At 71.5% G+C, this 54,660-nt stretch carries 57 protein-coding genes and 1 pseudogene (2 of these 58 only partly in view); 34 read left to right on the top strand and 24 right to left on the bottom strand.

What is annotated here, in order from left to right:
• A protein-coding gene (locus ACTWP9_RS09260) for an ABC transporter ATP-binding protein (protein WP_443245518.1) crosses the window boundary here: on the top strand, window positions 1–682 show its final stretch. 899 nt of this gene lie to the left of the window's left edge; only the last 682 of its 1,581 coding nucleotides appear in the window; its start codon lies beyond the left edge, outside the window; the stop codon is at window positions 680–682.
• A 49-nt stretch (window positions 683–731) separates the two neighbouring features.
• On the opposite strand, the gene ACTWP9_RS09255 is transcribed toward ACTWP9_RS09260, so the two are convergent.
• Window positions 732–1,349, bottom strand: a complete 618-nt coding sequence (locus ACTWP9_RS09255; RefSeq protein ID WP_443245517.1) for a TetR/AcrR family transcriptional regulator — start codon at window positions 1,347–1,349, stop codon at window positions 732–734.
• Window positions 1,350–1,482: 133 nt separating this feature from the next.
• On the opposite strand from ACTWP9_RS09255, the gene ACTWP9_RS09250 reads away from it, so the two are divergent.
• Together ACTWP9_RS09250 and ACTWP9_RS09245 are read left to right on the top strand one after the other, a co-directional pair.
• Entirely contained in the window at window positions 1,483–2,448 is a 966-nt protein-coding gene (locus ACTWP9_RS09250) for a beta-ketoacyl-ACP synthase III (protein ID WP_443245516.1), read from the top strand.
• 74 nt (window positions 2,449–2,522) lie between these two features.
• Window positions 2,523–2,936 carry an NUDIX hydrolase gene (locus ACTWP9_RS09245; protein ID WP_443245515.1) on the top strand — a complete coding sequence of 138 codons (414 nt, stop codon included), beginning with the start codon at window positions 2,523–2,525 and terminating at the stop codon, window positions 2,934–2,936.
• 1 nt (window position 2,937) lies between these two features.
• Here the strand turns inward: ACTWP9_RS09245 and ACTWP9_RS09240 are convergent, their stop codons facing one another.
• Window positions 2,938–3,894 carry a carbohydrate kinase family protein gene (locus tag ACTWP9_RS09240; RefSeq protein WP_443245514.1) on the bottom strand — a complete coding sequence of 319 codons (957 nt, stop codon included), beginning with the start codon at window positions 3,892–3,894 and terminating at the stop codon, window positions 2,938–2,940.
• Window positions 3,895–4,048: 154 nt separating this feature from the next.
• Window positions 4,049–5,725 (bottom strand): murein biosynthesis integral membrane protein MurJ, encoded by a 1,677-nt coding sequence (gene murJ / locus ACTWP9_RS09235; RefSeq protein ID WP_443245513.1) that lies wholly within the window; start codon window positions 5,723–5,725, stop codon window positions 4,049–4,051.
• 101 nt (window positions 5,726–5,826) lie between these two features.
• On the opposite strand from murJ, the gene ACTWP9_RS09230 reads away from it, so the two are divergent.
• A complete protein-coding gene (locus tag ACTWP9_RS09230; RefSeq protein WP_443245512.1) occupies window positions 5,827–6,795 on the top strand; it encodes an erythromycin esterase family protein in 969 nt (322 codons plus the stop codon).
• Between the two features lie 13 nt (window positions 6,796–6,808).
• Here the strand turns inward: ACTWP9_RS09230 and ACTWP9_RS09225 are convergent, their stop codons facing one another.
• From ACTWP9_RS09225 to ACTWP9_RS09205, 5 genes are all read right to left on the bottom strand, one after another.
• Entirely contained in the window at window positions 6,809–7,939 is a 1,131-nt protein-coding gene (locus ACTWP9_RS09225) for a metallophosphoesterase (protein ID WP_443245511.1), read from the bottom strand.
• Between the two features lie 69 nt (window positions 7,940–8,008).
• Window positions 8,009–9,442, bottom strand: coding sequence for an MFS transporter (locus tag ACTWP9_RS09220; RefSeq protein WP_443245602.1), 1,434 nt, complete (start codon window positions 9,440–9,442; stop codon window positions 8,009–8,011).
• Window positions 9,443–9,447: 5 nt separating this feature from the next.
• The gene (locus ACTWP9_RS09215) at window positions 9,448–10,041 is read right to left on the bottom strand and encodes a TetR/AcrR family transcriptional regulator (protein WP_443245510.1); all 594 of its coding nucleotides are present in this window, start codon (window positions 10,039–10,041) and stop codon (window positions 9,448–9,450) included.
• On the bottom strand, window positions 10,038–10,499 hold the full coding sequence (locus ACTWP9_RS09210) for an ATP-binding protein (protein ID WP_443245509.1): 462 nt from the start codon (window positions 10,497–10,499) through the stop codon (window positions 10,038–10,040). The genes ACTWP9_RS09215 and ACTWP9_RS09210 overlap by 4 nt, the downstream gene beginning before the upstream one ends.
• Window positions 10,496–10,729, bottom strand: coding sequence for a hypothetical protein (locus ACTWP9_RS09205; RefSeq protein WP_443245508.1), 234 nt, complete (start codon window positions 10,727–10,729; stop codon window positions 10,496–10,498). Before ACTWP9_RS09205 ends, ACTWP9_RS09210 begins: the two co-directional genes overlap by 4 nt.
• Before the next feature lie 180 nt (window positions 10,730–10,909).
• On the opposite strand from ACTWP9_RS09205, the gene ACTWP9_RS09200 reads away from it, so the two are divergent.
• The 7 genes from ACTWP9_RS09200 to ACTWP9_RS09170 all read left to right on the top strand — a co-directional run bounded on the left by ACTWP9_RS09200 (window position 10,910) and on the right by ACTWP9_RS09170 (window position 16,007).
• Window positions 10,910–11,764: a helix-turn-helix domain-containing protein gene (locus ACTWP9_RS09200; protein ID WP_443245507.1), complete on the top strand. Its 855-nt coding sequence runs from the start codon at window positions 10,910–10,912 to the stop codon at window positions 11,762–11,764.
• The gene (locus ACTWP9_RS09195; protein ID WP_443245506.1) at window positions 11,745–11,966 is read left to right on the top strand and encodes a DUF397 domain-containing protein; all 222 of its coding nucleotides are present in this window, start codon (window positions 11,745–11,747) and stop codon (window positions 11,964–11,966) included. Before ACTWP9_RS09200 ends, ACTWP9_RS09195 begins: the two co-directional genes overlap by 20 nt.
• A 25-nt stretch (window positions 11,967–11,991) precedes the next feature.
• Window positions 11,992–12,213: a DUF397 domain-containing protein gene (locus ACTWP9_RS09190; protein WP_443245505.1), complete on the top strand. Its 222-nt coding sequence runs from the start codon at window positions 11,992–11,994 to the stop codon at window positions 12,211–12,213.
• 39 nt (window positions 12,214–12,252) lie between these two features.
• A complete protein-coding gene (locus tag ACTWP9_RS09185) occupies window positions 12,253–12,816 on the top strand; it encodes a hypothetical protein (protein WP_443245504.1) in 564 nt (187 codons plus the stop codon).
• 755 nt (window positions 12,817–13,571) lie between these two features.
• Window positions 13,572–14,969 (top strand): NAD-binding protein, encoded by a 1,398-nt coding sequence (locus ACTWP9_RS09180; RefSeq protein ID WP_443245503.1) that lies wholly within the window; start codon window positions 13,572–13,574, stop codon window positions 14,967–14,969.
• A gap of 56 nt (window positions 14,970–15,025) precedes the next feature.
• Window positions 15,026–15,391 carry a DUF4180 domain-containing protein gene (locus tag ACTWP9_RS09175; protein WP_443245502.1) on the top strand — a complete coding sequence of 122 codons (366 nt, stop codon included), beginning with the start codon at window positions 15,026–15,028 and terminating at the stop codon, window positions 15,389–15,391.
• 58 nt (window positions 15,392–15,449) lie between these two features.
• Window positions 15,450–16,007: a GNAT family N-acetyltransferase gene (locus tag ACTWP9_RS09170; protein ID WP_443245501.1), complete on the top strand. Its 558-nt coding sequence runs from the start codon at window positions 15,450–15,452 to the stop codon at window positions 16,005–16,007.
• 37 nt (window positions 16,008–16,044) lie between these two features.
• On the opposite strand, the gene ACTWP9_RS09165 is transcribed toward ACTWP9_RS09170, so the two are convergent.
• Window positions 16,045–16,590, bottom strand: a complete 546-nt coding sequence (locus ACTWP9_RS09165; RefSeq protein ID WP_443245500.1) for a hypothetical protein — start codon at window positions 16,588–16,590, stop codon at window positions 16,045–16,047.
• A 123-nt stretch (window positions 16,591–16,713) separates the two neighbouring features.
• A complete protein-coding gene (locus tag ACTWP9_RS09160; protein WP_443245499.1) occupies window positions 16,714–17,559 on the bottom strand; it encodes an aminotransferase class IV family protein in 846 nt (281 codons plus the stop codon).
• A 79-nt stretch (window positions 17,560–17,638) separates the two neighbouring features.
• On the opposite strand from ACTWP9_RS09160, the gene ACTWP9_RS09155 reads away from it, so the two are divergent.
• Window positions 17,639–17,983 (top strand): MerR family transcriptional regulator, encoded by a 345-nt coding sequence (locus ACTWP9_RS09155; RefSeq protein WP_443245498.1) that lies wholly within the window; start codon window positions 17,639–17,641, stop codon window positions 17,981–17,983.
• Between the two features lie 27 nt (window positions 17,984–18,010).
• Here ACTWP9_RS09155 and ACTWP9_RS09150 read toward each other — a convergent pair whose 3' ends face one another.
• Window positions 18,011–18,469, bottom strand: a complete 459-nt coding sequence (locus ACTWP9_RS09150) for a TIGR03618 family F420-dependent PPOX class oxidoreductase (protein ID WP_443245497.1) — start codon at window positions 18,467–18,469, stop codon at window positions 18,011–18,013.
• A gap of 38 nt (window positions 18,470–18,507) precedes the next feature.
• Entirely contained in the window at window positions 18,508–19,968 is a 1,461-nt protein-coding gene (locus ACTWP9_RS09145; RefSeq protein ID WP_443245496.1) for an MFS transporter, read from the bottom strand.
• Between the two features lie 130 nt (window positions 19,969–20,098).
• Between ACTWP9_RS09145 and ACTWP9_RS09140 the strand changes: the two genes are divergently transcribed.
• The 3 genes from ACTWP9_RS09140 to ACTWP9_RS09130 all read left to right on the top strand — a co-directional run bounded on the left by ACTWP9_RS09140 (window position 20,099) and on the right by ACTWP9_RS09130 (window position 21,770).
• A complete protein-coding gene (locus ACTWP9_RS09140) occupies window positions 20,099–20,590 on the top strand; it encodes a MarR family winged helix-turn-helix transcriptional regulator (protein WP_443245495.1) in 492 nt (163 codons plus the stop codon).
• Between the two features lie 92 nt (window positions 20,591–20,682).
• A complete protein-coding gene (locus ACTWP9_RS09135; protein WP_443245494.1) occupies window positions 20,683–20,985 on the top strand; it encodes an acylphosphatase in 303 nt (100 codons plus the stop codon).
• Window positions 20,982–21,770, top strand: coding sequence for a Mut7-C RNAse domain-containing protein (locus tag ACTWP9_RS09130; RefSeq protein WP_443245493.1), 789 nt, complete (start codon window positions 20,982–20,984; stop codon window positions 21,768–21,770). The genes ACTWP9_RS09135 and ACTWP9_RS09130 overlap by 4 nt, the downstream gene beginning before the upstream one ends.
• Window positions 21,771–21,889: 119 nt before the next feature.
• On the opposite strand, the gene ACTWP9_RS09125 is transcribed toward ACTWP9_RS09130, so the two are convergent.
• Window positions 21,890–22,324, bottom strand: a complete 435-nt coding sequence (locus ACTWP9_RS09125; protein ID WP_443245492.1) for a protein-tyrosine phosphatase family protein — start codon at window positions 22,322–22,324, stop codon at window positions 21,890–21,892.
• Window positions 22,325–22,491: 167 nt separating this feature from the next.
• Between ACTWP9_RS09125 and ACTWP9_RS09120 the strand changes: the two genes are divergently transcribed.
• Window positions 22,492–23,022, top strand: a complete 531-nt coding sequence (locus tag ACTWP9_RS09120) for an SRPBCC family protein (protein ID WP_443245491.1) — start codon at window positions 22,492–22,494, stop codon at window positions 23,020–23,022.
• A 16-nt stretch (window positions 23,023–23,038) separates the two neighbouring features.
• Here ACTWP9_RS09120 and ACTWP9_RS09115 read toward each other — a convergent pair whose 3' ends face one another.
• Complete coding sequence (locus ACTWP9_RS09115) at window positions 23,039–24,175, bottom strand: MFS transporter (protein ID WP_443245490.1); 1,137 nt, start codon at window positions 24,173–24,175, stop codon at window positions 23,039–23,041.
• Between the two features lie 331 nt (window positions 24,176–24,506).
• Between ACTWP9_RS09115 and ACTWP9_RS09110 the strand changes: the two genes are divergently transcribed.
• The 14 genes from ACTWP9_RS09110 to ACTWP9_RS09045 all read left to right on the top strand — a co-directional run bounded on the left by ACTWP9_RS09110 (window position 24,507) and on the right by ACTWP9_RS09045 (window position 38,145).
• Window positions 24,507–26,354, top strand: coding sequence for an ABC-ATPase domain-containing protein (locus tag ACTWP9_RS09110; protein WP_443245489.1), 1,848 nt, complete (start codon window positions 24,507–24,509; stop codon window positions 26,352–26,354).
• Window positions 26,355–26,399: 45 nt separating this feature from the next.
• The gene (locus ACTWP9_RS09105; protein ID WP_443245488.1) at window positions 26,400–26,981 is read left to right on the top strand and encodes a GNAT family N-acetyltransferase; all 582 of its coding nucleotides are present in this window, start codon (window positions 26,400–26,402) and stop codon (window positions 26,979–26,981) included.
• Between the two features lie 33 nt (window positions 26,982–27,014).
• Complete coding sequence (locus tag ACTWP9_RS09100) at window positions 27,015–27,908, top strand: hypothetical protein (RefSeq protein WP_443245487.1); 894 nt, start codon at window positions 27,015–27,017, stop codon at window positions 27,906–27,908.
• Between the two features lie 114 nt (window positions 27,909–28,022).
• A complete protein-coding gene (locus tag ACTWP9_RS09095; protein WP_344569275.1) occupies window positions 28,023–28,106 on the top strand; it encodes a putative leader peptide in 84 nt (27 codons plus the stop codon).
• 230 nt (window positions 28,107–28,336) lie between these two features.
• Entirely contained in the window at window positions 28,337–30,031 is a 1,695-nt protein-coding gene (locus ACTWP9_RS09090) for a nitrite/sulfite reductase (protein ID WP_443245486.1), read from the top strand.
• A gap of 109 nt (window positions 30,032–30,140) precedes the next feature.
• Window positions 30,141–30,326, top strand: coding sequence for a hypothetical protein (locus ACTWP9_RS09085; protein ID WP_443245485.1), 186 nt, complete (start codon window positions 30,141–30,143; stop codon window positions 30,324–30,326).
• Entirely contained in the window at window positions 30,323–31,039 is a 717-nt protein-coding gene (locus tag ACTWP9_RS09080; RefSeq protein WP_443245484.1) for a phosphoadenylyl-sulfate reductase, read from the top strand. Before ACTWP9_RS09085 ends, ACTWP9_RS09080 begins: the two co-directional genes overlap by 4 nt.
• A 133-nt stretch (window positions 31,040–31,172) precedes the next feature.
• A complete protein-coding gene (gene cysC, locus ACTWP9_RS09075) occupies window positions 31,173–31,715 on the top strand; it encodes an adenylyl-sulfate kinase (protein ID WP_443245483.1) in 543 nt (180 codons plus the stop codon).
• A 316-nt stretch (window positions 31,716–32,031) separates the two neighbouring features.
• Window positions 32,032–32,967 (top strand): sulfate adenylyltransferase subunit CysD, encoded by a 936-nt coding sequence (cysD, locus tag ACTWP9_RS09070; RefSeq protein ID WP_443245482.1) that lies wholly within the window; start codon window positions 32,032–32,034, stop codon window positions 32,965–32,967.
• Window positions 32,968–32,969: 2 nt separating this feature from the next.
• A complete protein-coding gene (locus ACTWP9_RS09065) occupies window positions 32,970–34,313 on the top strand; it encodes a sulfate adenylyltransferase subunit 1 (RefSeq protein ID WP_443245481.1) in 1,344 nt (447 codons plus the stop codon).
• Window positions 34,314–34,499: 186 nt separating this feature from the next.
• On the top strand, window positions 34,500–35,627 hold the full coding sequence (locus tag ACTWP9_RS09060) for an aliphatic sulfonate ABC transporter substrate-binding protein (protein ID WP_443245601.1): 1,128 nt from the start codon (window positions 34,500–34,502) through the stop codon (window positions 35,625–35,627).
• A 31-nt stretch (window positions 35,628–35,658) separates the two neighbouring features.
• The gene (locus ACTWP9_RS09055; RefSeq protein ID WP_443245480.1) at window positions 35,659–36,417 is read left to right on the top strand and encodes an ABC transporter ATP-binding protein; all 759 of its coding nucleotides are present in this window, start codon (window positions 35,659–35,661) and stop codon (window positions 36,415–36,417) included.
• The gene (locus ACTWP9_RS09050) at window positions 36,404–37,345 is read left to right on the top strand and encodes an ABC transporter permease (RefSeq protein WP_443245479.1); all 942 of its coding nucleotides are present in this window, start codon (window positions 36,404–36,406) and stop codon (window positions 37,343–37,345) included. The genes ACTWP9_RS09055 and ACTWP9_RS09050 overlap by 14 nt, the downstream gene beginning before the upstream one ends.
• Window positions 37,345–38,145, top strand: a complete 801-nt coding sequence (locus ACTWP9_RS09045) for a sirohydrochlorin chelatase (RefSeq protein ID WP_443245478.1) — start codon at window positions 37,345–37,347, stop codon at window positions 38,143–38,145. The genes ACTWP9_RS09050 and ACTWP9_RS09045 overlap by 1 nt, the downstream gene beginning before the upstream one ends.
• Before the next feature lie 116 nt (window positions 38,146–38,261).
• On the opposite strand, the pseudogene ACTWP9_RS09040 reads toward ACTWP9_RS09045, so the two are convergent.
• The 9 genes and pseudogenes from ACTWP9_RS09040 to ACTWP9_RS09000 all read right to left on the bottom strand — a co-directional run.
• Window positions 38,262–38,543 (bottom strand): annotated as a pseudogene (locus ACTWP9_RS09040) (winged helix-turn-helix domain-containing protein); the annotation flags it as partial.
• A 101-nt stretch (window positions 38,544–38,644) separates the two neighbouring features.
• On the bottom strand, window positions 38,645–39,538 hold the full coding sequence (locus ACTWP9_RS09035; RefSeq protein ID WP_443245477.1) for a TauD/TfdA dioxygenase family protein: 894 nt from the start codon (window positions 39,536–39,538) through the stop codon (window positions 38,645–38,647).
• Between the two features lie 27 nt (window positions 39,539–39,565).
• Window positions 39,566–40,429, bottom strand: a complete 864-nt coding sequence (locus ACTWP9_RS09030) for an ABC transporter permease (protein ID WP_443245476.1) — start codon at window positions 40,427–40,429, stop codon at window positions 39,566–39,568.
• Window positions 40,426–41,274 (bottom strand): ABC transporter ATP-binding protein, encoded by an 849-nt coding sequence (locus tag ACTWP9_RS09025; protein WP_443245475.1) that lies wholly within the window; start codon window positions 41,272–41,274, stop codon window positions 40,426–40,428. Before ACTWP9_RS09025 ends, ACTWP9_RS09030 begins: the two co-directional genes overlap by 4 nt.
• 2 nt (window positions 41,275–41,276) lie before the next feature.
• Window positions 41,277–42,347, bottom strand: a complete 1,071-nt coding sequence (locus tag ACTWP9_RS09020) for an ABC transporter substrate-binding protein (protein WP_443245474.1) — start codon at window positions 42,345–42,347, stop codon at window positions 41,277–41,279.
• Window positions 42,348–42,535: 188 nt separating this feature from the next.
• Window positions 42,536–42,622: a putative leader peptide gene (locus ACTWP9_RS09015; protein WP_443245600.1), complete on the bottom strand. Its 87-nt coding sequence runs from the start codon at window positions 42,620–42,622 to the stop codon at window positions 42,536–42,538.
• A 232-nt stretch (window positions 42,623–42,854) separates the two neighbouring features.
• Window positions 42,855–44,078, bottom strand: a complete 1,224-nt coding sequence (locus tag ACTWP9_RS09010; protein ID WP_443245473.1) for a S8 family serine peptidase — start codon at window positions 44,076–44,078, stop codon at window positions 42,855–42,857.
• Between the two features lie 83 nt (window positions 44,079–44,161).
• On the bottom strand, window positions 44,162–45,400 hold the full coding sequence (locus ACTWP9_RS09005; RefSeq protein ID WP_443245472.1) for a S8 family serine peptidase: 1,239 nt from the start codon (window positions 45,398–45,400) through the stop codon (window positions 44,162–44,164).
• Between the two features lie 143 nt (window positions 45,401–45,543).
• Entirely contained in the window at window positions 45,544–46,878 is a 1,335-nt protein-coding gene (locus ACTWP9_RS09000) for an SAV2148 family HEPN domain-containing protein (protein ID WP_443245599.1), read from the bottom strand.
• Window positions 46,879–47,074: 196 nt separating this feature from the next.
• Here ACTWP9_RS09000 and glgX point away from each other — a divergent pair, with 196 nt between their 5' ends.
• Together glgX and treY are read left to right on the top strand one after the other, a co-directional pair.
• Window positions 47,075–49,213, top strand: coding sequence for a glycogen debranching protein GlgX (gene glgX / locus ACTWP9_RS08995; protein ID WP_443245471.1), 2,139 nt, complete (start codon window positions 47,075–47,077; stop codon window positions 49,211–49,213).
• Window positions 49,214–49,321: 108 nt separating this feature from the next.
• Window positions 49,322–51,751, top strand: coding sequence for a malto-oligosyltrehalose synthase (gene treY / locus ACTWP9_RS08990; protein WP_443245470.1), 2,430 nt, complete (start codon window positions 49,322–49,324; stop codon window positions 51,749–51,751).
• 10 nt (window positions 51,752–51,761) lie between these two features.
• Here treY and ACTWP9_RS08985 read toward each other — a convergent pair whose 3' ends face one another.
• Window positions 51,762–52,646 (bottom strand): LysR substrate-binding domain-containing protein, encoded by an 885-nt coding sequence (locus tag ACTWP9_RS08985; protein WP_443245469.1) that lies wholly within the window; start codon window positions 52,644–52,646, stop codon window positions 51,762–51,764.
• A 151-nt stretch (window positions 52,647–52,797) separates the two neighbouring features.
• Here ACTWP9_RS08985 and ACTWP9_RS08980 point away from each other — a divergent pair, with 151 nt between their 5' ends.
• The gene (locus ACTWP9_RS08980; RefSeq protein ID WP_443245468.1) at window positions 52,798–54,318 is read left to right on the top strand and encodes a dihydrolipoyl dehydrogenase; all 1,521 of its coding nucleotides are present in this window, start codon (window positions 52,798–52,800) and stop codon (window positions 54,316–54,318) included.
• A gap of 60 nt (window positions 54,319–54,378) precedes the next feature.
• Window positions 54,379–54,660, top strand: partial view of a malto-oligosyltrehalose trehalohydrolase gene (gene treZ, locus ACTWP9_RS08975; RefSeq protein WP_443245467.1) — the start only. The gene runs 1,476 nt beyond the window's last position; the window shows 282 of its 1,758 coding nt (coding positions 1–282); it begins with the start codon at window positions 54,379–54,381; its stop codon lies off the right edge, out of view.

The raw sequence follows: 54,660 nt of genomic DNA, 5'->3' as shown, positions 1-54,660 counted from the left end.
GGCCGTGCCGGCCGGGCAGGCGCTCGCCGTGGTCGGGCGCTCGGGCAGCGGCAAGACGACGCTGGGCCGCTGTGTGGCCGGGCTGCACCGGGACTGGGCGGGCGAGGTGGGCTTCGACGGTACGAAGGCACTGCCCCGGAACGTACGCTCCCGTACCCCCACGCAACTGGCGGCTGTGCAGTACGTGTTCCAGGACGCGCGCGGCGCCTTCGACGAGCACCGCCCGGTGCTGGCACAGGTCGCGCGCACCGCCGTACGGCTGCGCGGGGCCCGGCCGCAGGAGGCCGCGGAGGAGGCGCGGGCAACGCTCGCCCGGGTCGGGGTGGACGACGGGACAGCGGCGCGGCTCCCGGGGCAGCTGTCGGGCGGCCAACTGCAACGGGCGGCGCTCGCCCGTGCGTTGCTGGCCCGCCCTCGGGTGCTGGTGTGCGACGAGGTGACCTCCGGGCTCGACTCCGGCGCCCGCACGGGAGTGCTCGATCTGCTCGCGGGGCTCTCCACGGAGGAGGGCATGCGCCTGCTGCTGATCACCCATGACCTGGAGACGGCGTCCCTGGCGCACCGGATGGCCGTGCTCGACGGCGGAGCACTGGTGGAGGAGGGCGAGACCCGCACAGTGCTGGGAGCGCCGGAGCACTCGGTCACGGCCTCGCTGGTGCGCGCCTGGTCGCCTCAGCGGTGACGCCGCGTGCCCGGCATCGGGGCTGAGGGGAGCGCCCGCCCCCTCCCCCTCAGCTGCGCGGCGCCGGACCCAGCAGCCGGTCCAGGGCGCGGCGCGTCCTGGCCGGGGCCGTGGCGTCGGCGAAGAGCTGAAGTTCCTGGTTGAGGCCCATATAGAGCCCGTGCAGTTCGAAGGCGAGCTGTTCGGGCTCCAGGTCGTCGGGGAGCTCCCCGACCTCGACGGCGATCCGCAGATCGTTCACGAGCAGTCGCCGTCCGCGCAGCATGAAGCGCGCCACCGTGTCGTGTACGGGGCCGCCGCGGGTGTCGAACTCGACGGACGCGGCGGTGAACAGACAGCCGCCGGGGAAGGCCGTACGTTCCCGCTCCAGATAGCGGATCCATGCCTCGCAGAAGGCCCGCAGCCGGGTCAGGCCGGGCCGCAGTTCGGCGACCGGCTCCCACACCAGTCGGGTGAACAGCCCGGAGGCGCCGTGCAGTGCGGCGAGCTGGAGCGCCTGCTTGGAGCCGAAGTGGCCGAGTACGCCCGCCTTGCTCATTCCGAGGTCGGTGGCGAGCCGTCCGATGGTCAGCCCCTCCAGTCCCTCCACGGACCCGATGGCGACGCTGCGCTCGATGATCCGCTCCCGCGTTCTGCGGGCCTCGGCGGCGGACTTGCGTGGGCTCATGCACCCATCGTAGCGGGCCCGACCCATTTAACTTCCGATCGATCGGTTGCTATATTCCCGGCCATCGGTCGCCGCCGGGCTTGTTCCCGTGCGGTCGCACCGGCCCCTGTCCCCTCAGCAAGGAGAAAGCACCGTGCCGGGAACCCGTATCGCAGCGCTGGGCCATCACCAGCCCGACCGCGTCCTGACCAACGACGACCTGGCGGGCATGGTCGAGACCAGCGACGCGTGGATACGCCGGCGCACCGGGATCGTCAGCCGGCGCATCGCGGCGGAGTCCGAGACCGTCGCCGACCTGGCGACGGTTGCGGCAGGCAAAGCACTGGCCGCGGCCGGGCTGGACCCCGCCGACATCGACCTGGTCGTGCTGGCCACCTGCTCGGCCCGGGACCGCTGCCCCAGCAACGCGGCGCAGGTCGCCCGCGCCCTCGGCATCCCCTCCGCTGTCGCCTACGACCTCAACAACGGCTGCGCCGGTTTCTGCACGGCGCTCGCCTCCGCCGACCACTCGGTGAGCGCGGGTGCGGCGCGGCACGCGCTGGTGATCGGCGCGGAGAAGATGTCCGACGTCACCGACTGGACCGACCGCACCACCTGCGTCCTGCTGGCCGACGGTGCGGGAGCGGCGATCGTCAGCGCCGTCCCCGATACCGAACAGCAGGGCGGAACGGACGGCATCGGACCCGTCGAGTGGGGCTCCGACCCCACGCGGGGCGAGATGGTGCGGCTGCTGGACGACTGGCAGCCGCGCTTCGCCCAGGAGGGGCCCGCCGTCTTCCGTTGGGTCACCACCGAACTCCCCGCCCTGGCGCGCCGCGCGTGCGAGCGGGCCGGGCTCGCGCCCGCCGACCTGGCCGGGGTGGTCACCCACCAGGCCAATCTCCGCATGATCGAGGCCATGCTGCGCAAGCTGGACCTCGCCGAGGACGTGGTGATCGCCCGGGATGTGGTCGAGTCCGGCAACACCTCGGCCGCCTCCGTACCGCTGGCCCTCGCCAAGCTGGTGGAGCGGCGTGAGCTCCCGCCGGGCGCCCCCGTGCTGCTGCTCAGCTTCGGCGGCGGCCTCTCATGGGCGGGGCAAGTGGTGCGCTGCCCCTGAGCAGCGGCTGCACGGGCCTGTGCCCCTGAGCAGCGGGTGCACGGGCCTGCCCGGCGCCTGGGATGATCGTTCCCATGGACAGCAGGACAGCGCAGGAAGAACATGCCGCCGCCGAGCTGATCGTCTCGGCGGCGGCCGTCGTACGGGAGGGTCGGCTGCTGGTGGTGAGCAAGACGGCAGCGCGCGGCCTCTTCTATCTGCCCGGCGGCAAGCCCGAGCCCGGCGAGAGCCTGCGAGCGGCGCTGGACCGGGAGCTCCGCGAGGAGCTGGGCGTCGCGCCCCGGTCCGTCACGCCGCTCACCGAGATACGGGGGACGGCGGCGCTGGAGGGGGTGCCGATGCGGATGACGGTCTTCCGCGCCACCTTGGACGGACAGCCCGAACCCGGCGCCGAGATCGCCGCCCTCCGCTGGACCGACGGCACGGACGGGCCGGGCCTCAACCTTGCCCCGGCCGTCCGGAACCACGTCCTGCCGCTGGTGCTCTGAGCTACTGCCCGGCCGCCTCCAGATCCTTCGCCCAGGGCGGGTTCGCTCCGCGTACGGAGACGACCGCGGCGGCCACCCGTACGCCGAACTCCAGGGCCTCGGTGACCTGTTGCCCGGTGAGCCCCTCCAGCCTGCCGCCGAGCGCTCCGGCCGTACGGAGGGCGTGCAGGAAGCCCGCCATGAAGGAGTCGCCCGCACCGACGGTGTCCACGACGCGGGTGGGCGGCGTCGGAACGCGGAGGCGCTCCCCGTGGAGGGAGGCCAGTACGCCCTCGGCCCCCAGGGTGACCACGACCAGCGGCACGCCGTCCGCGTGGAAGGCATCGGCCGCCTCCTCCGGGGTGGCGCCGGGGCGCAGCTGGGCCAGGTCGTCGTCGGAGAGCCGCAGGATGTCGGCGGCCGCGCACCAGCGGGGCAGCGCCTCGCGGTAGACGGCCGGGTCGACCAGCAGCGGGCGGACGTTGGGGTCGACGGAGACGGTCGCGCGGTCCCGTATCTCCGCCAGCAGGCGCTCGACGGCCGGGCCGCCGGGCTGCTGGACCAGGGCGAGGGAGCCGGTGTGCAGACAGCTCAGGGGACCGGCGGTGGCGGTGGCCAGTTCGTCGTCGGTCCACTGCCAATCGGCGGTCTGCTCCGCGTGGAAGGAGTAGTCGGCGCTGCCGTCCTCCGCCACGTCCGCGATGGCCAGGGTGCTGGGCTGGGCCGCCCGCACCGTACGGCTCAGGTCGACACCGGACTCCGCGAGCCGGGCGGCGAACAGCCGCCCGAACACGTCGTGCGAGAGCCGGCCCAGGAACCGGGTCGGCGTGCCCAGCCGCGCCAGCGCCACCGCCGTATTGGCGGGACCACCCCCGGGGAAGACGTCCAGCGCCAGTGGCGCCGCGGCCTCGCCGCGCGGCGCCACGAAAGCGTCTGCGACGCACTCGCCCAGCACGGCAATGGGGTGTTCAGCGGTCATCTCGGCCCTCTCACCTCGACACGGTCCAGCCCTGACGGGCACCACAGTACGGTGGCCGCGCGCCCCGAGGGCGCGGGGGAGGTCCCCCCACCAGCCACAACGCACCCACACCCGCACCCCACCCGCACCCGCACCCGCACCCGCACCCGGGAAATCAGCGCCGACCCCCACGGCGCATCCCCGGCAACGACCGCAGCTCCGGAATCCGCAGCAGCAGCCCCAACAGAAAGTAGCCGAGCGCGAGCACCAGCACGCCCGCAGCAAGGCCCGACGCCGAGCCGACCGTGCCCTCACCCAGCGTCCGCCGTACGGCATCGGCCGCTGCCCAGGCAAGCCCCGCCGCAGCAGCCGCGGCCAGGGACAACCGTCCGTACGCCCTCAGCAGGCGCCCCGCAGGGTCGAGCGGCGCAGCCAACCGGCGGCGCAGCAGCCAGGCGGTGAGGGCGAAGCCCGCCACGTACGAGAGCGAGTAACCCGCGGCCATCCCGGTCACAGCCCACCGCGCGGGCAGCAGCACATGGCAGCAGCTGGCCAAGACAATGTTGACCGCGGCGATGAAGGCCGCCATGAAGAACGGCGTACGCGTGTCCTCGAAGGCGTAGAAGCCGCGCAGCAGCAGATACTGCGTGGAGAACGGGATCAGCCCGAGCCCGAACGCCTGGAGCATCTGCCCCAGCGGCTGCGCCGACTCGGCGTCCGCGGCGCCGTGTGCGAACAGCAGCGCGGCGATCTGCGGACCGAGCACGAGGAAGAGGAAGGCGGTCGGGACGATGAGGGCGCCGGTGAGGCGGAGCGCTCGCGTCAGATCGGCGCGCAGGTCCGCGGGGCGACCCTCGGCGACCGCCCGGCTCATCCGCGGCAGCAGCGCGGTCACCAGCGAGACGGTGACGATGGACTGCGGCAGCATCCAGATGGTCTGCGCGTAGGTGTACGCGGAGTATCCGGCACCTGCGTCCGGAAGTTCCTGATCCGCGGCGTTCGCGTAGTTGGTGACGACGGTGAGCGCGACCTGGTTGGCCAGCACGAACAGCAGCGTCCACTTGGCGGCGTGCGCGCTGCTGCCGAGCCCCGTACCGCGCCAGTCGAACCGCGGCCGGAAACGGAAGCCTGCGGCGCGTACGAACGGGATCAGCGCGAGGGCCTGCAGGGCGATCCCGGCCGTGGTGCCCAGCCCCAGCAGCCGTACCTGACTGTCGGTGATGTCCGCGACCCGCTCCGGGACGGTCATCATCCCCAGGTAGGCACCGAACATCGCGATCAGTACGACGTTGTTGAGGATCGGCGTCCACATCATCGCGCCGAACTTCTCGCGTGCGTTGAGGACTTGGCCGAGCATCCCGAACAGCCCGTAGAAGAAGATCTGCGGCAGCAGGAAGCGGGCGAAGACGACGGTCAGCTCGAACGCCTCATGCTGCGCGGGGGTGTCCCGCATATAGAGGCCGACGATCTGCGGCGCCGCCCAGACGGCCAGCGCGGTACCGAGTGCGAGCACGGTGACGACAAGGGTGACCAGCCGCTGCTCGTACGCCCGGCCACCATCGGCCTGCGTGGCACGCGCCCGCACCAACTGCGGCACCAGTACGGCGTTGAGGGCGCCGCCGATCAGGAGGGTGTAGAGGCTGGTGGGCACGGTGTTGGCCGTGTTGTACGTACTGGCCAGCAACCCCGTCCCGAGCGCCGCCGCCTGCAGCACCTGCCGCACGAGCCCGGTGGCCCGCGAGACGACGGTGCCTGCCGCCATGAGCAGCGACGCCCTGGCGAGCCCCGGCTTCGCCGCGGCCGTCTCCTGCCGGTCCCCTGCGCTGGTACTGGTCCGTATCCCCTCCGTCATCGGGCCAATCTATGCCCAACCGATCACCGTGCGTGAATCGAGTGGCTCGGCTCGCGACCCACCGTTGACTTGAAGTTGACTTCAAGTACAAGACTGTGTCCATGAGTGAACAGCAGCAGCGAACGGAACATGTGAAGCAGTGGATAGCGGACCGGGTGCACCGGCTGAGCACCTTCGAACCGGCGGCGACGCTGGACGATCTGCGGCCCCTGGCCGCATGGATCGGCGACGACCCGCAGGTCGTCGCCGTCGGCGCCGCGACCCGGGCGGCACGTGAACTCTCCACCCTCCAGCACCGGTTGGTACGGCTGCTGGTGGAGGAGCGTGGATTCCGCACCGTCGCACTGGAGGGCGACGATCCGGTGGAGGTCGGCCTGGACGCGTACGTCCGCACGGGACAGGGCGATCCTTGGGCGATGCTCGCCGGAGCCCGGCCGTTCTGGCGTACGGCGGAGATCCTGGAGCTCGTGCTGTGGATGCGCGCGTACAACGACCGCCACCCGCTCGATCCCGTGCGCTTCGCCGCCGGTCCCCCTGCCCCCTCCCCCGCCGCGCCGCCGAAGGGACTGGCCGACATCGAGCGGGAGTTGGCGGAGGCGATCATCCGCGAGCACGCCGAGTCGGGTGACCGCATCGTCTACTGGGGCGGCATCGCGCACACCGCGGTCGGCGAACCCCGCACAGTCTCCCCCACGCCTCCCGGCTCCGCGGAACTCACCCACCGCAACGCGGGCAGCTATCTGCGGGAACGCTTCGGGGACGGCTATGTATCCGTGGGCCTGACCTTCCACCACGGTCGGATCCCCGTCGCCGTCCCCGGGCCCCCCGAGGAGTTCGCCGAGTCGGTGCTCGGCACGGCCGGGCCCGCGGCCTACCTGTGGGACCTGCGTACCGGGACCGCGCCCGAGCCGGTACGCGACTGGCTGCGCACCCCCACCAGAACCCGCCTGGTCGGACCCGGCTACGACCCGGCCGACGACCCCGCGCACCATCTGTCCGGCGGCGGTCTGTCGGACTGGTTCGACGCCCTGATCCACGTACGGGAGGTCGGCCCGGCGCGGCTCCTGTGACGGCTACGCCCGCTTACGAGGCGGCCGCGGCGCGGGCGGGCAGCCGGTCGGTGCGGGTGTGGCGGTAGGCATGGGTGTGTGCCCCCGTGCCGGGATCGACCGTGTAGGCGTCGACGACGACCTGCTGGGCATTGATCGTCAGCAGCATGAAGCCGAGCGTGTCGTACGCCTCCCAGAACGCCTTGTTGCTCGGCTCGTCCGCGCGGCCCTTGGTCTTGGCCGCGGCGCCGCACACGATCTGCTGGGTGCCCTGGTAGTCGGCGGCGGTGTCCAGGATCTGGAGGGTGTGGTCGTGCCCGCCCAGCAGGAACTCCGCCTTGCCGACGGCGACTTCCTCGTACAGCTCCTTGACGTGCTTGCCGCTCATGTAGTCGCCGCAGGTGACGCCCTCGTACTCGCCCGCGTTGCGGTGGGTGCCGTTGTTGCGGAGCGGGTGGTGGGCGAAGACGAACTTCCAGCGGGCGCGCGAGGCGGCGAGCGACTTGTCCAGCCAGGCGCGCTGTTCGCGGGCGAAGGGCCCGTCCCAGTAGTACTCGGGGTCGGTCTGGAGCACGTACGAGGAGAGCGGCGTGGTGTCGAGCGCGAAGAACTCGGCCACCGGCTCGGCGGCGCCACCGGGTACGACCACGGAGTAATAGCGGCTCGGCATGTACCAGCGGGCCGAGTGCGCGTGGTACGCCACCTCGTGGTCGCCGCGCGAGGGCCGGCCGCCACTGCCGGGGATGATGCCGCTGGTGTCGTGATTGCCGAGGACCATCAGCCAGGGCACATCGATGCCGGTGTTGGGGCGTTCGAACTTGGACTGGAACTCGTCGTCCGTGTCGCTCTCGGGACCGTTCTCGTAGATGTTGTCCCCGAGCCCGATCGCCAGGTCCACGCCGCGGCGTGCGCACACCGCGCGGGCGGCGTCGGCGACCTTCCACTGGCCGTCCTCGCCGGTGCCCGCGTCTCCGGTCAACAGCACGGTCAGCTCGGCCTTGTCGGGTATCGGAAGCTTGTCGATCCCGCCCTCGGCCGCGCTGCCTGCGGCGTTTGCCGACTGGGCCGCCGCGCCGCCGCCGAGTACGGCCGCTGCTCCGGCGCCGCCGACGCCCACGAGCACCGTCCGTCTGCTGACGCCGGTGCCTTCCCCCTGAGTTCCCATGCGTTTCTCCTCGCGTGACTTGTACAGACACCACCTCCCTCGGGTGAAGGTGGCATGTACACGGCGCAGCTAAGGGTGGGCGCGCGGAGAAACGGTGTCAACTCGTCGGTAACTTCTGCGCCACCGACCGGGTGCGGTCAGGCGGGGTGCCAGCAGCAGTCCGGTGGCCGCCGTCAGCGCCAGCACCGTCAAGGTGGGGCCCATCGCCGCGAGGAAGGCCGCATCCGGGGGCTGCCGGGCAGGCGTCCAGGCGGACATCAGGGTGGTCGCCGCCGCAACTCCCAGCGTCGGCCCCACATTCATCGCCGTCTGCTTCAGACCGCCCGCCACCCCCGCGTGCCCCGCGGAAGCCTGCCCCACGACGACAGAGGTGGCGGTGACCATCACCGCCGCGAACCCGGCGCCGAGCAAGAAGAACGCCACCCCGACCGCACCCGCGCCCACTTCGGCGTCCGCCCGGGACAACACCGCCACCCCGGCCGCCAGCGCCGCCGCCCCTCCCCCGGCCGTACGCCGCGGACCGTACCGCCGCAGCAGTACGGCACACAGCGGCGCACCCAGCACCATCGACACGGCGAGCGGCAACGTCCGTATCCCGCACTCGAAGGGGTCGAGGCCGACGACGTCCTGAAGGAAGTAGCTGCCGACGAACAGCGTCCCCTGCAGCGCCACCGACGCCACGAGCAGCAGCGCCAGCGCCGCGGCGATGCCCGGCGTTCGCAACAGCCCCGCTGGGACCAACGGCTGTGCGGAGGTGCGGCGTTCGTGCCGTACGAAGGCCGCGGTCGCCGCACCGCTGACGGCTGCCGCGAGGGCGTTCCAGCCGTCGCCCGGAACGGAGACGAGAGCGTGCACCAGGCAGAGCAGTGCGGCAGCGAGCAGGCAGGCGCCCGGCAGATCGAGACCGCCGGACGGCGAGGTTGCGCGGGCTGTCGCGGGTGCTTTCCGCCCCGTCAGCAGCACGGGGAGCCCCACCGCGAGCGCCGGGGGGACGTTGAGGAAGAACACCGCCCGCCAGCCCAGTTCGGCCGCGAGCATCCCACCGAGAACCGGCCCCATGGCAGCAGCCAGCCCGATCACGCTCGTCCGGACCGCGATCGGCATACCGAGCCGTTCCGGCGGGAACGCGGCGCGCAGCATGCCGAGCGTGGCAGGTTGCAGCAGCGCGCCGAAAACGCCCTGCACGACGCGCAGCCCGATGACCCAGCCGATGCTGTCCGCCAGCCCGATCCCGGCCGAAGCGGCGCCGAAACCCAGCATGCCGAGCGCGAACAGCCGTCCGTGCCCGTACCGGTCGCCCAGCCGCCCCGCGAAGACCAGCAGGCTCGCGACGGCGATGAGATAGCCGGTGCTCGTCCACTGCACCTGCGCGAACGTGGCCCCGAACTCCCGCTGGAGGCTCGGCTGTACGACGACGAGAACGGTGCCGTCCAGCGCCACGACGGCAGCCCCCGTGACGCTGGCGACGAGGGTGAGCGCGCGTTGCGGGGGCGCTGTATTCACGCGATTCACGCGCCCTCCAGCCCGAGGTGGGCGTCCAACACGGCCCGCAGTACGTCTTCCTCCTCGGCGCCGGTGGCCAGCTGGAGGCTGCGCCAGGCGCCCAGTTGGGCAATACCGTGCAGGCCGGCCCAGAACGCGCCGGCCTGCGCTCGCGGATCTCCACCGGGGATGTCCCGCCGACTGCGGGCGACCAGGTCGACCAGGACATCGAACAGCGGCAGGCTCGTCTCACGCAGCCCCAATTCGCCGCTCTCCAGCAGGTCATGCCGGAACATCAGCTCGTACATCCCCCGGTGATCGCGGGCGAAGGCCAGATAGGCGCCGGCCAGCGCGGCGAGCTGGGCACGCGGGCTCTGCAGCTCCCGGTCGGCCAGCACCTGCCCGGCCTCGGCCGCCAACTGCCCGAACCCCTCGCGGGCGATGGCGGAGAGCAGCGACAGATGGGTCGGGAAGTACCGGCGGGGCGCCCCGTGGGACACCCCCGCCTGCCGGGCGATCTCCCGGAGGGACACACCCCGGGCGCCCTCTCTGGCAACCAGCTCGACGCCTGCACGGACGAGCCGTTCGCGAAGCCCGGCATCCGTGTTCGGTTCACTCATAGACACTGTCTACCAGCGATTGGTAGACACTGTCTACGCCCTGGCGGGCAGCTCGCACCACACGTCTTCGCGTACGCGCCCTGCTCCACGCCCCACCGCAGCGCCAACGCGTCGATGAGGGCGAGCCCTCTGCCCGACTCGGCATCCGGAGCGGCGGCGACGTGAACGGGGAGGGGTCGCGGGTCGGGATCGGTGACGCCGAGCCGCAGGTGACTGCCGCCGCACCAGGCGACCCGTACGGTCGCGGGGACCGCCTCCCCCACGTGCACCACCACATTGGTGAGCAGTTCACTGACGCAGAGCGCCACCACGTCGGCCGCCTGCGGAGCACCCCACCGCGCGCAATGCGCGGCCACCTCGTGGCGTACGGCACCGATATCGGTGGCCCGCGCCAGCAACGCGAGGGCTAGCGCAGGCCGTTGCGGCGTGGTGGCAACCCGCCACGTCTGGGCGATCACCCCTCGGCCCGCCCCTCCCCCGCCGCAGCGCGCAGCACGGCTGCGAGAGCGCGGGCAGTGTCGACGTTGCAATTGCCGAGGGCGATGAGCGTGTACGACTGCGACCCGGCGTAGGTCACCGGGTCGACCCCGAGGGAGGGCAGGGTGATCCCGTTGGCCCGGAGGGCCGTGCCGAGTTCGGCAATACATTCCTCGACGCTTTTCGATCGCCCGTACGCACTTTCGTTCATTTGTCGCACCCTTCCTGAGCACTGTGTGACGAAGCCCTCACACAATGACCCGAGCGCGGGTAACGTTGCAGCTCATCGGGCTCCCGCAAGCGAACTGCCCATCAGCTACGACCAATTGCGGACCCTCCGGGAATGGCCCCACCCGAACGAAAACAGCCATCAATCTCTCGGCGGTGAACCGTGCCAGGACCCAAGGACATCGACGGATCAGCAGGCGTCCCCACCTTCTACGGGAAGGAGCTCCGCTGGCAGCGCGAGCAAGCCGGGCTGACCCAACCCCAGTTGGTGGAGGGCAGCTTCTACGGCTACAGCCACCTGAGCGAGATCGAACGCGGGGAGCGGCGGATGCCGCCGGATCTCGCGGAGCACGTGGATCAAGTGCTGGGGACGGATGGGTTCTTCAGTCGGCGGTGCGAGGATGTGCGCAAAGCGCGGTTGAGGGGGCACGCCGCCTACTTCGCGAAGGTTCTGGAAGCCGAAAAGCAGGCGCTGACCATTGAGGAATGGGCACCGACGGTCTTTCCGGGGCTGCTTCAGACGGAGGCGTACGCACGCGCGGTCGTAGAAGCGACACACCCACTGGAAGACGCTGAACAGGTAGAGATCAAGGTGAAGGGACGCAGCGCACGCGCGCAACTGCTCGACACGGACCATGGGAAACCCATGTACTGGGCGATCCTGCACGAGTTCGTACTGCGGCAACAGGTCCTGCCCGGCGAAGAGATGGCGCACCAACTCGACCGCCTGGCGGAGCTGGCTCTGCGCCGACGCATCGTTTTGCAGGTGCTTCCGTGGAACGCAGGAGCGCACCCCTTCATGCTCGGCACGGCGATGCTCATGACTTTCGCGGACGCGCCTCCCCTGGTCTACACGGAGTCGCTGCACAGTGGCGAGACCCTCGACGATCCAGCTCTCGTGCAGCAATACCGCACGTCGTACGATCTCCTCAGGGCCGCCGCCTCGCCACCAGAGGCGTCCTTGGCCATGATCCGGGAAGTGGCAGAGGAGCACCGAGATGGCAGGCAGCCACACTGACCTCAGCACCGCGCGCTGGCGTAAGAGCAGCTACAGCAACGGCAGCGGCGGCAACTGCGTGGAGGTCGCCGCCGACGCCACCGGCGGCATGGTCCCGGTCCGCGACACCAAAACCGCCCCCACAGGCCCGGTACTCACTTTCCCCGCGCACCAGTGGACCCGCTTCATCAGCGCACTCCACAACGGAAACCTGAACGCCTGACACCAAATGGCCAGAGGAGCCCGGGATGATCGACAGCCGGCCCGACGTCAGCACCGCGCGCTGGCGCAAGAGCAGCTACTGCAACGGTGACGGCGGCGAGTGCGTAGAGGTCGCCGCCGACGCCACCGGCGGCATGGTCCCGGTCCGCGACACCAAAACCGCCCCCACAGGCCCGGTACTCACCTTCCCGGCATCCGGGTGGGCGCACTTCATCGTGGCCGTCCACGACGGGCGGTTCGGGGACTGACCCGCAGGGCTGTCGGTGCCATGCGCTAAGCATGTGCGCGTGACGGAAACTGATACGGAGTACTCCGAATTGCTGCAGGCTCTCGATGTGTTCGGCGGGAGCCTCGGTCCAGATGAGCAAGTCAGTTGTCTCTACCGCCTGCTTGCTCCCTTGCTCGGCCAGGTTGAGCGTGAGGACATGGAGTTCAGCGATGAGCCTGTGCTGTCGAACCCGGAAGCGGTGCAAGGGCTGCACAGGGCCGCGGCTGGGGAGCCGGTGGACGCCGATGCGATCCATGAGCACCTGACCGCGATGGGGCTGGTCTATTCCGAGGACCAGGACCCGGACTTGCATGTGATATCCCAGTCGGCCTACGCGGCGGCGGCATGGCTGCGCTTGTCGGCGGGGCGGAAGCTGCGTACAGACGACCTGGCGGAGGATGACGAGGACCTGATCCCGGCGTTCGCTCCGTCGACGTTCACGCAGATCATCGACCTTCTGGCCTGGACTCGATCGGACCAGGTGTACATCTTCTGGGAGGACGCCCTCACCTACCCCGACCTACGCGATCTTCAGGCCGCAACCCGCGAGCTCAGGGCGATGTACGCGGAGATCACCACCTGAGGCGGTCGCAGGCGGAAAGCTTGCTCTGTGGCGGCGCTGCTTCTTCCCTCGATTCCTCAGGTACCACCCAGTCCGCTCCCGACGAGGATGACGGCCCAGCCGGTGACACACCCCGCCGTGTCGGGCGCCGGGCTCCGCTTCGTCTCCCTCCCCGTCAAGAGGCGTGCCCGTACCGGCGGCGCCGATCAGGCTTCTGCTGGGTACTGCTCATGCTCGTGGGGGCCGCGTCGGCGCTGGTCCCGCGGCGGTGTTTGAGCATCTGTCCAACCGGGGGCGTAAGAGGTGTGACATCTGTACGTAGTGCGGGGGAGGCAGCCGTTCTACTTTCGGTGTGCGCGGGGTTTCACGCAGGGTGACCCCCAGCTATGAGCTGTCTGTCCGCGCTGCTTGCGCTCATGCGCCCGCCGGCAACCCCTGAGAATCAGAGGCGGCGTCCGGAGCCGCGAGGTGAGCCGGGCGGCCCTGTTCCACATTCCGCTCCATGGCTGCTCAGCCGATTGTCCGGACCGGGTTACCGCATGCGGAGCACAGCGCTCCCATGCCACTCGACATTTCTCGCATTCCGATTGGAGCAGTTCTCATGAGCGCCGTCAGCAGGCGCCCCGAGCCGACGCCGATCAATGTCCGCCACCGACCGGCGACGGACCGGGAATCCACCGACACAAGCACCCCCGCGTGCCACTGCGGCCAGTTGCTCATCCGGTGCAGCGGCTGCCGGACCCTCCGTTGCCTCGACTGCGACCCGTACCGTTCAGATGACTGCGCCTTCGCTGTCTGAACATTCCGGCACCAGTACCGGCGACGGGACCGAGCAGCAGGACTTCGTCGTGATCGGGGACGACGCGGCGCGCAGGGTCTGCGGTCAGCTGCAGGCGGCGGGGACGGCCGTGTGCCACATGGCGTACCCGACGGATGAGGCGTTGCGCCGTGCCCTGGTCCGGCAGGTCACCGGGGTCGCGGTGCTCTTCGACGACGATGCCGAGTCCCTGCGCTACGCACTCGCGGTGGAGCACATCCGTCCGGGTGTGCACCTGGTGGTGACGGTCTTCGACCGGACGGTCGCGGATCAACTCGAACGCACAGTGCCGAACTGCCGGGTCACCTCCCCGGCCGATGTCGCCGCTCCGGTCCTGCTGGCCGCCTGCCTCCAGCCCGGCCTGCTGGCGCTCAGCCGGTCGTCCTCGGGGCACGTCGGCGCCCGCTGGGAGGCGGACGGAGTACGGCTCGAACCGTACCGGCCGCCGCGCGCCCTGAGGTACCGGGCCTTGGCGGGCAAGATCAGGGGCCAGCTGCGACCGCACGACGGCAGTTCGCGGATCATGCTGGCCGGGCTCGCCGGTCTGTTCGCGGTGCTGCTGGCGGACTGGTGCTGGTCCGTGACCCTGAACCACCGGCCCCCGGTGGAGGCCCTCTTCGAGGCGGCGCGGACGCTGGCGACCGTCGGGCCCGCGACCGCGCACGGCTCGACGGGCTATGTGGTGTTCGCCAGCATCGCCATGCTGACCAGCATCGTGTTCACCGCCGTCTTCACCGCCGGAATGGTGGACCGGCTGCTGGCTCCGCGCTCGATCGGCATGGTGGGCCCGCGGGCACTGCCCAGGGCGGGCCATGTGGTGGTGGTCGGACTCGGACAGGTCGGGCTGCGGCTGTGCACACACCTGCAGGGGCTCGGCCTCGGCGTGATCGCAGTGGAGCGGGACCCGGCGGCGCCCAATCTCCGGCTGGCGAAGGCGCTCGGGGTGCCCGTCGTCGTCGCCGACGCCAGGGACCGGTTCGTACTGCGTAAGCTCGGGCTCCCCAAGGCCCAGGCCATGGCCGCCGTCGCCTCCGACGACCTGGACAACATCGCGGTGGCCGTGGCGGCACGGGCCGTCGCACCCGAGCTGCGTGTCGTGATCCGGGCGGGCGACCACGAGGCCATAGCCGAGACCCAGTCCCTGTTCAGCATCGGCATCGTGCACGACCTGGCCAGCCTGAGCGCCGCCTATACGGCCGCGAGCCTGACCGGCCCGGAGCCGAGCGGAGTGCTCACGCACGGCAGACGACTGCTGGTGGAGCGGGCGGACGGTGCGTTCACCCAGTGGCCGCACGCGGCCCGTTGCGATCACCATCCATACGCGAGTCACGAAGGGCAACCTCGAACGACGAGCTGAGGCGCCCGTCGGAATCCCTTCGCCCTCCCCCGTGAAGCGCTCTAGCCTGGGCGACCATGAGCAGCAGCCTGGAGACGATCAACGACGTACCGGTCCTCATATGGGACACCGAGGGCGAGACCATCGGCAGTGAGCGCGATGCCCTCGACGTCATTGGCAACACCTCGTACCAGGGTGCCGAGTGGGCGGTGATCCCGGCCTCCCAGCTCGACGAGGAGTTCTTCCGGCTGGGCACCCGCCTCGCGGGAGACATCATCCAGAAGTTCGTCCAATACCGGGTGGGCCTCGCGGTCGTCGGTGACATCTCCCGGCACCTGAATAGCAGTTCGGCGCTCCGTGACTTCGTACGGGAGTGCAACCGCGGGCGGCAGACCTGGTTCCTGGCCGACGTGGAAGAGCTGCGGGAGCGGCTGAGCGGCTGACCGGCCGGGGCGCCTTATTCAGTCGCGTCCCACTTCGTGGGCCGTTAGCTTCGCGGCTGTGACGACTCAGCTGCGAACGGAACGCCTGTTGCTCCGCGGATGGCGGGAGAGCGATCTCGCCCCCTGGGCCGAGATGAACGCCGACCCGGAGGTGCGGGAGCACTTTCCCGGTGTGCTCAGCCGGGAGGAGAGCGACGCGTCCGTGGCCCGGTTCCAGGGGGAGCTGGAGCGGCGCGGCTGGGGGTGGTGGGCGGTCGAGGTGCGGGGCACCGGGGAGTTCGTCGGGTTCGCCGGTCTTGACCCGGTGGAGGACGAGTTGCCGGTCGAGGGGGTGGAGGCGGGCTGGCGGCTGGCCCGCTCCGCCTGGGGGCACGGTTATGCGACCGAAGCGGCGCGGGCGGCGCTGGAGTTCGGCTTCGACTCGCTGGACCTTACGGAGATCGTGGCGATCACCACGGCCAGCAACCTTCGCTCCCAGGCGGTGATGCGCCGCCTGGGCATGACCCACGACCCCGCCGACGACTTCGAGGACCCCACTGTGCCCCCCGGCCCGCTGCGTTCCAGCGTCGTCCATCGCCTGCCCCGCGACCGGTTCAGCGCCGCGCGCCCTGAGTGAGGGTTCCGGCTATGGCGTCGGGGGCGCCGCCGACCCGCTACAGGTCCGGGTCGGTGAAGCCCCACAAGGGCCACCAGTCGAGGGTGGCGGTGCCCTCCAGCGTGGGGTATTCGAACCGGACGTGGTTGCCGGTGAACGAGAAGCGCACATGCTCCCAGCCGTCGAAGTGCTCGGTGACCTCGACGTCCCAGTCGCCGAGATCGTCAGCCGTGGCAACGGCGGCGATCGAGTAGTCCGGAGGACTTCCGGCCGGGCAGCCGTAACCGTAGTCGGCGATGGCGGCTACGGTGCCCCGGTGGGTGGCGAGCGTGACGGACTGGCAGTCGTTCTCCTTGGTGCGGTAGAGCAGCCGGGGTTCGGACCAGGAGCCGCCCTTGGCCTTCTGGTGGCGTTCGACCAGGCCCTTTTCTCCGTAGCGGAGTGAGACGCGGCGGCCGTCGTCGAGGGTGATCCGGGTGCTGCCATCACCCAGTTTCGACCGTCCCTCTTCACCGGGCCGTTCCCCCAATTTGAACCATCCTCCCGCCAGCAGCATGACGAGAGCGACGCCTGCGCCGATCAGCTGGACCCGCCTTACCCACATGGTGACTTCCCGATCCCCCGGTGAACTGCCGTGGGCCGTGGAGACGTGCAGCCGAGGACTGTCGGTTCCTGGTTCGCCGCCCTGTCAGGGAACCCGCCCCCTCTCAGGAAGACTCGCCCCCTCTCAGGGAGAGACGGGCGGCTCCGCCTCATGTGCCCGGTGCAGCACATCCAGGAAGGACGGCGCCGCAGGCAGCGGCACCGCGCCGATGCGGTGCACCGGGATACCCGGTGTCCAGGAGTTGAGGACCACGGCCCCGGCGAGTGCGGGCAGGTCGGCGAGGGTGATCTCGCGGTCGTGCTGGGGGACGCCGAGGCGGTCCAGCCCGCGGCGGACCATGGCCATCATGGTCCCGCCCAGCATTTCGGCCCGGGGCCACACCACGGCTTCGCCGTCCCAGAAGGCGAAGTTCCAGATGGTTCCCTCGCTGAGCCGGCCCCGCCGGTCGACGAAGGCGGCGTCGTCGAAGCCCTGCTCCTGCGCCTGCCGCAGGAAGTAGGTCTTGGCCACTTCGCCGACGTGTTTCACCGTCGGGAGGGGACGTTCGTACTCGACCGTTCCCAGCTCCAGCGGCCCCGCCGGGCCGGACGCCGCGGGTCCCGTCCGCACCAGGACGGAGAGCTCCGCGTCGGCCGCGTCGGCGGTGAACTCACCGGCCGAGGAGTACACGACGGCCGTCAGTGACACGTCGGGCGGGCCGCTCTCCAGCGCCGTCCGCAGATACGACCGCACCCGGTCGTCGGGCAGCGCCCGGCCGAACAGCTCCAGCGAGGCGGACCGCAGTCGCTCCAGGTGCAGGTCGAGCCCCCGCACCCGGCCGTCCCGCACCTGCATGGCGGTGAAGTGTGCGTAGCCCGCGAAAGCGAGCGGGGCCAGTTCTTCGGTGGTGGCCGTACGGCCGTCTCGCTGCACGGCGTACGGGGTCGTCCGGGGCCGCCTGTCCAGGGCGGTCGTGGAATGTGCGCTCATGCGGAGGACGTTAAGGCTTGACACCGATGCGAAGGTCAAGTGCGAAGGTCAACGACGTCGACGGAACAGGGCAGGACACATGCTGATCGGGGAGTTGTCCCAGCGCACCGGGGTCAGTTCCCGGATGCTGCGCTACTACGAGGCACAGGGGGTGCTGATCGCCGGGCGCGGGCCGAACGGGTATCGCGACTACGGCGAGGAAGCGGTGGTCACCGTGCGGCAGATCCGTGCCCTGCTGCGGGCCGGGCTGTCGACGGAGGTGATCCGTACGGTGCTGCCGTGCGTCCGGGGTGAGCAGCCAGTCATCCACTGGTGCGCGGAGCTGCGCGACATCCTCAACGGCGAGCTGGCGGCCATGGACGAGCGGATCGACGCTCTGCAGCGCAGCCGTGGCACCCTCGCCGACCTGCTGGGCCCCTCCTGAGCCGCACGCCGGAGGGGCCCTGCGCGGTCAGCCGGCCTCTTCGACGTCGAGGGCCGTGCCGTACAGCCGTGAGACGTGGAGGCGGATGACGACACGCTGTTCCCTGACCGCCTCGGCCAGGAACGCTTCCTCGTCCTCTGCAGAGGTGAATCCACCGGCCATGGCGGCGAGTTCCCGGCCGACCGCGTCGCCGGGGACGGCTGTGGGCTCGGAGACCTCCGCCTCGCCCTCGGCGACCGCGAAGGTCCACACGTCCGGGCTCACATGCAGGGCGGCGTGCGGGTCGGCGCGGAAGTGGCGGGGCTTGAGGCGGTCGCGGGTCGTGGAGATCCGCAGGGTGCGTTCGCTCGCGTCCCACCGGTACAGCACCGTGGTCAGATGCGGGTGACCGCTCTTGCGGACGCTGGCCAGCACACCGAACTGCTGCTCGGCGAGAAGACGGTGGAGTTCGGTTTCGGTGAGCGGGCGCGGACCCGGTCCGGGCATGGGGATTCCTTTCACGAGGGGGTACGGAACGGGGTGGGTCAGCCCACGGGCTGCCGTGCGGGGGTCGAGGATGCCGTTGCCGCCGCTGCCGTGCGTCGGCCGGGCTTCCGGAGTGCCACGGCCGCGACGACGAGTGCCACGATGAGCAGCCCGGTCCCGGCCGCGAAGGCCACGTGGTATCCCCCGGTCAGGGCCGAGGCGCGGGGGCTGCCGGAGGCGGTCAGTGCGTGGGCGCGGGCGGCTGCCAGGGTGGAGAGCGTGGCCACGCCGAGGGCCATACCGATCTGTTGGGTGGTGTTGAACAGCCCGGATGCCAGCCCGGCGTCACGTTCGTCCGCGCCGGACATGCCGAGCGCGGTGAGGGCCGGCAGCGCGAGTCCGAAGCCTGCCGCGAGCAGCATCACGGGCAGCAGGTCGGTGGTGTAGTGCGCGCGCTCGGGCAGCCGGGTGAGCAGGCCCAGCACACCGATCAGGAGCACGAGGCCCGTCAGCAGCACGGTGCGTTCCCCGTACCGCGCGATCAGCCGCGCTGAGACGCCGAGCGAGACCAGGCCGATGACGAGGGCGGCCGGCAGCATCGCGATGCCGGTCCTCGCGGCGCCGTAGCCCAGCACTTCCTGGAGGTAGAGGGCGACCAGCACCTGGAACGAGTACAGCGCTGCGACCATCAGCATCTGCACGACGTTCGCCACGGCCACCGTACGGGAGCGCAGAATCCGCAGTGGCATCAGCGGGGTGCGGGCCCGGGACTGGCGGACGAAGAATCCGGCGACGAGTGCCACGCCGAGGAGCGTGGGGAGGAGGGTGTGCGGTGAACTCCACCCGTACGCCGTGGTGTTGATCACGCCGTAGATACCCGCCATGAGGCCGACGGTGATCAGCAGTGCTCCCCAGGCGTCTGCTCCGGCACGCAGCCCCATGCCGCTGTCGGACGGGAGCGCCGGCAGGGCGAGGGCGATGACGGCGGCGCCGATGGGCAGGTTGATGAAGAAGATCCAGTGCCAGGTCAGCAGGTCGGTGAGGACACCGCCGAGGACCTGGCCGATGGAGGCACCGGCGGCGCCGGTGAAGCTGAACACGGCTATGGCGCGGGCTCTTTCCCGCCGTCCGGGGTACAGCGTGACGAGAATGCCGAGGCCCACGGCCGCCGCCATGGCGCTGCCGACGCCCTGCAGGAAACGGGCGGCGAGCAGGACCGCCGGAGTGCCGGCGAACCCGGCCAGCAGCGAGGCCGCGGTGAAGACCCCGGTCCCGGCCAGGAACATCTTTTTGCGGCCGAGCAGGTCACCGAGCCGGCCGGCGAGCAGCAGCAGGCTTCCGAAGGCGATGAGGTAGGCGTTGACGATCCAACTCAGCTGCGAGGAGCTGAAGTTCAGGTCGCGCTGGATGGCCGGCATCGCCACGGTGACGATGGAGCCGTCGAGGATGATCATCAGCGTCCCGGCGGCGATGACCCCGAGGGCGAGGCCGCGCGGACGTCGGGCGGAGAACACGGACATGGTGGGCCTCTCTTGTCGCCCTGTGGATGGGAGGTGGTGCGATAGCGAGACCGTAGCAGATAGTTTTGTTGCAGACGATCCTTTCGAAGACGATACCTTTCGGAACCAGTTCCCCGGTAAGCTGGACGCCATGACCGCCATGACGCCGCCGACCCGCACCCAGCCGGACCTCTCCTACCTGCTGGACCACACCAGCCATGTGCTGCGCACCCAGATGGCGGCGGCACTCGCCGAGATCGGGCTGACGGCACGTATGCACTGCGTGCTCGTTCACGCGCTGGAGCGGGAGTGCACCCAGAGCGAGCTCGCCGGGATCGGCGACATGGACAAGACCACGATGGTGGTCACCGTCGACGCCCTGGAGAAGGCCGGGCTCGCCGAGCGCCGCCCCTCCAGTACCGACCGCCGGGCGCGGATCATCGCGGTCACGGAGGAGGGGGCGCGGATGGCCGAGCGCAGCCAGCGGATCGTGGACGAGGTGCACGAGCGGGCGCTCGGTGCGCTGCCGGAGGGCGACCGGGAGACGTTCCTGCGGCTCCTCGACCATCTGGCCACCGGCCACCTGAGCAGCCCCGCGCCCACCCCGGCGCCGGCCCGCCGGGCACGGCAGCGCAGCCGTTGACCCGAGCGGGCGGCTCTGCGGACCGCGGGTGCCGCGCCACTGCGTTCGCGCGACCATGGAAGGGCCAACCACCGGACCGCTGAGGTGAACTGATGGCTGCGACGTCCAAGCGCGTGATCGTGACGGGGCAGGTGCAGGGGGTGTTCTTCCGGGACACCTGCCGCCAGGCAGCCGCCGGGTACGGCGTGCAGGGGTGGGTGCGCAACCTGCCCGACGGCAGCGTGGAGGCGGTCTTCGAGGGGGAGCCGGAAGCCGTCGACGCACTGGTGGAGTGGGCCCACGAAGGGCCTCCGGCAGCGGTCGTCGACGACGTACAGGTGATCGAGCAGGAGCCGCGGGGGCACTCCACGTTCCAGGTACGCGGCACCGCCATGTCGCCGGGCCAGGACCGGTGACAGGGCCGGAGCCCGGCGCGGCAGCGGACGACCGGCTCCGGCTCCACGTCCAGGTACCCGACGAGCTGCGCCTCTTCCTGCCCGCCCGGCTACGCCGCCAGGCCGGGCAGCCGGAGGGTGTTTCCTGCCCGTACGACGGGACGTCCTCGCTCGGGCACGTGGTGCAGTCGCTGGGCGTGCCGCTGACGGAAGTGGCCGGGCTGCGGGCCGACGGCACGGCTGTCCCCGACTCCTACCGCCCGCCGGACGGTGCCCGTATCGCGCTGAGCCCGGTGCCCCGTCCGCAGCCGCTGCCGCCGGACGCGCCCTCGCCGCCCCGGTTCGTGCTCGATGTCCACCTGGGGGCGCTGGCCCGGCGGCTGCGGCTGCTCGGTGTGGACACCGCCTACCGCAACGACGCGCACGACCCGGAGCTGGTGGAGCAGGCCAACGAGGAGCGGCGCGTGCTGCTGACCCAGGACCGTGGCCTGCTGCGCAGGCGGACCCTGTGGCTGGGCGCCTATGTACGAGGCAGCCGCCCCGACGACCAGATCACGGATGTGCTGGCCCGGTTCGATCCGCCGCTGGCCCCCTGGACGCGCTGCCCGGCGTGCAACGGGACGCTGAGGGCCGTCGCCAAGGAAGAGATCGCCGACCAGTTGCCGCCCGGCACGCGGCGCACGTACGACACGTTCACCCGCTGCACCGTTTGTGGGCGCCTGTATTGGCCGGGGGCGCACCATGCGGGGTTGACGGCACGCGTTGATGATGCCCGGCGTGCGGGTGAGGGCGACACGTCGCCCTAGCCGTGTCCGGCGGTCCCTCCTTTTTGCCGGTTAGGGGGTGCCCGTTGCTCGATCCCGCGGGCTGCGGGTGAGATGTGGCTGGTCGCGCAGTTCCCCGCGCCCCTGACGGGGCGCAGCCCCTACACCTTGCGGAAGCGCAATACGTAGCGGCGTTGCCAGGGGGTTTCGACCGCGCGGCGCGAGTAGTGGGTGCGGACGTAGGTGACGGCCTCTTCGGGCGGGACTCCGTCGAGGACCGCCAGACAGGCGAGGGCCGTGCCCGTACGGCCCTGGCCGCCGCCGCAGGCGACCTCCACGCGCGCGGTCAGGGCACGTTCCCACACCTGGTGGAGGGCCTCGCGGGCCTCGGCACGGTCGCTGGGGAGCCGGAAGTCGGGCCAGCGCAGCCAGCGGGACTCCCAGCCGACCGGGGACGGCCGACGGCCCAGCAGATAGAGGCCGAACTGCGGCTCGGGGCCGGACGGCAGGGGATGGCGCAGTCCTCTGCCACGGACGAGCCGGCCGGACGGCAGGCGCAGCACTCCCGGTGTGTCGGGTTCCCAGGTGGCGGACATGCCGGGAGCCTAGCCCGCGGTCCGGCCCGGCATGGGGCGATCGGGAAGAGACGGCTCCCCCGTACGGACCCGCCCCGGCGGCGGGGGCCGGGGCCCGGCGGGAGACTCGGCAGGACGGTCGTCCAGGGGTACCCGGGGCGGCCCGGCGGCGAAGGGTGTGACGTGGGATGAGCGTGGAGCTGGGAATCTTCGTGGAGCGGGACGGGCTGCCCGCCGTACGGCTGGAGCGCCCGTTCGCGGTGAGCGTGGAAGAGGTGTGGCGGGCACTGACGGAACCGAGCCGGTTGGCGGCGTGGTTCCCGTCGCCGACGGTGCATCTGGAGCCGATGGTGGGCGGAAGTGTGGACTTCGCCGGTGATCCGTACGCGGAGGACGCCTCCGGCACGGTGCTGGAGTACGACCCGCCTCGCCGACTGAGCTACACCTGGGGCGACGACGAGCTCCTCTTCGAGCTCGGGCGGCGCGGCGAAGGGTGCGTGCTCGCCCTCACCGACGTGCTGGAGGACCGCGAGGCCGCCGCCCGCAACGCGGCCGGCTGGGACGTGTGCCTGGACGAGCTGGCCGAACTCCTGTCCGGCGGCGCCCCTTCCGGCCCGCACGACGGGACGGCCGCCGACTGGCAGGCCCGCTACGACGCGTATGTCGCCGCAGGCATGCCGTCGGGGGCTCCGGTGCCGGACGGCGGCGACCCGGGCTGAGTGCACCCGCCGAGTGTCAGCTCCAGCGGCGGGCCACGAACAGCGTCCAGCCGGTGAGCGCGGCGCACAGAACGCCGCCGGTGGCGAAGACCGTCGCGTGCCGGCCCTCCTGCAGCAGGGAGGTGGTCAGCGCGACCGTCGCGGAGCTGGCCAGTATGGCGGAGGCCGAGAACAGCGACGCGGCGCGGGCCCGGGCGGGAGCCGGCAGCAGCCGGGGGAGCCAGGTCTGCAAGGTGGTGTGGAGGTAGCTCCAGGCCGTGCCCAGGAGTACGGCGGACAGCATCAGTACGGCCGTACCGGGCACCAGCGCGGCGAGGAGCGCGCCCGCCACACCTGTCGAACCCCCGGTGGCCAGCAGCCTCATCGGACCCCACACACGTGCGTGCCGCCGCAGTACCAGCGTGCTGCCCAGCACGCCGACGGCGTAGGCGACCAGCACGGCCGAGGTCGACGCCTGCCCGCCCGCGGTGGCCAGCGCTGGGGCGAGGAGGGCCGGCAGCCCCAGCATCACCGCACCTTCGGCGGCGCCGAGGCCGAGCACGGTGCCGTACGCGGAGGAGCACCGCTCCCCCGCCGCGTGCGGGCGCTTCCCGTACGTCCGGGCCTGCTCCGCGGGGACGGGCCGGGGGCGGGTGGCCGCACGGATCCGGCAGACGGTGACCGCGGTCAGTACGGCGATGACGGCGAACGCGGGCCGCCAGGAGCCGCAGCGCAGCACCGTGTCGGCGAGGACGGGCGAGGCGATCGCGCTCGCCGCCGTCACGGTGGTGAGGGTGGCGAACGCGCGCTGTCTGGCCTGCGCCGGGTTCAGCGACTCGTAGTAGAGGGAGACCGAGGGGGTGACGGTGGCGAAGCCCGCACCGGCGGCGGTGCGCAGCGCGATCCACCACGCGGGGCCGGGGCACAGCGCCGAGCCGACGGACGCGGCTGCGGCGACCAGCAGTCCGGTGCGCAGGCTGCGGCCCGGTCCGTATCGGTCGGCCAGCCATCCCCACACGGGCAGCGCGAGCCCTTGGCCGAGGGAGTAGGCGGCGAGCCCGGCGGTGACGGTGCCGATATCCGTGTGCCAGGCCGTGGCGAGCGCTGCGAGCAGCGGTGCTGCCAGATGCCAGTCGGCGTTACCGAGGGCGGCGGCCCAGCGCAGCGCGGACATGGCGCCCCCTCTCTCGCGGTCGCACTCTCGCGGTCGCACCGGTGGTCGGCCGGGGCGCGGTCGGCTCGCCTGCGACGGCGGGCCCGCGGAAGCCCGCTTACGACGACGGACCTACGGAAAGAGAGAATATGGGCGTTTTCCACAAGAAGACGCTGTGTGCTGGAATTTGACCCCTTCTGGGGACGCTGCCGGCGGCCTCCCCCGGACCGCGCCACAGCGGCCGGAACCGGCGCCGGCCGAACCGGGACGGAGTTTCGGGGCGCTCGGATCGGCACCGTATCGTCGGTTTCCGCGCAACACCCGACCGACAACAGGAAGGCAGGCGAGCGGCGTGCGGGAGCAGTCCTCAGGAGCCGGCGGACAGCGGCGCGGCGGTGGGCGGCCCTACGGACGCGGCGGCTACGGCGGACCGCGCGGCGGGCACCGGCCGCGCGGGCATGGCGGTCCGCCGCGCGAGCACCCCGGGCGCTCCGCGTACGACGAGCACCGGTCGCGCGCTCCCCGCACCGGACTCGCGGCCGAACTGCGGGCGCTGGAGGGCGCGCAGTACGGCCGCTACAAGAGCCTGGTCGGGCGCTGGGAGATGCCCGGCGGGGAGCTGCTGGAGCTGGTGCGCGGCCAGTCCGACCCGTACGCGCCCCCGGCCCGGGTCGCCCTCCATGTGCCGGGACGGCTCGCCGCGCTGCCGCCCGAGCTGTGGCGGACCGCGACCCGGCGCCGCGCGCTCTCCTCCTACCTGGCGCGGCAGGCCGCGAGCGCGGTGCGGGGCGAGAAGGCGCTGCGGGTGGACGCGGGCGGCCAGGAGGTGCTGGAGCGCAGTTCGTGCACCGTCAGCGGCGAGGACGGTTCGGTGACGCTGCGGCTGGGTGCCGCGCTGCCGGGGCACGGGCGGCGGATCGACGGGCGGGAGGCCGAGCGGCTGCTGTGCCAGGTGCTGCCGCGCGTGGTCGAACGGGCGCTGTGCTACGGATCGTTGGACGCGGCGGCCGTCCGGCGGTTCGTGGAGACGGTCGAGGACTCGGTGGCGCTGCGGGACGCGCTCGGCGGGCTCGGCCTGGTGGGGTTCGTCGCCGACGGGGCGGTGCTGCCGCGCCGCAGCGGGGTGGACGACCGGCCGGCCACCGGCAGCGGCGTGGTGCCGTTCGTCTCGCCCGAGGAGCTGCGGGTGACGGTCGAGTTGCCGCACGCGGGCGCGGTGACCGGCATGGGCGTACCGGAGGGCGTGAACCTGGTGGTCGGCGGCGGCTTCCACGGCAAGTCGACGCTGCTGCGGGCGCTGGAGACGGGCATCTGGGACCATGTGCCGGGCGACGGGCGCGAGTTGGTCGTCTCACGCAGCGAGACGGTGAAGCTGCGGGCCGAGGACGGCCGCCGTGTCGAGCGGGTGGACGTGCACGCGTTCGTCGACCATCTGCCGGACGGCTCCGACACCTCCGACTTCTCGACGCAGAACGCCTCCGGATCCACCTCGCAGGCCGCGTCGCTGTGCGAGGCCGTGGAGGCGGGCGCGCGGGTGCTGCTGATCGACGAGGACACCGCGGCGACGAACCTGATGATCCGGGACGCCCGGATGCAGTCGCTGGTCGCCAAGGACCGCGAGCCGCTGACGCCGCTGGTGGACACCGTCCGCTCGCTCCACCGTGATCACGGCGTCTCGACGGTGCTGGTGATGGGCGGCTCCGGGGACTATCTGGAGGTTGCCGACCGCGTCGTGATGCTGGACGCCTACCGGCCCTCCGACGTCACCGCGCGGGCCCACGAGATCGCGGCGGTGCCCACCGGGCGGCACGCCGAGGCGGAGTCGTTCCCCGGCGTGGTGGCGCGGGTGCCCGACCCCTCGTCGCTGGACGCCGAGGTGCGCGGGCGCCCCCGCATCCGGGCGCGGGGCGAGGACGTGCTCTCCTTCGGCGATCACGAGGTGGACCTGCGCGCCGTCGAGCAGATCGCCGACCCGCGCCAGGTCACCGGCATCGGCCTGGCGCTGGAGCTGATGGTGCGGCGCGGCCTGCTGGACGGGCGGCGCACGTTGGCAGAAGCGCTGGATCAGTTGGATGAGCTGCTGGCGGACGGCGCCACGGGCCCGCTTCTCAGCATTCGGGACGAGGATTTCGCCGTGCCCCGCCGCTTCGAGACCGCCGCGGCGATCAACCGGGTCCGGGGGCTGCGGATGCTCCGCTGAGGGGGTCCGGGCAGCTGTTGGGTGAGGGCGTGGTTGGCTGTCCCCATGAGTGCGACCGTCGACGTCACCACCTGGTACCTGGAGCAGACCTCGGCCGCGGACCTGGTGCCCGCGCGGGTGCCCGAGGACAGCGCCGGGATCGGCGTCGAGCGCGCCGAGGTGCCCAGCCCGGAGTTCAGCCGCTTCCTGTACGCCTCGGTCGGCGCGGACAACACCTGGGTGGACCGGCTGCCGTGGACGTACGACCAGTGGCGGCATTTCCTGGAACGTCCGGGCATCGAGACGTGGGTGGCGTACGAGCGGGGCACGCCTGCGGGGTTCATCGAACTCGACGGTGCGAGCGGGTCCGCCGACGGCTCCGTGGAGATCAGCTACTTCGGGCTGCTCCCCGCCTTCCGCGGTCGCGGCATCGGCGGCCATCTGCTCTCGCACGGGGTCGCACGCGCGTGGGACCTGGCCGAGAGGTGGGAGGGCCTCCCACCGACCGAGCGCGTCTGGCTGCACACCTGCTCCCTGGACGGCGCGTACGCCCGCGCCAACTACGAGCGACGCGGCTTCCGCGTCTACCGCACGGAAACCGAGCCGAGGCCGCAGGCCGCCCCGCCGGGCCCCTGGCCGGGAGCCTGAGAAGACCGAGCCGGGGAAGACGGAGCCTGCGAAGTGAGCATGCGGGGGAGCACGCCGAAGGAGCGCGGCTACGGGCGCTCGGTGCTGGTCGGCACGGCTGCGCTGATGTGCGGGTTCATGGAGCTGTGGGCCGTGTACTCCTACGTGGCGTACGCGATGGAGAACCCGGGCGGCGTCTATCTCAGCCCGCTGCTCGTCTTCGCGCTGCCGCCGTTCGTCCTGGTGTGCCTGCTGATCACGGTGTGCTTCGCCCTGCCGTCGCTGGCCGTCGCCGAGGTGGTGGGCCGCGAGTCCTGGCCGTGGGTCCTGCTGATCGCGACCGGTATCGCGGCCGTGCCGTTCGGCCTCCTGGGTGGGCTGCTTGCGGGGACGACGGGCGCTGTGGTGGCCGCCTTGACCGGGGGCTGTCTGCTCGGCAGCGCGGCGCTGGCGGGCCGGGCCGCGCGCCGCCGGGTGCACACCATGAGCGCCTGGCGGGCACTGGGCCGCACCTTCGGGGCGGGAGCGCTGGTCTTCGGTCTCACCCTCGCGCTGGGGTACGGGGTGTACGCGATCGGGCTGGTCACCCCCTATTCCCCGCCGCGACTGGACGCCCGGAACCTCTACGGCAACTGGTCGGATGACGCGGGCGGCCTGCTGAGACTGACCCCCGACGGCCGCGCCCTGGCGCTGGGGCTCTCCCTCCGCGGCGACGAGATGGCCGGGGAAGCGGATACGGCCGAGGAGGAGGACAAGGTCTGCGGCGGCAGCGGCACCTGGTCCCTGGAGCGCGCCCCCGACCCGCGCGACCAAGTGATCCGGATCTCCATCGACGGCTGCTCGGCGAGCGAGGAGTGGTCGGTGCTCGGCACGGTGGACCGCCCGAAGCTGTACCAGTTCCGGGGCGACCCGGACTCCAGCGATATGCAGGTGCTCCGGAAGCAGTGACCTGGCTCACTCCCCGGAGGGCCGTCCCACCAGTCGTCCCACGATGCGAGCAACAATTGTCCGCAATATGGATGGCAGTGGACTGACATCAGACGCCCGTGCGACGCTTCCGTCATGTCTCGCGCTGGAATCGCCTTGGTGAGTCGACGTCACGTCGACCTCGTTCGCGTGTCCAGCGCCATCTGTCCGGCGAGCTGACAGTCACAGCACCGCCGTTCTGACACCCCCCTCCTGACGTCCTCCGACGCCGACCAAGCCCCGCCGAGCCGCGGCCACCGCCCTCACCGTCGCGGGCGAGCCACCGGAACCGGCGCCGAAACCCCTGCGTACGGGCACCCTGCCGCTCCACGTGGCCGGATCCGCCCGGCGCGTTCCGACCGCACTCGCCCCACGTGTGCCCGCGCCCCCTGCCCGAAGGATCTCCCGCCATGGCCGACACCTCCGAGCGCCCCGCAGCCCCCGCCCGCCGCAAGGCGGGACGCCACCGCGGCGAAGGGCAGTGGGCCGCTGGTCACTTCACGCCGCTCAACGGCAACGAGCAGACCAAGAAGGATGACGACGGTCTCAACGTGCGGACACGCATTGAGACGATCTACGCCCATCGCGGCTTCGAGTCCATCGACGGTGCCGATCTGCGCGGCCGGATGCGCTGGTGGGGCCTGTACACCCAGCGCAAGCCCGGCATCAGCGGCGGCAAGACCGCCGTGCTGGAGCCGGAGGAGCTGGACGACGAGTACTTCATGCTCCGCGTCCGTATCGACGGCGGCCGGCTGACCACCGGGCAGCTGCGCGTCATCGGGGACATCTCCCAGGAGTTCGCCCGCGGCACGGCCGACATCACCGACCGGCAGAACGTGCAGTTCCACTGGATCCGCATCGAGGACATGCCGGAGATCTGGCGGCGGCTGGAGGGCGTGGGGCTGTCCACCACCGAAGCCTGCGGCGACACCCCGCGCGTGATCCTCGGCTCACCGGTGGCGGGCATCGCGGCGGACGAGATCATCGACGGCACCCCCGCCATCGAGGAGATCCACCGCCGCGTCGTCGGCAACCCCGCCTACTCGAACCTGCCCCGCAAGTTCAAGACGGCCGTCTCCGGCTCCCCGCTGCTGGACGTCGCGCACGAGATCAACGACGTGGCGTTCGTCGGCGTCGAGCACCCCGAGCACGGCCCCGGCTTCGACGTATGGGTGGGCGGCGCGCTGTCCACCAACCCCAAGCTGGGTGTGCGGCTGGGCGCCTGGGTGCCGCTGGAGGAGGTCGCCGACGTCCACGAGGGCGTCACCGGCATCTTCCGCGACTACGGCTACCGGCGGCTGCGCAACCGCGCCCGGCTGAAGTTCCTCGTCGCCGACTGGGGCCCGGAGAAGTTCCGGCAGGTGCTGGAGGACGAGTATCTGCTGCGCAAGCTGATCGACGGCCCGGCCCCCGCCCAGCCGGCCCGGCAGTGGCGCGACCACATCGGCGTGCACGAGCAGAAGGACGGCCGCTACTACGTGGGCTTCGCACCGCGGGTGGGCCGGGTCGACGGTGCCACGCTCAGCAAGATCGCCGACCTGGCGGAGGCCCACGGGTCGGGGCGCGTACGCACCACCGTCGAGCAGAAGATGCTCGTGCTCGACGTCGAGCAGGACCAGGTGGAGTCGCTGGCCGAGGGCCTGGAGGCGCTCGATCTGACGACCCGGCCCTCCGTCTTCCGGCGCGGGACGATGGCGTGCACGGGCATCGAGTTCTGCAAGCTGGCCATCGTGGAGACCAAGGGCCGCGGCTCCTGGCTGATCGACGAACTGGAGCGGCGGCTCCCCGGCTTCGACCAGCCCGTCACCATCAACCTCAACGGCTGCCCCAACTCCTGCGCCCGCATCCAGGTCGCGGACATCGGCCTCAAGGGCCAGCTGGTCACCGACGCCTCCGGCAACCAGGTCGAGGGCTACCAGGTGCATCTGGGCGGCTCGCTGGGCATGGAGCCCGGCTTCGGCCGCAAGGTGCGCGGGCTGAAGGTGACCGCCGAAGAGCTTCCCGACTACATCGAACGTGTGCTGCGCGCCTTCCAGGCCCAGCGCGAGGACGGCGAACGGTTCGCCCAGTGGGCGGCGCGCGCGGACGAGAGTGATCTCAAGTGAGCTGGGGGCACCGCCCAGCGGTAGCTGGGGGAGCACGCGCGGCTGCCGGACCGCAGACGACAACGAATGCCGCACGCAGCCGCGCGGGCGGAGAAGCGAAGGAGGAACGGTGAGTGAGAGGGCCGCGCCGTTCTACTGCCCGTACTGCGGGGACGAGGATCTGCGCCCCAGTGAAGAAGGTCCCGGGGCCTGGGAGTGCTTCGCCTGCAACCGGGCGTTCCGGCTGAAGTTCCTCGGGCTGCTCGCCTCCGGGCTGCGGTCGGCACACTCCGACGGAGAGGACCCCACCTCATGAGCACCGCACACATAACGGAGCAGCGCTCTCCCGAAGAGCTGCGGCCGCTGGCCGAGCAGGCGGGCCGGGACTTGGAGGAGGCCGACGCGCTGGACGTACTGCGCTGGGCCGCCGAGACGTTCGGGCACCGGTTCTGTGTCACCTCCTCCATGGAGGACGCCGTGGTCGCGCATCTGGCCTCCCGGGTCTTCCCCGGCGTGCGCGTCGTCTTCCTCGACACCGGCTACCACTTCCCGGAGACCATCGGCACCCGGGACGCCGTCGAGGCCGTGCTGGACGTGGAGGTCATCACCCTCACGCCCCGCCAGACGGTCGCCAAGCAGGACGCCCAGTTCGGCCCCAAGCTGCACGACCGCGACCCGGACCTGTGCTGCGCGCTGCGCAAGGTGCAGCCGCTGGAGGAGGGGCTGCGCGGCTACGACGCCTGGGCCACCGGGCTGCGCCGCGAGGAGTCCCCGACCCGGGCGAACACCCCGGTGGTCGGCTGGGACGAGAAGCGGCAGAAGGTCAAGGTCTCCCCCATTGCCCGCTGGACGCAGCAGGACGTGGAGGACTACATCGCCGAGCACGGCGTACTGACCAACCCGCTGCTGTCCGACGGCTATGCCTCCATCGGCTGCGCCCCCTGCACCCGCCGCGTGCTGGCGGGCGAGGACGCACGCGCCGGGCGCTGGGCCGGCAGCGGCAAGATCGAGTGTGGGCTGCACCTGTGACAACCGGAGTGAAACGACCAAAACAGACGACTAGGGGAGCGACGCACGCGCGGCTGACGGGCCGCAGACAACAACGACAAGCCGCACGCAGCTGCGCGGGCGGAGAAGCGACCAGACAAGAGGGGCGAGACCGATGAGCGGGGCACGCGGCGCCACCGTATGGCTGACCGGCCTGCCGAGCGCGGGCAAGACGACGATCGCCACGGCGCTCGCCGAGCAGCTGCGCGGCGAGGGCCACCGCACTCAGGTGCTGGACGGGGACGAGATCCGTACGTTCCTCTCCGCGGGCCTCGGCTTCTCCCGCGCCGACCGGGACACCAACGTGCAGCGCATCGGCTTCGTCTCCGAACTGCTGGCCTCGCACGGTGTGATCGTGCTGGTGCCGGTCATCGCGCCGTACGCCGACAGCCGCGAGGCGGTGCGCAAGCGTCATATGGCCGAGGGCACCCCCTATCTGGAGGTGCACGTGGCGACGCCGGTGGAGGTGTGCTCGCAGCGGGACGTGAAGGGCCTCTACGCGAAGCAGGCCGCCGGCGAACTGACGGGACTGACGGGTGTCGACGACCCGTACGAGGAGCCGGCCGACCCGGATCTGCGGCTCCAGACCCACGGGCGGGACGTGGCCGAGTCGGCCACGTCCCTACGCGCCCTGCTCAAGGAGAGGGGACTGCTTTGACCTCTCCCCCAGCTGCAGCAAGGGGATTCAAGCCTCACAGCTTGAGCTTTCTGCTTCACAGCCCGTTGCCGACCCGAATCAACGGCCAGGGTTGGTGTGCCAACCATCGGTCCTACACAGGCTCCACAGACCTGACTTCCCGTCGGCCCGGCGGTAGGCCCGGACGGAACTTGGTTATCGCCCCGTCCGGACGAGTCGACCGTACAAGCCGCGGCGAGAAGCCGGGCCGGGAATCGGCGAATTGCCTTCCGCCCTGTCCCGCAGGAATCCGTTTCCTCCCCCGCGTGAACGCGGGGGGTTCCCCGAAGGAGTGCCGATGACCACGGCGGTGACCGCACCGGAGGAGACCGACAACCCCTTCGCGCTGACGCACCTGGACGCGCTGGAGTCGGAGGCGGTGCACATCTTCCGCGAGGTCGCGGGAGAGTTCGAGCGCCCGGTGATCCTCTTCTCCGGCGGCAAGGACTCCATCGTGATGCTGCACCTGGCGCTGAAGGCGTTCGCCCCGGCGCCGCTGCCCTTCGCGCTGCTGCACGTGGACACCGGGCACAACTTCCCCGAGGTGCTGCAGTACCGCGACGAGACGGCGGCCGAGCACGGGCTGCGGCTGTATGTGGCCTCCGTGCAGCAGTACATCGACAACGGCACGCTGCGCGAACGGCCGGACGGCACCCGCAACCCGCTCCAGACGCTGCCGCTGCTGGAGGCCATCAACGAGCACCGGTTCGACGCGGTCTTCGGCGGCGGGCGCCGGGACGAGGAGAAGGCGCGCGCCAAGGAGCGGGTCTTCTCGCTGCGCGACGAGTTCGGCGGCTGGGACCCGCGCCGGCAGCGGCCCGAGCTGTGGCAGCTCTACAACGGGCGGCACGCACCCGGCGAGCATGTGCGGGTCTTCCCGCTGTCGAACTGGACCGAGCTGGACGTGTGGCAGTACATCGCGCGGGAGAAGATCGAACTCCCCTCGATCTACTACGCGCACGAGAGGGAGGTCTTCTCCCGGTCCGGCATGTGGCTGGCCCCCGGCGAGTGGGGCGGCCCCAAGGACGGTGAGCGGGTGGAGTCCCGGCTGGTGCGCTACCGCACCGTCGGCGACATGTCCTGCACCGGCGCCGTGGACTCGGACGCGGACACGGTCGAGAAGGTGATCGCGGAGATCGCCGCCTCCCGGCTGACCGAACGCGGCGCCACCCGGGCCGACGACAAGCTCTCCGAAGCCGCGATGGAAGACCGCAAGCGGGAAGGCTACTTCTAGAGATGAGCACGACAGCCGAGACAACCGAAGCGCTGGCGGCCACCTCCCTGCTGCGGTTCGCCACCGCCGGAAGCGTCGACGACGGCAAGTCCACCCTGGTGGGCCGGCTGCTGCACGACTCCAAGTCGGTACTGACCGACCAGCTGGAAGCGGTCTCGCGGGCCTCCCAGGCACGCGGCCAGGAGGCACCCGACCTGGCGCTGCTCACCGACGGGCTGCGCGCCGAGCGCGAGCAGGGCATCACCATCGATGTGGCGTACCGCTATTTCGCCACCCCCAGGCGGCGGTTCATCCTGGCGGACACGCCGGGCCATGTGCAGTACACCCGGAACATGGTCACCGGCGCCTCCACGGCGGAGCTGGCCGTCGTCCTGGTGGACGCCCGCAACGGCGTGGTCGAGCAGACCCGCCGGCACGCCGCCGTCGCCGCCCTGCTGCGCGTCCCGCACGTGGTGCTGGCCGTCAACAAGATGGACCTGGTGGACTACGCCGAGGACGTCTTCGCCGCGATCGCGGACGAGTTCTCCGGCTACGCCACCTCCCTGGGCGTTCCGGAGGTGACGGCCATACCGATCTCCGCGCTGGAGGGCGACAATGTGGTCGCCCCCTCCGCGCACATGGACTGGTACAGCGGGCCGACCGTTCTGGAGCACCTGGAGACGGTTCCGGTCACCCATGACCCGACCGACGACCCGGCGCGCTTCCCCGTGCAGTACGTCATCCGGCCGCAGACCCCGGAACACCCCGACTACCGGGGCTATGCAGGCCAGTTGGCGTCCGGTGTGCTGCGCGTCGGCGACCGCGTCACCGTCCACCCCTCGGGGCGCACCAGCACCATCGAGGCGATCGACGCGCTCGGCCAGTCCGTGGATGTGGCCTGGGCGCCGCAGTCGGTCACCGTCCGGCTCACCGACGACCTGGACATCTCGCGCGGCGATCTGATCGCACCCGCCGACGCGACGGTACGGCCGAGCAAGGATCTGACGGCGACCGTCTGCCATCTGCACGACAGGCCGCTGAAGCCCGGCGACCGGGTGCTGCTCAAGCACACCACCCGCACCGTCAAGGCCATCGTCAAGGAGATCCCCTCCCGGCTGACCCTGGCCGACCTCTCGCACCACCCGGCCCCCGGCGAGCTGGCCGCCAACGACATCGGCCGCGTCGTGCTGCGCACCGCCGAGCCGCTGCCCGTCGATCCGTACGCCGCCTCCCGGCGCACCGGCTCCTTCCTGCTGATCGACCCGGCCGACGGCAGCACCCTGACCGCCGGTATGGCAGGCGAGGCGTTCGCCGGCGCCGAGGTGCCCACCGCCGAGGCGCCCGACGACGACGGCTGGGACTTCTAGACCCATGGGCATCCCAGGAGAGGTCTTCTCGACCTTCGACCAGACCGGTGGCCGCATCGGCAGCGGCGCGCGCGGCAGTGGCCAGGGCGGAGTGGGGCGATGCCGGCGGTGACGAGCGTGCATCCGTGCGCCCCGCTCCCGTCCGCGTCCCCATTCCTTTCCTGAGAGGACCTCTCCGTGCCCCGTATCCGAACCCACAGCCGATCCCTGGGCCGCTCCCGTACCGCTCTCGGCTCCCGCGCCGCTCTTCTGACAGTTCCGCTGCTGCTGGTCGCCGCAGGCTGCGGCTACGGGTCCAAGGCCGTCGAGAGCGGCGACCCGAAGGCGGTGGGCGGCAAGAAGGTCGACGGCCTGGACGAGGTGAAGGTCGGCTACTTCCCCAACGTCACCCACGCCACTCCGCTGGTCGGGCTGCGCTCCGGCGGCCAGATACCGAAGGAGCTGGGCGGCACCAAGGTCAAGACGCAGGTCTTCAACGCCGGTCCCTCCGCGATCGAGGCGCTCAACGCGAAGGCCGTGGACATGACTTGGGTGGGGCCCTCACCCTCCATCAACGGATACGTCAAGTCCGGGGGCAAGAACCTGCGCATCGTCGCGGGCGCGACCTCCGGCGGGGCCTCGCTCGTCGTCGACCCCAAGAAGATCCACTCCCTCAAGGACCTCAAGGGCAAGAAGATCGCCACCCCGCAGCTGGGCAACACCCAGGACGTGGCGCTGCTGCACTACCTCAAGACCAAGGGCATCAAGGTCGACCCCGAGACCGGCCGGGGGGCGACCTCGGTACTGCGGCAGGACAACAAGGAGATCCCCACCACCTTCCAGCAGGGCGGCATCGACGGCGCCTGGGTGCCCGAGCCGACGGCCTCCAACCTCGTCAGCAAGGGCGGAAAGGTCCTGCTGAACGAGAAGAAGCTGTGGAAGGGCGGAAAGTTCGTCACGACGAACCTGGTGGTGCGACAGGACTTCCTCAAGAAGCATCCGGACGCCGTCGAGGCGGTGCTGCGCGGGTCCGTGAAGACGAACGCCTGGATCCGCTCGCACCCGGACGCGGCGAAGAAGTACCTCAACGAAGCCCTCCGGCGGGATGCGGGCAAACCGCTGCCCGGCAAGGTGCTCGACGCGGCGTTCGCCCAGATCGATGTGACGGACGACCCGTTGGCCGCGACCTTGCGGAAGCAGGCCGACCATGCGTCCTCGGTGGGTCTGCTGAAGAAGGCCGACCTGTCGGGGATCTACGACCTGACCCCGCTGAACCGGGTCCTCAAGAGCGAGGGCCGCCCCGCCGTGACCGACGCCGGGCTGGGCCGGAAGTGAACCGCTCACGACCATCGCAGGAGGTGAACCAGTGACCGTGACCACGACCAGGCGTGCCGCCGCTGCCCGTATCGAAGGCGTCTCCAAGACCTTCGGTACGCAGCAGGTGCTGGACGACATCAGCATCGATGTCGCCGACGGCGAGTTCGTCACTCTGCTGGGCGCGTCAGGCTGCGGCAAGAGCACGCTGCTCAACCTGGTGGCCGGGCTCGAAGCCCCCACCGCCGGCAGCATCGAGGTGCCCGGCGGACGCCCGGCGCTGATGTTCCAGGAGCACGCGCTCTTCCCCTGGCTGACGGCGGGCAAGAACATCGAGCTGGCCCTCAAGCTGCGCGGCATGCCCAAGCCGGAGCGCCCGGCGGAGGCCGAGCGGCTGCTGGAGCTCGTACGGCTCAAGGGCGCGTTCCGCAAGCGGGTGCACGAGCTGTCCGGCGGGATGCGGCAGCGGGTCGCGCTGGCCCGCGCGCTGGCGCAGGACAGCAAGCTGCTGCTGATGGACGAGCCGTTCGCGGCGCTGGACGCCATCACCCGGGACGTCCTCCACGAGGAACTGACCCGCATCTGGGCGGAGACGAACGTCGCCGTCCTGTTCGTCACGCACAACGTCCGGGAGGCCGTGCGCCTGGCCGAGCGCGTGGTGCTGCTCTCCTCCCGGCCCGGGCGGATCGCCCGGGAGTGGCAGGTCGGCATCCCGCACCCGCGCCGGATCGAGGACGCGGACGTGGCCGGGCTGTCCGTCGAGATCACCGAACAGCTTCGGGGGGAGATCCGCCGCCATGGCCAGCACTGAGACACAACCGAAGGTCGAGGACGAGCTGGTGGCGAAGGACGCCACAGCCGCCGTCGCCGACCGGAAGACCGACCCGGCGGGCGACCTCGCCGGTCTGGAGGCGGGCCTCGACGCACTCGACACCCGCACCGCCGCCCGCACCCCCCTCCCGGTGCTGCTGCGCCGCAAGGCACTGCCGCCGGTGGTGGCCGTCGTCCTCGTACTGGGGCTGTGGCAGGCCGCGTTCGCGCTGAGCCTGAAGCCGGACTACCAGCTGCCGAGCCCGCTGATGGTGTGGAACGCGCTGGCCGAGGAGTGGTACAAGGGCACGATCCTCAGCATCATCTGGCAGAGCGTCTCGCGCGGTGCGCTGGGCTTCGCGGTGGCGCTGCTGGTCGGTACGCCGCTGGGGCTGCTGGTGGCGAGGGTGCGGCCGGTGCGGGCCGCGATCGGGCCGATCCTGTCCGGGCTCCAGTCGCTGCCGTCGGTGGCCTGGGTGCCGGCGGCGATCATCTGGTTCGGGCTGACGGACGCGACGATCTACGCCGTGGTGCTGCTCGGTGCCGTCCCCTCGATCGCCAACGGGCTGGTCGCGGGCGTCGACCGGATCGATCCGCTGCACCTGCGCGCCGGAAAGGTGCTCGGTGCGACGGGATGGAGCGGCGTACGGCACGTGCTGCTGCCCGCGGCGCTGCCGGGCTACATTTCGGGGCTCAAGCAGGGCTGGGCGTTCTCGTGGCGCTCGCTGATGGCGGCCGAGCTCATCGCCACCTCGCCCGAACTGGGCGCCGGTCTGGGCCAGCTGCTGGAGACGGGGCGCTCGTACCAGGACATGCCGCTGGTGCTCGGGGCGATCCTGCTCATCCTGCTGGTGGGTATCGGTATCGAACTGCTCATCTTCGCGCCCGTCGAGCGGCGGGTCCTGCGCCACCGGGGGCTGCTGCGCTGATGGTCCCCGCACCACCGGTCCCCTCCCCCGCGCTGCTGCTCGTCGCACACGGCAGCCGGGATGCCCGGCATGCCGCGACGGTCACCGCGCTCACAGCGCGGGTGCGGCGGCTGCTGCCCGGCGTGCGGGTGGAGGCGGGCTATCTGGACTTCGACGCACCGTCGGTGCACGGAGCGCTGGGACGGCTGTACGCGGCCGGAGTACGCGAGGTCGTCGCCGTCCCGCTCCTCCTCACCCGCGCGTTCCATGCGACGACGGACATCCCCGCGGTGCTTGCCGAGGCGACGTCCGCACTGCCGGACCTGGACGTCCGGCAGGCCGACGTGCTGGGTCCGCACCCCTTGCTGACCGCTGCCCTGCAGCGGCGGCTGCGCGGCGCCGGGCTGGCCCCCGGCGCCGCGCCCTCGACCGGTGTCGTCCTGGCGGCGGCCGGTTCCTCCGACCCGGAGGCGAGCGCAGTGATCGCTGATATCGCGCGGGAGTGGCGGCGTACCACCGGTTGGTGTGCCGTGCGGCCTGCGTTCGCCTCCGCTGCTCAGCCCCGTACGGCGGACGCCGTACGGGCCCTGCGTGCCGACGGCGCCCGCCGGGTGGCCGTCGCCCCCTATGTGCTGGCACCCGGCCGGCTCCCCGACCGGATCGCGGCCGGAGCACACGAGGCCGGCGCCGACGTGCTCGCCCCGGTGCTGGGCCCGGCGCCCGAGGTGGCCCGCGTCGTACTGGAGCGCTACACCACCGCCGCGTACGCCCTCCCAGCCGGAAGCTGGGTGACGGGCCCGGCCCGACGGGCGGCGGCCTGAGGCGGATCTTGCGTACCCCGCAAGGGGGCTGCGCTTGCCCACCCTGCGCCCCTGGCGCAGACTGCCCAAGCGCAGAGGGGGACGCCCCGTCATGGGCGCCCCCTCCGCAACCCGTCCTAAGGGACGTACTTGTAGCCGACGCGGCGAACCGTCACGATCCGCCCGCGATGGCGGGGCCCGAGCTTGCGCCGCAGCCGCGCCACGTGGACGTCCACGGTGCGCCCGTCACCGATGTGGTGGCCGTACCCCCACACGGTGGCGACGAGCTGTTCCCGGGTGTGCACCCGCTGCGGGTGCTCAGCGAAGTGGGCGAGCAGCTCGAACTCCAGGTAGGTCAGCTCCACTTCGGAGCCGTCCACATGGACGGTGCGCCGCTCGCGGTCGATGTGCACCCCCTCCCCGGCCGGCCCGGCGGTGACGGGCAGCCGCAGGACACGCGGCACGGCGTCGTCGGCGCGGGAGCGGCCGGCGAGGGCGAGGGCGTTGGCCGAGTCGCTCATCAGGCGACCGCCGCCGGGGTGTAGTGGCCGGCGTCGTCGCCCTCGACCACACTGCTGGGCTCGCCGTCCACGCCCACCGGAACATCTCCCGCGACCGTCACCCGGTGCAGGCGCCGCGGCAGGTCCCCGTAGTCGTCGGGGGCGTAGTGCTGGGTGATGCGGTTGTCGAACAGCACCAGATCGCCCGGTGCCCACGTCCACCGCACGATGTTCTCCGGACGGGTGACGTACGCCTGGAGGATACGGAGCAGGTCGCGGGACTCGTCGGAGTTCAGCCCGACGATGCGCTGGGCGAATCCGCCGATGAACAGGCCGCGTTCGCCGGTCTCGGGATGGACGCGTACCACCGGGTGTGCGGTCTGCCAGCGGCGCGAGATGAACACCTTGTGCCGCTCCGCCGCCGCCTGGTTCTTCGGCTCGGCATAGTCGTAATCGTTGGTGTGCACGGCCCGCAGCCGGTCGGCCAGCTCGCGCAGCGGCTCGGGCAGATCGGCGTATGCGGCAGCGGTGTTGGCTATCAGCGTGTTGCCGCCGTAGGGCGGGACGACGATGCTGCGCAGGGTGCTGGCCTTGGGCGGGGTGCGGACGAAGGTGACGTCCGTGTGCCAGCGGTTGGCGCGTACGCCTTCGTCCCCGTCGACGGGCAGGATGTCCGGCTGTCCCTCGACGGACGGCACGGTGGGATGGGCCCGGGTCAGTTCGCCGAAGAGGGCGGCGAAGCGCAACTGGTCGGCGTCGTCCAGATTCTGATTGCGGAAGAAGAGCGCCTTGTGGGTGAGCAGCGCGTCGTTGAGCTCGTCGACGAGACGGGGGTCGAGCTGTTCGGACAGGTCGACGCCGAGGATCTCCGCGCCGATACGGCCGCCGACGCGACGGATGTCGAAACCGGTCATGGTGGTGTTCCTTTCGGGAGGGGTGGGTCAGGCTGTGGTGCGCCAGGAGGTGAAGCGGCGCTCCAGGGCGACGAGGAGCTGGTTGAAGGCCACGCCGAGCGCGGAGACGGTGAGGATGCCGGCGTACATCTGCGGGATGGCGAAGTTGAACTGCGAGTTGTTGATGAGGAAGCCGAGCCCGGCCTTGGCGCCCACCATCTCGGCGGCGACGAGCACCAGGACGGCGACGCCGCCGGCGAGCCGGATCCCGGTGAAGACAGCGGGCACGGATGCGGGCAGGATCACTTTCTGGAAGAGCCGCCAGGGCGGCAGGTCCACGCTGCGGGCCAGCTTGAGCAGCGTGGGGTCGACGGTGCGGACGGCGCTGATCGTGTTGAGCAGCACCGGCCAGGTGCACGCGTAGAGGACTATCGAGATCTTCGACGTCTCACCGATGCCGAGCAGCAGCACGAAGACGGGCAGCAGCGCGAGCGCCGCGGTGTTGCGGAAGACCTCCAGCACGGGCCCGAGCAGGTCGGCGACGGGCTTGTACCAGCCGATGAGCAGCCCCAGCGGCACGGCCAGCGCGACGGCGAGCCCGAAGCCGGTCAGCGAGCGCACCAGGCTGGCCCGCGCGTCGTCCAGCAGCTGTCCGTCGGCCAGCAGCTCCCACCAGGCGGCGGCCACCTCGGAGAACGGCGGCAGGAACACCGGGTCGGCAAGGCCCACCCGCGGTGCGGTCTCCCACAGGGCGAGCAGCACGAGGATCGCCGCGGTACGGGTCAGCGCGGCCCGTCCCAGTCCCAGCGCGCGGCGCCACACCGGCTGCCGGGGCGGCACCCCGGGCGGGGACACCGGTGCGGCGGCGGAGTGGGGAGCGGGCCGGGTACGGGGGGTGAGGGTGGCACTCATGCGGCGGCCTCCTTCCACTCCAGCTCCGCCCGCTCCAGCTCCTGCGCGCGGCTGACCTCGTCGTGCAGCAGCTCCCAGACGCGGTGCCGATAGGCGGCGAACTCGGGGCTGGAGCGCGGATCGTCGGTCCCGGTACGGGCGCCGAGGTCGATGGGCACGCTCTCCTTGACCCGGCCGGGGCGGGAGGTGAGGACGGTGACGCGCCGCCCGAGCAGCACGGCTTCGTCGATGCTGTGGGTGATGAAGACGACGGTCTTGCCGGTGCGCTGCCAGATCCGCAGCAGCTCGTCCTGCAGTGACTCCCGGGTCTGCGCGTCGAGCGCCCCGAACGGCTCGTCCATCAGCAGCACATCGGGGTCGTAGGCGAGGCTGCGGGCAATGGCGACGCGCTGGCGCATGCCGCCCGACAGCTCGTGCGGGTGCCGGTCCCCGAAACCGTCGAGGCCGACGAGGGAGAGGAACTCCGCCGCGCGTTCGGCCCGCTCGCGACGCGGCACGCCGCCCGCTTCCAGACCGAACTCCACGTTGCCGCGGGCGGTACGCCACGGCAGCAGCGCGTACTGCTGGAAGACGGTGCCCCGGTCACGGCCGGGCCCTGTGACGGGCTCGCCGTCGATCAGGACGCGGCCCGTGGTGGGCGCGGTGAGGCCGCCCAGGAGATCGAGGAGGGTGGATTTGCCGCAGCCGCTGGGGCCGACCAGGACGCTGAACTCGCCCGGCGCGATGTCCAGTGTGATGTCCTGGAGCGCGGTGAAGCTGCCCGTGCCGCCGCGGGAGGAGCGGACGGGAAAGGTCTTGCTGACGTTCTCGAAGCGGATCGTGGGCGTTTCGGGTGGGGCGGTCATGGTCAGCTCCCGGAGCGGTCGCGGGCGGGGGTGGGGACGGGGGCCTTGTCGAGCCGGTTGGTGTTGAACCGGTTGGTGTAGATGTCGGGGATGTACACGCGGTCGGCCTTGATGTCGCCCCGCCGCTCCAGCCAGCGCACCCACAGGGACAGCTCATCCGGTGCGATGCGGCCCACCGGATCGGCCACCCCGTACGAGCGCCAGTAGCGCAGCGGTGCGGTGTCCTCGCTGCGGTCGCGGCGCCGCACGATGCGCACCATGCGGTCGACGACCTCGTCCCGCGGGGTGCGCCGCGACCAGTCCAGGGCGCGGCCGACTCCGGTGACGAAGGCGCGGGCCTGGCGCGGGTGCTGCTCCAGGTAGCGGTCGGCCATCACGTAGGTGCCCGCGCTGAAGGTGCCGAGCAGGCGGTGGTCGTCGGTGAGCGCGCGGAGGCCACCGTGTTCGAGGGCCTTGTCGCGGAGGATGTCGCCGAGGACGGCGACGTCGATGTGTCCCTTGCGCAGGGACTGCTCGGTGTTGACGGGCGGCAGGGCGATCCGCTCGACCTGATCGGCCTCCTCGATGCTGAGGCCCTCGCGCTTGAGGTAGGTGTCGAGCATGGCCTCGGCGTGCGCGCCGAGGGTGTTCATCGCGACTTTCCTGCCGATCAGGTCCCTTGCGGTGCGGATGGGGCTGTTCTCGCGTACGTAGAAGCCGCTGAAGCGCTCCTTGTCGACGCCGTAGTAGCTGATGACGGCCTTCACCGGCGCCTTGGCCGCGGCCATCTTGACGACGGCACCGTTGAAGGCACCGCCGAAGTCGGTGTCCCCCGCCGCGGCTGCCTGGATGTCCTGCGGGCCGCTGGTGGTGTTGCCGACCCATTTGAGGCTGAGGCCGTCCAGATAGCCGAGGTCTTCGGCGAGTTCGGCGGGAGTGACGGTTCCGGCCCAGCCCTGGTAGCGGATGGTGTCGGCCGGGACGCCCTCCCTTCCGGACGCCCGTCCGCAGCCGGCGGCGGTGGTGGCGGCGGCGAGTGTGGTCAGGCCGGTGAGGGCGAGCAATTCCCGCCTGCGGAAATGACGTGGACGCACGGGTGCCTTCCGTTGCACAGCCCGGGCGCGACGCAGTGTGGACAGGCGGGACCCGGGGATTCCGCGCGGCGCGCCCGGCCGTCCCGTACGAACGCGCGAAACCTCAAGGCTTCAAGACGTCAAGGCGCAGGGGAACTGCGGGGGCTGCTGCCGGCGCGGAGTGGAAAAGGTGAGCTGTGGGGCGCGCGTCAGGCGCGGCCGGGGGCACAGAGGGCGCTGGCGTGACGTCGAAGATCGACGTGCAGGCGCGCGACAAGGTTCCGGTACTGGCTCACGGTTGCGAGCTTGCCAGCCGGATCTTGGCGGCGTCAACGGCTGGAGTGTTAAGCCCGTGTGAAGTGTGTCCAGGGCCGTGCGGGGGCCGTGCCGGGGCCGAAGGGGCTCGCCAGGGCACGGAAAGGGCCCGCCGTGCCCCGTGGGGGGAGGGCACGGCGGGCCTGGTGGTGCGCTTACCCGGAAATCCGGGGTTACGCACGGAGAAGGCTCAGAAATGACCGTGAATGAGCGTCACTTGACCACGCGGAGCAGCTTGTTGGGCGTCCCCTTGGTCGGGTTGGTGATCGCTCCCGCGGTGGCGCCCTTGGTGAGCGCGGTGGCCACCTGAGCTGGGGTGGCGGACTTGTGGCCGCTCAGATAGACGGCCGCGGCACCGGCGACATGCGGGGAGGCCATGGAGGTCCCGGACATCGTGGCGATGCCGTGGTCGCTCTTGTTGCTGGCCGAGACGATGTCCACGCCGGGCGCGTACAGGTCGACGCGCTTGCCGTAGTTGGAGAAGCGCGCCTGCCGGTCCTTGCGGTCGCTGGCGGCGACGGTGAGCGCCTCCGGCACCCGCGCCGGCGAGGCGGTGGAGGCGTCGGCGCTCTCGTTGCCCGCCGAGACGGCGTAGCTGACGCCGGAGGAGACGGACCGCTTGACGGCGGCGTCCAGCGCGGCGTCCTTGTTCCCGCCGAGGCTCATGTTGGCGACCGAGGGGCCCTTGTGGTGCTTGGTGACCCAGTCGACGCCCGCGACGGCGAGAGCGGTGGTGCCCGAGCCCTGGTTGTCCAGCACCCGCACGGCCACGATCTTCGCCTTCTTGGCGACGCCGTACTTCGCCCCCGCGATGGTGCCCGCGACGTGGGTGCCGTGGCCGTGGCCGTCCTGGGCCGTCTTGTCCTTGTCGACGGCGTCGTAGCCGTAGGAGGCACGGCCGCCGAAGTCGTCGTGGCTGATGCGCACGCCGGTGTCGAGGACGTACGCCGTCACACCCGCGCCCGCGCCGGCCGGGTAGGTGTACTTCCGGTTCAGCTTGTTCGACTTCTGGTCGATCCGGTCCAGGCCCCAGTTGGGCGGGTTGGTCTGGGTGCCGGTGGTGGTGATCCGCTGGTTCTGGTAGACCTGCGCGACCTTGTCGTCGGCGGCCAGCCTGCGGGCCTCCTCGGCGGACATGCCGGTGGCGTTGAAGCCGTTGACGGCCGACTCGTAGGTACGGCTGACCTTGCCGCCGTACTCCTTGGCGAGGTCCTTGCCCGCACCCTCGGCCTGGACCGAGCCGCTGCTGCCGTCCTTGAGGAGCACGATGTAGCTGCCCTTGACGGCGTCGTGGGAGTCGGCGCCGATGACGGTGCCCTCCGCCGGTGCGGCCCCCGCCGGGAGGGTGAGGAGCGTCGCGCCGCCCGCGACGGCGACTGCCGCGCCGATCGCGAGGGATATCCGGCGCTTGGTGTTACGGGCCACGTGGGTTGCCATGGGCAGAAGTGCCTCTCCTGGTGGATTGTGGGGGGCTGTTGGGATACGGCCGCGAACGGGGGGGTTCGCGGCCGGGTGGATGGTTACCTGGGGACGCGCAGCAGCCTGTCGGGCGTGCCGGTGGTCGGGTTGGTGATGGCGCCCTTGGTGGCGCTGTCGGTCAGCGCCTTGGCGACCTGCGCCGGGGTGGCCGTCTTGTGCGTGCCCAGGTAGAGCGCTGCGGCGCCGGTGACGTGCGGGGCGGCCATGGAGGTGCCCCAGCCGGCCATGGAGGAGGTGTCGCTCTTGTTGCTGGCCGAGACGACGTCGATGCCGGGGGCGTACAGGTCGACGCTCTTGCCGTAGTTGGAGAAGTTCGTCTGCCGGTCCTTCTGGTCGCTCGCGGCGACCGTGATGGCGTCGGTCACCCGGGCCGGGGAGGCGGCGGAGGCGTTGCCGCTGTCGTTGCCCGCCGAGACGACGCAGGTGATGTTCGCGGCGATGGCCCGCTTGACGGCCTCGTCCAGTGCGTAGTCCTTGAAGCCGCCGATGCTCATGTTGGCCACCGCGGGGCCGCCCTTGGCCTTGTGGTCCTTGATCATCCAGTCGATGCCGGCGACGGCGTCCGCCGTGGTGCCCCGGTTGTCGTTGCCGAGGATGCGGACGGCGGTGATCTTCGCCTTCTTGGCGATGCCGTACTTGGTGCCCGCGATGGTGCCGGAGACGTGTGTGCCGTGGTTGGCGCCGTCCTGCGCGGTCTTGTCGCCGTCCACGATGTCCTTGCCGTTGGCGGCACGGCCCCCGAAGTCCTTGTGGCTGACCCGCACCCCGCTGTCGATGACGTACGCCGTCACGCCCGAGCCGGCGCTGTTGGGGTAGGTGTACTTCTTGTTGAGCGTCTTCGACGCCTGGTCGACCCGGTCCTGCCCCCAGGAGGGCGGCCTGCTCTGGGTGGCGTGCGCGCGGATCTCACGGGCCTGGATGACCTTCGCCACCTTGTCGTCCGCCGCCAGCCGCCGGGCCTCCTGCGCGCCGAGCCCCTTGGCGGAGTAGCCGTTGAGCGCGGCGTGATAGGTGTGCTCGACCTTGCCGCCGTACTCCCCGGCGAGGCTCTTGGCCTCGGTGGCGGCCCGCACACCGGTGCCCTTGGCCGGGTCGCCCTTGAGCAGCACGATGTAGTCGCCCTTGACCGCGTCCTTCGCCCCGGCGCCGAGGACGGTGCCCTCGGCGGGCGAGGCGCCCGCGGGGAGGGTCAGCAGTGTTGCTCCTCCCGCGACTGCGATTGCGGCGCCGATTGCGAGAGATATCCGGCGTTTGGTGTGGCGTGCCCCGTGTTGTGCCATGCCGAGGAAGTCCTCCGAGGTGTGCGGTCGAGCGACCCAGAAGTGGATCGTTCGAAACCCTGTCGGATTGCTCGGTGTGGCTCAAGGGACTTGGGGGACTGTGACAGACGCGACACAGTTCGGTGACGGCCCTCGCAGGACACCTACGACACCGACCGCGAGTCCGCCCAGAACGCCTCGAACTCCTCCCGATACGCAGGAAAGAGGGCACCCTCCCCCTCCTCACGGACCGCCGACGGCACCGACGGCACCGTACGGCCGGGGCCGCGCAGGACGAGGACGGGCGTCTCCATCCCCCGTGCACCGCGCAGATACGACTGGACCACGGCGAGGCCGTCCGGCCCGTCCCCGTCGACCATGTACGCGGTGAACCGCGGGATCTCGTCGAAGACGTGGATCTCGAAGGCCCCCTGGTCCCGCAGCCGGGAGCGGACCCGCCGCATATGGAGGATGTTGGTCTCCACCGAACGGGCCAGCTCGCCCTTCTTCAGCCCCAGTTCCCGCTCCCGCCGCTTCACCGCGCTGCTGGCCGGATTCAGGAACAGCAACCGCACCCGGCAGCCCGCCTCGGCGAGCCGCACCAGGCGCCGCCCGCTGTAGTTCTGCACCAGCAGATTGAGCCCGATCCCGATGGCATCCAGCCGCCGCGCGCCGCCGAACAGATCCTCCGCGGGCAGCTGCCGCTGGAGCCGTACGCGATCGGCGTGCACGCCGGCCACATCGGCGAAGCGGTCCCCGACCAACTCCTCGACGGCATCGACCGGCAGCCGGCCGGCCGCTGCCACCCCCTCGGGCGCGGCGCCCAGCCGCTCCAGCAGCCGCCGGCACATCCGCTCGGCCTGCGCCAGCACCGTCTCGGACAGCGCACGGTTGCGCGCCACGGCGCTACGGGCCACCTCCAACTCGTCCAGCGCCAGCTCCACCTCGCGCCGGTCGTCGAAGTACGGCTCGAAGCAGGGCCAGTGCTGCACCATCAGCTCGCGCAGCTGCGGCAGCGTCAGGAAGGAGATCAGGGTGTCGTCGGCGGGGTCGAGGAGGTAGCCCTTGCGGCGGCTGACCTCCCGTACGGCCACGGCCCGCTGCACCCACTCCTGCCCGGCGGGCCCGGCCGCGGCGATCACCCACTCCTCGCCGTGCACCGGTTCGTAGATCGGCCGCAGCACGGCCGCGACGACGGCCCGCATCCGCTGCTCGACCAGGTTCAGCCAGACATACGCGCGACCCGCGCGCTGCGCCCTGGTGCGTACCTCGGCCCAGTCGTCCTCGCCCCAGCCCACGTCCGCGCCGATCTCCATGGGGCGGGCCAGCGGGACGGCTCCGGGTTGGAGCCCGGCCTCCCCCAGCCTCCGGCCGGGGGGTCCCCCCATGCCGAACCCGCCCGTCGGATCGTCCGCCGTTCCGGCCTCTCCGGCGGTGCCACCGCCGTCCGGCCCCTCACCGCCGTCGCCTGGGGGGAGTTCAAGCCCTCCCGCACCCAACTGCGCACCGCCTTCCACGCCCCGTCCCGGCCCCCGCTGTTCGATCAAGGAAGACTACTGCGGCCGTCCGAGGGGTGCATCCGGAACCCCTGCCAACATCCGGTGCCCGCACGGGTGGACGGGGGAAGATGACGACTGGGACCACCGCGCCCGCCGCGGTGCCGTACCGACACGTCGATGGGGAAGAGACATTCCTATGCAGGTATGGCCGGGACACGCGTACCCCTTGGGTGCCCACTACGACGGCGCGGGTACGAACTTCGCCGTCTTCTCCGAGGCGGCGGAGCGCGTCGAGGTGTGCTTGCTGCACGAGGACGGCTCGGAGACGGCTGTCGAGCTGCGCGAGTCGGACGGGTTCGTCCGCCACGCCTATCTGCCGGGCGTACTGCCGGGCCAGCGCTACGGCTTCCGCGCACACGGCCCGTACGCGCCGGAGAACGGGCAGCGCTGCAACAGCGCCAAACTGCTGCTGGACCCCTACGCGAAGGCCATCAGCGGCCGCGTCGACTGGAACGAGGCCGTCTTCGGCTACCACTTCGACGACCCCGAGCGGCGCAACGATCTCGACTCGGCGCCGCACACCATGACCTCCGTGGTGATCAACCCCTACTTCGACTGGGGCGACGACCGTCCGCCGCGCACCGACTACCACCGCACAGTGCTCTACGAGGCGCATGTCAAGGGCCTCACGATGCGCCACCCCGAGCTGCCGGACGAGCTGCGCGGCAGCTACGCGGCACTGGCGCACCCCGCGGTCATCGCCCATCTGACCGAGCTGGGCGTCACCGCGCTGGAGCTGATGCCGGTGCACCAGTCGGTCACCGACCACCGGCTGGCCGAGGCGGGAATGACCAACTACTGGGGCTACAACACCATCGGATTCTTCGCCCCGCACAACACCTACGCCTCCTGGGGCGAGCGCGGCCAGCAGGTGCAAGAGTTCAAGCACGCCGTGCGGGCCCTGCACGAGGCAGGCATCGAGGTCATCCTCGACGTCGTCTACAACCACACGGCGGAAGGCAACCACCTCGGCCCCACGCTCTCCTTCCGGGGACTGGACAATGCCTCGTACTACCGCCTCGCGGACGACCCGCGCTACTACACGGACACGACGGGCACGGGGAATTCACTCCTGATGCGCAGCCCTCACGTGCTCCAGCTGATCATGGACTCGCTGCGCTACTGGGTGCTCGACATGCACGTGGACGGCTTCCGCTTCGACCTGGCCGCCACGCTGGCGCGGCAGTTCCACGAGGTGGACCGGCTCTCGTCCTTCTTCGACCTGGTGCAGCAGGACCCCGTCGTCAGCCAGGTGAAGCTGATCGCCGAACCGTGGGACCTGGGCGAGGGCGGCTACCAGGTCGGCAACTTCCCGCCGCTGTGGACGGAGTGGAACGGGCGGTACCGCGACACCGTGCGCGACCTGTGGCGCGGCGAACCGCGGGCGATGGCCGAGTTCGGCTTCCGGCTCACCGGCTCCTCCGACCTCTACCAGGACGACGGACGCCGCCCGCTGGCCTCCATAAACTTCGTCACCTGCCACGACGGCTTCACCCTCGGCGACCTCGTCTCCTACAACGAGAAACACAACGAGGCCAACGGAGAGGGCAACCGGGACGGCGAGAGCTACAACAGGTCGTGGAACTGCGGTGTCGAGGGCCCCAGCGACGACGCCGCGGTGCTGGCACTGCGGCGCCGGCAGCAGCGGAACCTCATCGCCACCCTCATGCTGTCGCAGGGGGTGCCGATGCTCAGCCACGGCGACGAGTTCGGCCGCACCCAGCAGGGCAACAACAACGCGTACTGCCAGGACGGGCCGCTCACCTGGCTGCGGTGGCCCGGCGGCGACGGCCCCACCGACGGGCCCGGAGCACCCGACCAAGCCCTGTGCGCCTTCGTACGTGCCATGGTGTGGCTCCGGCGCGACCATCCCGTCTTCCGCCGCCGCCGGTTCTTCCACGGGCGGCCCATGGAAAGCACCCACGACGAGCTCTCCGACATCGCCTGGTTCACCCCCGGGGGCGCCGAGATGACCCAGCGCGACTGGCAGTCCGCGCACACCCGCTCCCTGACCGTCTTCCTCAACGGCAACGCCATCTCGGAGCCCGGCGAGCGCGGAGAACGCATCACCGACGACTCGTTCCTGTTGTTGTTCAACGCCCACCACGAGGCCCTGGACTTCGTGATCCCCGTCAACCACGGGAGAGAGTGGGAGGTCATCGTCGACACCGCCCAGGAGGACAGCCACCAGCAGGGCGGGGGCCCGAAAATCGCCGCCGGAGCTCACCTTCCTCTGGAGTCCCGCAGCATGGCGGTGCTGCAACGCCCGGTGTGAGGCGAAGCTGTTCCGCGGGAAGGGCGGGGCCCGCCCACCGTCTGTCCAACCGGTGGACCGACAAGAGAAGGACGCACGAAATGGCCCCGGCAGGGTACGTACGTTCGCATGACACGTGAGGGCGTCCCACCCGCAGCGGCACCCCGCGCAGCCCGTGCCGCCGCCGTACCGGCCTCGACGTATCGCCTCCAGCTCCAGCCCGGCTTCCCCTTCGCCGCCGCCGAGCACGCCGTGCCCTACCTGGCGGGCCTCGGCGTCTCGCATCTGCACCTCTCCCCCGTGCTGACGGCCGTGCCGGGCTCCACCCACGGTTACGACGTGACGGATCACGGGACGGTGCGGGAGGAGTTGGGCGGCGAGCGCGGGTTGCGGGCGCTGTCGGCGACCGCCCGCGCGCACGGGCTGGGGCTGGTCCTGGACATCGTGCCGAACCATATGGCCGTCCCTGCGGATCTGCGGCTGAACCGTCCGCTGTGGGAGGTGCTGCGGGAGGGGCGCGGCTCGCCATGGGCGCGCTGGTTCGACATCGACTGGGCGGCGGGCGGCGGCCGGGTGCTGCTGCCGGTGCTCGGGGAACGGCTGCACGAGGCGCTGCCGCACATCCGGGTCGAGGACGGCACCCTGCGCTACCACGACCACATACTGCCGCTGCGCGAGGGCACGGAGGGGCTGCCGCTGCCCGAACTGTGCGCGGCGCAGCACTACCGCCTGGTGTGGTGGCGGCTGGGCAGGAGCGAGCTCAACTACCGCCGTTTCTTCACCATTTCGGGTCTCATCGGAGTACGGGTCGAGGATCCGGAGGTGTTCGCGGCCACCCACCGCAAGGTGCTCCAGCTGCTGCGCGAGGGGGTCGCCGACGGGCTGCGCGTCGACCATCCGGACGGTCTGGCCGACCCGGGAGGCTATCTGCGACGGCTGCACGAGGAGAGCGACGGTCGCTGGACAGTTGTCGAGAAGATCCTCGCCGACGGCGAACCGCTGCCCGGCAGCTGGCCGGTGGCGGGTACGACGGGATACGACGCGCTGCGCCAGGTGGACGGTCTCTTCGTCGACCCCCAGGGGCATGGTGAACTGGAAGCCTGCTACCGGACGTTCACCGGAGCACAGGCCGATCTGGGCGGTGAGTGGGAGGCGACCCGGCTGCGCGCCGCCCACCGGGTGCTGACGCACGATCTGGCGGCCGAGACGGAGCGGCTGACCCGTACCGCCGTACGGGCATGTGCCGACTCCCCCGATCTGTCGCTGCGCGACCACGCGCCCTGGGCGCTGCGCACCGCACTGTGCGAACTGCTGGTGCGGCTGCCGGTGTACCGCCCGTACACCGCGCAGGGCGTCCGGCCCGACCCCCGAGACGCCGCGCTGTTGGAAGGTGCAGCGCAGGGCGCCCGCGAGGCGTTCCGGCTGTCGGCGGAGGGTGCGGCAGTGGATGCCGTACTGCGGCTCGCCCTGGGGGACGCGGGTGACTGCGCGGCCGGCGCCGAGTTCCCCGTACGGTTCGCGCAGTTGTCCTCCGCGCTGCGGGCCAAGTCGGTGGAGGACGCGGCCTTCTACCGCTATGTGCCGCTGCTGTCGGCGTGCGAGGTGGGTGGTGAGCCGGGGCGCCCGGCAGTGCGGCCCGAGGGCTTCCACGCGTACTGCGCCCGCATGCAGCGGGACCGGCCCGCCTCCGGCACTGTGCTGTCCACCCACGACACCAAGCGCAGCGGCGACGCCCGCGCCGCGCTGGCGGTACTGAGCGAGTGCCCGCAGCGGTGGGCCGAGCTGCTGGCGGGGACCGATCTCTCCGGGGCTCCCGACCGTCACACAGCGTGGGTGTACTGGCAGACCGCGCTGGCCCTCGGTGCGTTCCCGCCGCCACCCGGACGGCTGGTGCCCGCGCTGCTGAAGGCCGTACGGGAGGCGGGGCTGCGTACCACCTGGACGGAGGGCGACGCGGAGTACGAAGCGGCTGTCGAGCGCTTCGTCACGGCCCAGCGGGACGGCGCGGGCGCGCGGGCGCTGGCCGGCTTCGCGGCGGAGCTTGCCCCGTATGTGCGCGCCAATGTGCTGGGTGCCGCGCTGCTGCAGCTGACCATGCCCGGCGTACCCGAGCTCTACCAGGGCACCGAGCACACCTACCGCGCACTGGTGGACCCGGACAACCGGGACCCGGCGACCATTGCCGAGAGGGGCAGCGCTCTCGACGCGGAGAAGTCGCGGCTGACAGCTGCGGCACTGCGGCTGCGCGCGGACCACCCGGAGCTGTTTCTGCCGGGAGCCAGGTGGGCGCCCACGTACGAGCCGCTGTACGCGGAGGGCGAGCGGGCCGCGCACTGTGTGGCGTTCGTGCGGACGGGCGCGGTACTGACGGCGGTCACCCGGCTGTCGTTACGACTGGAGCTGCGGGGTGGCTGGGGCAGCACGCGGCTGACGCTGCCGGAGGGCATCTGGCAGGACGCCCTCGCTGAAGAGGGCAGCCCACGGGAGCTGACCGGAACCGTCCCGCTGGGCCGCCTCTTCGGGAGCGCCCCGGTGGCCGTGCTGACCCGTCGTACGTAGCCACCAGGGGCTATCCCTCCCGCAGTACGCGCAGGAAGGCTTCCGCCGCCCCCGTCGGCTGCGAGCGGCAGAACGCGGTGAGCGTGCGGCGCCAGGGCGGGCCGACGTTGACGAGCTGCCCGGCGGGGACGAGGTGGGGAGTGAGGTGTGCCGAGACGAGGCAGATGCCCGCCCCGGCTGCAGCTACCCGTGCCGCCGTCGTCGGGTGCTCCACGCGCACGGCGGTACGTGGGATGAACCCGGCCTGCCCGCAGACACGGTCGAGGAACTGCTGCCCTTCGATCCACGGCTCCATCCCGCACCGCACCCATCCGCGGTCGGCGAGTTCCTCCAGCTTCACGGGGTCGCCGTCGGCGCCCGCCCGCGCGCACAGCGGGTCGTCGGGCGGGACGACGAGAACGACCTTCTCCTCGCCGATCTGCCAGGAGGGGCCCGGCCAGTCGTCGAGCCGGAAGCCGACCGCGACGTCGGCGATGCCCCGGGCCATCCGTTCGCGCAGTTCCTCCTCGGTCACGTACTCGTGCAGCCGCAGCTCCACCGCTGGGTGGAGCCGCCGCATCCGGGCGACGGCTTCCGTCAGCACGCCGACCGCGAGGCCGTGCACGGTGGCGACCTCCAGCTCACCGCCCCCGGCACCGGCCGCAGCCCGTGCCGCGCGGCGTGCCTGGCGGGCACTGCGTACGGCGAGTTCGGCGTCCGGCAGAAAGGCCCGGCCCATCGGCGTCAGCCGTACCCCGCGCGGCAGCCGCTCCAGCAGAGGGCCGCCGACCTCGCGTTCCAGGGCCTTGATCTGGTGCGAGAGTGCCGACTGTGTGACGTGCAGCGACTCGGCGGCCCGCGTGAACGTCGCCTCTTCGACGACCGTGACGAAATATTCCATCTGCCGCAGACTCACGAGCCCTCCCCAGCCCCGGAACTACTTCTCAGCCGCGCCGGGACCCACCGATCGCAGCGATCTGGTCACCTACAGGGCCATGAACGTTCTTCATCGCAACCATAGAAGCATTGCGTTGGACTCATCATCCCACCGGGCGGAGGCTGAGGTCATGAGCGGGAACAGCACAGATGTGATCGTCATCGGCGGGGGAACGGGCGGCTACAGCACGGCGCTTCGCGCCGCACACCTCGGGCTCGGCGTCACCCTCGTCGAGCGGGATCTGGTCGGGGGCACCTGTCTGCACCGGGGGTGCGTGCCCAGCAAGGCCATGCTGCACGCCGCGGAGCTGGTCGACGGGGTGGCGGAGGCGCGGGAGCGGTGGGGGGTCAAGGCGACGCTGGACAGCGTCGACTGGAGCGCGCTGGTCGCCACCCGCGACGACATCGTCTCGCGCAACCACAAGGGGGTGGAGGGCCAGCTCTCCGCGGCGGGCGTGACGGTCGTACGGGGCACCGCCACGCTGGCGGGGCCGCGCACCGTCCGGGTCGACGTCCCCGGCGCCGGGGGCACCGAGCTGTGGACGGCGCGGCGCGGTCTCGTCCTGGCGACCGGCTCCCGACCGCGGACGCTGCCGGGTCTGGAGCCGACCGGTGAGCACCTCGTCACCAGCGACGACGCGCTGTTCGCGCCCGGTCTGCCGCGCAGCGTGCTGGTGCTGGGCGGCGGTGCGATCGGCGTCGAGTACGCCTCGTTCCACCGCTCCATGGGAGCCGAAGTCACCCTGGTGGAGGCGGCGGAGCGGCTGCTGCCGCTGGAGGACGCCGACGTCAGCCGCCAGTTGACCCGCGCGCTGAAGAAGCGCGGCATCACGGTGCTGACGGGCGCCCGGCTGCTGGACGCTCACCTGACGGGCGCGCCCCCGGCGGACGCGCACCGGTCCGGTGCGGGGCAGACCGGTGCGGGGCAGACCGGTGCGGGGCAGACCGGTGCGGGCGCTCCCGGCGGGGGCGTCGCAGCGCGGGTGCAGCCGGCGCGTGGGGACGCGATGCTGATCACGGCGGAGCGGCTGCTGGTCGCGGTGGGCCGGGTCCCGGTCACCGACGGGCTGAACCTGGCGGCGGCCGGTCTGACGACGGACGAGCGGGGCCATGTGCCACCGGCCGACTGGGCCACGCTGGAGACGGCCGTCCCCGGCGTGTACGTCGTCGGCGATCTGCTCCCACCGCCCTCCCTGGGCCTGGCACACGCCTCGTTCGCCGAGGGGCTGGTGGTCGCGGAGACGCTGGCCGGGCTCGCGCCCCGCCCGGTGGACTACGCGGCTGTGCCCCGGGTGACGTACTCGAGCCCGCAGACCGCGTCGGTCGGGCTGAGCGAGGCGGCGGCCAAGGACGCCGGGCACGAGGTGGCGGTCAACATGCTGCCGCTGACCGCCACGGCCAAGGGCATGGTGCACGGCCAGGGCGGCATGGTGAAGGTCGTCGCCGAACCGGGCCCCGACGGCCGGGTGCTGGGCGTCCACCTGGTGGGCCCGCACGTCTCCGAGATGATCAGCGAGTCCCAGCTGGCCGTGGCCTGGGACGCCTCCCCCGCGGACATCGCCCAGCACATCCACCCCCACCCGACGCTGAGCGAGGCGGTGGGCGAGACCTTCCTGACACTCGCGGGGCGCGGGCTGCACCAACACGCGTAAGTCGACGGCACGTTGGGGCACCCGGCGACACCCGACGGGTGCCCGGCAACAATGGGCCGCATGCTGTTCGACGTATGGGCTCCGACCGCGCGAACCGTCACCCTCCATCTCCCGCCGGCCCCCGGCATTCCGATGGCTCACTCGCCCACCCATCGGGGCTGGTGGCAGGCCGAGGCACCGGCCCGGTCCGGCACCCGCTACGGCTTCGCCCTCGACGGCGGTCCTGTGCTGCCGGACCCGCGTTCGCGCCGCCGGCCCGACGGACCCGAGGGGCTGAGCGCCGTCGTCGACCACGACGCGTACACCTGGCGGCACCCATGGCGGGGACTGCCACTGCCCGGA

Source organism: Streptomyces sp. 3N207 (assembly GCF_052246355.1).
Lineage (GTDB): Bacteria > Actinomycetota > Actinomycetes > Streptomycetales > Streptomycetaceae > Streptomyces.
This window is presented reverse-complemented; position numbering and strand designations above follow the sequence as displayed.

What these genes read in the sequence shown, in the direction of transcription:
- ACTWP9_RS09160 (WP_443245499.1), bottom strand. Translation starts at nt 17,559, where the DNA reads ATGAGCGCACATTCCACGACCGCCCTGGACAGGCGGCCCCGGACGACC.
- murJ (WP_443245513.1), bottom strand. Translation starts at nt 5,725, where the DNA reads ATGACGGAGGGGATACGGACCAGTACCAGCGCAGGGGACCGGCAGGAG.
- ACTWP9_RS09080 (WP_443245484.1), top strand. Translation starts at nt 30,323, where the DNA reads ATGAGCACCGCACACATAACGGAGCAGCGCTCTCCCGAAGAGCTGCGG.
- ACTWP9_RS09190 (WP_443245505.1), top strand. Translation starts at nt 11,992, where the DNA reads ATGATCGACAGCCGGCCCGACGTCAGCACCGCGCGCTGGCGCAAGAGC.
- ACTWP9_RS08980 (WP_443245468.1), top strand. Translation starts at nt 52,798, where the DNA reads ATGAGCGGGAACAGCACAGATGTGATCGTCATCGGCGGGGGAACGGGC.
- ACTWP9_RS09050 (WP_443245479.1), top strand. Translation starts at nt 36,404, where the DNA reads ATGGCCAGCACTGAGACACAACCGAAGGTCGAGGACGAGCTGGTGGCG.
- ACTWP9_RS09105 (WP_443245488.1), top strand. Translation starts at nt 26,400, where the DNA reads ATGAGTGCGACCGTCGACGTCACCACCTGGTACCTGGAGCAGACCTCG.
- cysC (WP_443245483.1), top strand. Translation starts at nt 31,173, where the DNA reads ATGAGCGGGGCACGCGGCGCCACCGTATGGCTGACCGGCCTGCCGAGC.
- glgX (WP_443245471.1), top strand. Translation starts at nt 47,075, where the DNA reads ATGCAGGTATGGCCGGGACACGCGTACCCCTTGGGTGCCCACTACGAC.
- ACTWP9_RS09215 (WP_443245510.1), bottom strand. Translation starts at nt 10,041, where the DNA reads ATGAGTGAACCGAACACGGATGCCGGGCTTCGCGAACGGCTCGTCCGT.
- ACTWP9_RS09150 (WP_443245497.1), bottom strand. Translation starts at nt 18,469, where the DNA reads ATGCCCGGACCGGGTCCGCGCCCGCTCACCGAAACCGAACTCCACCGT.
- ACTWP9_RS09255 (WP_443245517.1), bottom strand. Translation starts at nt 1,349, where the DNA reads ATGAGCCCACGCAAGTCCGCCGCCGAGGCCCGCAGAACGCGGGAGCGG.
- ACTWP9_RS09025 (WP_443245475.1), bottom strand. Translation starts at nt 41,274, where the DNA reads ATGACCGCCCCACCCGAAACGCCCACGATCCGCTTCGAGAACGTCAGC.
- ACTWP9_RS09180 (WP_443245503.1), top strand. Translation starts at nt 13,572, where the DNA reads ATGACTGCGCCTTCGCTGTCTGAACATTCCGGCACCAGTACCGGCGAC.
- ACTWP9_RS09175 (WP_443245502.1), top strand. Translation starts at nt 15,026, where the DNA reads ATGAGCAGCAGCCTGGAGACGATCAACGACGTACCGGTCCTCATATGG.
- ACTWP9_RS09240 (WP_443245514.1), bottom strand. Translation starts at nt 3,894, where the DNA reads ATGACCGCTGAACACCCCATTGCCGTGCTGGGCGAGTGCGTCGCAGAC.
- cysD (WP_443245482.1), top strand. Translation starts at nt 32,032, where the DNA reads ATGACCACGGCGGTGACCGCACCGGAGGAGACCGACAACCCCTTCGCG.
- ACTWP9_RS09145 (WP_443245496.1), bottom strand. Translation starts at nt 19,968, where the DNA reads ATGTCCGTGTTCTCCGCCCGACGTCCGCGCGGCCTCGCCCTCGGGGTC.
- ACTWP9_RS09090 (WP_443245486.1), top strand. Translation starts at nt 28,337, where the DNA reads ATGGCCGACACCTCCGAGCGCCCCGCAGCCCCCGCCCGCCGCAAGGCG.
- ACTWP9_RS09230 (WP_443245512.1), top strand. Translation starts at nt 5,827, where the DNA reads ATGAGTGAACAGCAGCAGCGAACGGAACATGTGAAGCAGTGGATAGCG.
- ACTWP9_RS09005 (WP_443245472.1), bottom strand. Translation starts at nt 45,400, where the DNA reads ATGGCACAACACGGGGCACGCCACACCAAACGCCGGATATCTCTCGCA.
- ACTWP9_RS09045 (WP_443245478.1), top strand. Translation starts at nt 37,345, where the DNA reads ATGGTCCCCGCACCACCGGTCCCCTCCCCCGCGCTGCTGCTCGTCGCA.
- ACTWP9_RS09140 (WP_443245495.1), top strand. Translation starts at nt 20,099, where the DNA reads ATGACCGCCATGACGCCGCCGACCCGCACCCAGCCGGACCTCTCCTAC.
- ACTWP9_RS09205 (WP_443245508.1), bottom strand. Translation starts at nt 10,729, where the DNA reads ATGAACGAAAGTGCGTACGGGCGATCGAAAAGCGTCGAGGAATGTATT.
- ACTWP9_RS09010 (WP_443245473.1), bottom strand. Translation starts at nt 44,078, where the DNA reads ATGGCAACCCACGTGGCCCGTAACACCAAGCGCCGGATATCCCTCGCG.
- ACTWP9_RS09065 (WP_443245481.1), top strand. Translation starts at nt 32,970, where the DNA reads ATGAGCACGACAGCCGAGACAACCGAAGCGCTGGCGGCCACCTCCCTG.
- ACTWP9_RS09225 (WP_443245511.1), bottom strand. Translation starts at nt 7,939, where the DNA reads ATGGGAACTCAGGGGGAAGGCACCGGCGTCAGCAGACGGACGGTGCTC.
- ACTWP9_RS09120 (WP_443245491.1), top strand. Translation starts at nt 22,492, where the DNA reads ATGAGCGTGGAGCTGGGAATCTTCGTGGAGCGGGACGGGCTGCCCGCC.
- ACTWP9_RS09245 (WP_443245515.1), top strand. Translation starts at nt 2,523, where the DNA reads ATGGACAGCAGGACAGCGCAGGAAGAACATGCCGCCGCCGAGCTGATC.
- ACTWP9_RS09135 (WP_443245494.1), top strand. Translation starts at nt 20,683, where the DNA reads ATGGCTGCGACGTCCAAGCGCGTGATCGTGACGGGGCAGGTGCAGGGG.
- treY (WP_443245470.1), top strand. Translation starts at nt 49,322, where the DNA reads ATGACACGTGAGGGCGTCCCACCCGCAGCGGCACCCCGCGCAGCCCGT.
- ACTWP9_RS09125 (WP_443245492.1), bottom strand. Translation starts at nt 22,324, where the DNA reads ATGTCCGCCACCTGGGAACCCGACACACCGGGAGTGCTGCGCCTGCCG.
- ACTWP9_RS09115 (WP_443245490.1), bottom strand. Translation starts at nt 24,175, where the DNA reads ATGTCCGCGCTGCGCTGGGCCGCCGCCCTCGGTAACGCCGACTGGCAT.
- ACTWP9_RS09155 (WP_443245498.1), top strand. Translation starts at nt 17,639, where the DNA reads ATGCTGATCGGGGAGTTGTCCCAGCGCACCGGGGTCAGTTCCCGGATG.
- ACTWP9_RS09095 (WP_344569275.1), top strand. Translation starts at nt 28,023, where the DNA reads ATGTCTCGCGCTGGAATCGCCTTGGTGAGTCGACGTCACGTCGACCTC.
- ACTWP9_RS09195 (WP_443245506.1), top strand. Translation starts at nt 11,745, where the DNA reads ATGGCAGGCAGCCACACTGACCTCAGCACCGCGCGCTGGCGTAAGAGC.
- ACTWP9_RS09165 (WP_443245500.1), bottom strand. Translation starts at nt 16,590, where the DNA reads ATGTGGGTAAGGCGGGTCCAGCTGATCGGCGCAGGCGTCGCTCTCGTC.
- ACTWP9_RS09030 (WP_443245476.1), bottom strand. Translation starts at nt 40,429, where the DNA reads ATGAGTGCCACCCTCACCCCCCGTACCCGGCCCGCTCCCCACTCCGCC.
- ACTWP9_RS09035 (WP_443245477.1), bottom strand. Translation starts at nt 39,538, where the DNA reads ATGACCGGTTTCGACATCCGTCGCGTCGGCGGCCGTATCGGCGCGGAG.